The organism is Streptomyces javensis, from assembly GCF_039525925.1.
Lineage (GTDB): Bacteria > Actinomycetota > Actinomycetes > Streptomycetales > Streptomycetaceae > Streptomyces > Streptomyces asiaticus.
Genome location: NZ_BAAAIF010000076.1, coordinates 1 through 50,545, shown reverse-complemented (window position 1 = coordinate 50,545; position 50,545 = coordinate 1). Strand labels below are relative to the sequence as shown.

General features: G+C 69.0%; 39 protein-coding genes and 5 pseudogenes. 23 read left to right on the top strand and 21 right to left on the bottom strand.

Annotated features, from left to right (window positions below):
• The first annotated feature begins 522 nt into the window (after positions 1-522).
• The 8 genes from ABD329_RS40545 to ABD329_RS40510 all read left to right on the top strand — a co-directional run bounded on the left by ABD329_RS40545 (position 523) and on the right by ABD329_RS40510 (position 12,769).
• Positions 523-1,149, top strand: a complete 627-nt coding sequence (locus ABD329_RS40545; RefSeq protein WP_246618757.1) for a hypothetical protein — start codon at positions 523-525, stop codon at positions 1,147-1,149.
• Between the two features lie 37 nt (positions 1,150-1,186).
• Positions 1,187-3,841 carry a DEAD/DEAH box helicase gene (locus tag ABD329_RS40540; protein ID WP_198279357.1) on the top strand — a complete coding sequence of 885 codons (2,655 nt, stop codon included), beginning with the start codon at positions 1,187-1,189 and terminating at the stop codon, positions 3,839-3,841.
• Positions 3,842-4,007: 166 nt separating this feature from the next.
• A complete protein-coding gene (locus ABD329_RS40535) occupies positions 4,008-4,664 on the top strand; it encodes a TnsA-like heteromeric transposase endonuclease subunit (protein ID WP_344317713.1) in 657 nt (218 codons plus the stop codon).
• Positions 4,665-4,741: 77 nt separating this feature from the next.
• Positions 4,742-6,061 carry a hypothetical protein gene (locus ABD329_RS40530; RefSeq protein WP_281404676.1) on the top strand — a complete coding sequence of 440 codons (1,320 nt, stop codon included), beginning with the start codon at positions 4,742-4,744 and terminating at the stop codon, positions 6,059-6,061.
• Positions 6,021-6,860, top strand: a complete 840-nt coding sequence (locus tag ABD329_RS40525; RefSeq protein ID WP_344317711.1) for a Mu transposase C-terminal domain-containing protein — start codon at positions 6,021-6,023, stop codon at positions 6,858-6,860. Before ABD329_RS40530 ends, ABD329_RS40525 begins: the two co-directional genes overlap by 41 nt.
• A complete protein-coding gene (locus ABD329_RS40520) occupies positions 6,854-7,873 on the top strand; it encodes a TniB family NTP-binding protein (RefSeq protein WP_198279355.1) in 1,020 nt (339 codons plus the stop codon). The genes ABD329_RS40525 and ABD329_RS40520 overlap by 7 nt, the downstream gene beginning before the upstream one ends.
• Before the next feature lie 11 nt (positions 7,874-7,884).
• Positions 7,885-10,878 (top strand): helicase associated domain-containing protein, encoded by a 2,994-nt coding sequence (locus tag ABD329_RS40515; RefSeq protein ID WP_344317710.1) that lies wholly within the window; start codon positions 7,885-7,887, stop codon positions 10,876-10,878.
• A 1,156-nt stretch (positions 10,879-12,034) separates the two neighbouring features.
• The gene (locus ABD329_RS40510) at positions 12,035-12,769 is read left to right on the top strand and encodes a hypothetical protein (protein WP_309142763.1); all 735 of its coding nucleotides are present in this window, start codon (positions 12,035-12,037) and stop codon (positions 12,767-12,769) included.
• 509 nt (positions 12,770-13,278) lie between these two features.
• Here the strand turns inward: ABD329_RS40510 and ABD329_RS40505 are convergent.
• Genes ABD329_RS40505 through ABD329_RS40495 form a run of 3 tightly spaced genes read right to left on the bottom strand, consistent with a single transcriptional unit; the run spans position 13,279 to position 14,844 of the window.
• Positions 13,279-13,929, bottom strand: a complete 651-nt coding sequence (locus ABD329_RS40505) for a hypothetical protein (protein WP_246618575.1) — start codon at positions 13,927-13,929, stop codon at positions 13,279-13,281.
• 31 nt (positions 13,930-13,960) lie between these two features.
• On the bottom strand, positions 13,961-14,197 hold the full coding sequence (locus tag ABD329_RS40500; RefSeq protein WP_198278111.1) for a hypothetical protein: 237 nt from the start codon (positions 14,195-14,197) through the stop codon (positions 13,961-13,963).
• Between the two features lie 23 nt (positions 14,198-14,220).
• Positions 14,221-14,844 carry a PIN domain-containing protein gene (locus ABD329_RS40495; protein ID WP_198278112.1) on the bottom strand — a complete coding sequence of 208 codons (624 nt, stop codon included), beginning with the start codon at positions 14,842-14,844 and terminating at the stop codon, positions 14,221-14,223.
• Positions 14,845-15,087: 243 nt separating this feature from the next.
• Here ABD329_RS40495 and ABD329_RS40490 point away from each other — a divergent pair, with 243 nt between their 5' ends.
• Entirely contained in the window at positions 15,088-16,272 is a 1,185-nt protein-coding gene (locus ABD329_RS40490) for a serine hydrolase domain-containing protein (RefSeq protein WP_198278113.1), read from the top strand.
• 143 nt (positions 16,273-16,415) lie between these two features.
• On the opposite strand, the pseudogene ABD329_RS40485 reads toward ABD329_RS40490, so the two are convergent.
• Positions 16,416-16,846 (bottom strand): annotated as a pseudogene (locus ABD329_RS40485) (transposase); the annotation flags it as partial.
• 116 nt (positions 16,847-16,962) lie between these two features.
• Between ABD329_RS40485 and ABD329_RS40480 the strand changes: the two are divergent.
• Genes ABD329_RS40480 through ABD329_RS40465 form a run of 4 tightly spaced genes read left to right on the top strand, consistent with a single transcriptional unit; the run spans position 16,963 to position 21,936 of the window.
• Entirely contained in the window at positions 16,963-17,742 is a 780-nt protein-coding gene (locus ABD329_RS40480) for a tyrosine-type recombinase/integrase (protein ID WP_246618576.1), read from the top strand.
• 50 nt (positions 17,743-17,792) lie between these two features.
• Positions 17,793-18,899 carry a tyrosine-type recombinase/integrase gene (locus ABD329_RS40475; RefSeq protein ID WP_344317709.1) on the top strand — a complete coding sequence of 369 codons (1,107 nt, stop codon included), beginning with the start codon at positions 17,793-17,795 and terminating at the stop codon, positions 18,897-18,899.
• Positions 18,896-21,391 carry a tyrosine-type recombinase/integrase gene (locus ABD329_RS40470; protein ID WP_198278115.1) on the top strand — a complete coding sequence of 832 codons (2,496 nt, stop codon included), beginning with the start codon at positions 18,896-18,898 and terminating at the stop codon, positions 21,389-21,391. The genes ABD329_RS40475 and ABD329_RS40470 overlap by 4 nt, the downstream gene beginning before the upstream one ends.
• Positions 21,388-21,936 carry a DUF6262 family protein gene (locus tag ABD329_RS40465; protein ID WP_198278116.1) on the top strand — a complete coding sequence of 183 codons (549 nt, stop codon included), beginning with the start codon at positions 21,388-21,390 and terminating at the stop codon, positions 21,934-21,936. Before ABD329_RS40470 ends, ABD329_RS40465 begins: the two co-directional genes overlap by 4 nt.
• A 90-nt stretch (positions 21,937-22,026) precedes the next feature.
• On the opposite strand, the gene ABD329_RS40460 is transcribed toward ABD329_RS40465, so the two are convergent.
• Genes ABD329_RS40460 through ABD329_RS40450 form a run of 3 tightly spaced genes read right to left on the bottom strand, consistent with a single transcriptional unit; the run spans position 22,027 to position 24,697 of the window.
• Complete coding sequence (locus ABD329_RS40460) at positions 22,027-22,683, bottom strand: site-specific integrase (RefSeq protein ID WP_198278117.1); 657 nt, start codon at positions 22,681-22,683, stop codon at positions 22,027-22,029.
• A gap of 55 nt (positions 22,684-22,738) precedes the next feature.
• Positions 22,739-24,412: a hypothetical protein gene (locus ABD329_RS40455; RefSeq protein WP_246618249.1), complete on the bottom strand. Its 1,674-nt coding sequence runs from the start codon at positions 24,410-24,412 to the stop codon at positions 22,739-22,741.
• A 48-nt stretch (positions 24,413-24,460) separates the two neighbouring features.
• Positions 24,461-24,697 (bottom strand): hypothetical protein, encoded by a 237-nt coding sequence (locus tag ABD329_RS40450; RefSeq protein WP_246618250.1) that lies wholly within the window; start codon positions 24,695-24,697, stop codon positions 24,461-24,463.
• Positions 24,698-24,767: 70 nt separating this feature from the next.
• On the opposite strand from ABD329_RS40450, the gene ABD329_RS40445 reads away from it, so the two are divergent.
• The 3 genes from ABD329_RS40445 (at position 24,768) to ABD329_RS40435 (ending at position 27,942) form a co-directional block, all read left to right on the top strand.
• Positions 24,768-25,727, top strand: a complete 960-nt coding sequence (locus ABD329_RS40445; protein WP_246618251.1) for a helix-turn-helix transcriptional regulator — start codon at positions 24,768-24,770, stop codon at positions 25,725-25,727.
• 157 nt (positions 25,728-25,884) lie between these two features.
• Positions 25,885-27,324: an aldehyde dehydrogenase family protein gene (locus ABD329_RS40440; RefSeq protein WP_198275761.1), complete on the top strand. Its 1,440-nt coding sequence runs from the start codon at positions 25,885-25,887 to the stop codon at positions 27,322-27,324.
• Positions 27,325-27,351: 27 nt separating this feature from the next.
• The gene (locus ABD329_RS40435; RefSeq protein WP_198275762.1) at positions 27,352-27,942 is read left to right on the top strand and encodes an antibiotic biosynthesis monooxygenase; all 591 of its coding nucleotides are present in this window, start codon (positions 27,352-27,354) and stop codon (positions 27,940-27,942) included.
• Between the two features lie 337 nt (positions 27,943-28,279).
• On the opposite strand, the gene ABD329_RS40430 is transcribed toward ABD329_RS40435, so the two are convergent.
• The 8 genes from ABD329_RS40430 to ABD329_RS40395 form a co-directional block, all read right to left on the bottom strand.
• Positions 28,280-29,032 carry a transposase family protein gene (locus tag ABD329_RS40430; protein WP_198275763.1) on the bottom strand — a complete coding sequence of 251 codons (753 nt, stop codon included), beginning with the start codon at positions 29,030-29,032 and terminating at the stop codon, positions 28,280-28,282.
• A 336-nt stretch (positions 29,033-29,368) separates the two neighbouring features.
• A complete protein-coding gene (locus ABD329_RS40425; RefSeq protein WP_246618252.1) occupies positions 29,369-30,310 on the bottom strand; it encodes a Gfo/Idh/MocA family protein in 942 nt (313 codons plus the stop codon).
• A gap of 155 nt (positions 30,311-30,465) precedes the next feature.
• A complete protein-coding gene (locus ABD329_RS40420; RefSeq protein WP_198275764.1) occupies positions 30,466-31,188 on the bottom strand; it encodes an alpha/beta fold hydrolase in 723 nt (240 codons plus the stop codon).
• 55 nt (positions 31,189-31,243) lie between these two features.
• Complete coding sequence (locus tag ABD329_RS40415) at positions 31,244-32,149, bottom strand: NADP-dependent oxidoreductase (RefSeq protein WP_198275765.1); 906 nt, start codon at positions 32,147-32,149, stop codon at positions 31,244-31,246.
• A gap of 52 nt (positions 32,150-32,201) precedes the next feature.
• Positions 32,202-33,284 (bottom strand): MBL fold metallo-hydrolase, encoded by a 1,083-nt coding sequence (locus ABD329_RS40410; RefSeq protein ID WP_198275766.1) that lies wholly within the window; start codon positions 33,282-33,284, stop codon positions 32,202-32,204.
• Positions 33,285-33,331: 47 nt separating this feature from the next.
• Positions 33,332-34,447, bottom strand: coding sequence for an NAD(P)-dependent alcohol dehydrogenase (locus tag ABD329_RS40405; RefSeq protein WP_198275767.1), 1,116 nt, complete (start codon positions 34,445-34,447; stop codon positions 33,332-33,334).
• A 194-nt stretch (positions 34,448-34,641) separates the two neighbouring features.
• Positions 34,642-35,733: a Gfo/Idh/MocA family protein gene (locus ABD329_RS40400; RefSeq protein WP_198275768.1), complete on the bottom strand. Its 1,092-nt coding sequence runs from the start codon at positions 35,731-35,733 to the stop codon at positions 34,642-34,644.
• A gap of 77 nt (positions 35,734-35,810) precedes the next feature.
• Positions 35,811-36,782: an aldo/keto reductase gene (locus ABD329_RS40395; protein ID WP_198275769.1), complete on the bottom strand. Its 972-nt coding sequence runs from the start codon at positions 36,780-36,782 to the stop codon at positions 35,811-35,813.
• A gap of 109 nt (positions 36,783-36,891) precedes the next feature.
• Between ABD329_RS40395 and ABD329_RS40390 the strand changes: the two genes are divergently transcribed.
• Complete coding sequence (locus tag ABD329_RS40390; RefSeq protein ID WP_246618253.1) at positions 36,892-37,608, top strand: MarR family winged helix-turn-helix transcriptional regulator; 717 nt, start codon at positions 36,892-36,894, stop codon at positions 37,606-37,608.
• Between the two features lie 206 nt (positions 37,609-37,814).
• On the opposite strand, the gene ABD329_RS40385 is transcribed toward ABD329_RS40390, so the two are convergent.
• Together ABD329_RS40385 and ABD329_RS40380 are read right to left on the bottom strand one after the other, a co-directional pair.
• Positions 37,815-38,348, bottom strand: a complete 534-nt coding sequence (locus tag ABD329_RS40385) for a CbrC family protein (RefSeq protein WP_198275770.1) — start codon at positions 38,346-38,348, stop codon at positions 37,815-37,817.
• 287 nt (positions 38,349-38,635) lie between these two features.
• A complete protein-coding gene (locus ABD329_RS40380; RefSeq protein ID WP_198275782.1) occupies positions 38,636-41,359 on the bottom strand; it encodes an ATP-binding protein in 2,724 nt (907 codons plus the stop codon).
• A 709-nt stretch (positions 41,360-42,068) separates the two neighbouring features.
• Between ABD329_RS40380 and ABD329_RS40375 the strand changes: the two genes are divergently transcribed.
• The 3 genes from ABD329_RS40375 to ABD329_RS40365 all read left to right on the top strand — a co-directional run bounded on the left by ABD329_RS40375 (position 42,069) and on the right by ABD329_RS40365 (position 46,122).
• Entirely contained in the window at positions 42,069-42,953 is an 885-nt protein-coding gene (locus tag ABD329_RS40375; protein ID WP_198275771.1) for an alpha/beta fold hydrolase, read from the top strand.
• A gap of 290 nt (positions 42,954-43,243) precedes the next feature.
• Positions 43,244-43,426, top strand: coding sequence for a hypothetical protein (locus ABD329_RS40370; protein WP_198275772.1), 183 nt, complete (start codon positions 43,244-43,246; stop codon positions 43,424-43,426).
• The gene (locus tag ABD329_RS40365) at positions 43,423-46,122 is read left to right on the top strand and encodes an AAA family ATPase (RefSeq protein WP_198275773.1); all 2,700 of its coding nucleotides are present in this window, start codon (positions 43,423-43,425) and stop codon (positions 46,120-46,122) included. Before ABD329_RS40370 ends, ABD329_RS40365 begins: the two co-directional genes overlap by 4 nt.
• Before the next feature lie 79 nt (positions 46,123-46,201).
• Here ABD329_RS40365 and ABD329_RS40360 read toward each other — a convergent pair whose 3' ends face one another.
• Positions 46,202-46,720 (bottom strand): transposase family protein, encoded by a 519-nt coding sequence (locus ABD329_RS40360; RefSeq protein WP_344317714.1) that lies wholly within the window; start codon positions 46,718-46,720, stop codon positions 46,202-46,204.
• Positions 46,721-46,770: 50 nt separating this feature from the next.
• On the opposite strand from ABD329_RS40360, the pseudogene ABD329_RS40355 reads away from it, so the two are divergent.
• Positions 46,771-47,106, top strand: a pseudogene (locus ABD329_RS40355) (group II intron maturase-specific domain-containing protein); the annotation flags it as partial.
• A pseudogene (locus tag ABD329_RS40350) lies at positions 47,057-47,207 on the top strand (helix-turn-helix domain-containing protein); the annotation flags it as partial. The pseudogenes ABD329_RS40355 and ABD329_RS40350, both read left to right, overlap by 50 nt.
• Positions 47,208-47,264: 57 nt before the next feature.
• Here ABD329_RS40350 and ABD329_RS40345 read toward each other — a convergent pair.
• Together ABD329_RS40345 and ABD329_RS40340 are read right to left on the bottom strand one after the other, a co-directional pair.
• A pseudogene (locus tag ABD329_RS40345) lies at positions 47,265-47,561 on the bottom strand (transposase); the annotation flags it as partial.
• Positions 47,562-47,617: 56 nt separating this feature from the next.
• Positions 47,618-48,052 (bottom strand): winged helix-turn-helix domain-containing protein, encoded by a 435-nt coding sequence (locus ABD329_RS40340; RefSeq protein WP_306420088.1) that lies wholly within the window; start codon positions 48,050-48,052, stop codon positions 47,618-47,620.
• 836 nt (positions 48,053-48,888) lie between these two features.
• Between ABD329_RS40340 and ltrA the strand changes: the two genes are divergently transcribed.
• The gene (ltrA, locus tag ABD329_RS40335; RefSeq protein ID WP_198275777.1) at positions 48,889-50,319 is read left to right on the top strand and encodes a group II intron reverse transcriptase/maturase; all 1,431 of its coding nucleotides are present in this window, start codon (positions 48,889-48,891) and stop codon (positions 50,317-50,319) included.
• 130 nt (positions 50,320-50,449) lie between these two features.
• Here ltrA and ABD329_RS40330 read toward each other — a convergent pair.
• Positions 50,450-50,545, bottom strand: a pseudogene (locus tag ABD329_RS40330) (IS5/IS1182 family transposase); the annotation flags it as partial.

The window sequence follows — 50,545 nt, the reverse complement described above, 5'->3', positions numbered from 1 at the left end:
GCCGGGGGGCGCGGGGGGCCCCCCCCCCCCCAGCCCCCGCGGAGCGGGTACCACATCGCTACGCGATGTGCAAGCGAACACCCGCGCTGCGCGCGGGTGTTGCGCTCCCGCTCCGCGGGAGCTGCGGGTGGCTGCGCCACCCGCGCACCCGGACTGCTATGTAGTCCGGGTGATGACCCCGTCCGCTGCGCTCCCTTGCCCGGACTTCCGCTTCGCTCCAGTCCGGGCAAGGGGGTCCGCTGCGCTCCCCCGTCTGACGGCCCTTCCGGCTGCGCCTCCAGAACCGTTGAGGCCCGCTGCCGCGGGCCAAGCTGGCCGCGGGGAGTGGGGGCGCTCGTTCGTGTCGGGTCCCAGTGTAGTGGGTGCATCAGGTTGATGCACCATGTACCGTTGGCGAAAACGCGAGACACCCACAACCACCCGGAAACCTCCCCAGAATCCTGAAAGGACGACCGCAGATGACCAGTCACCACGAATCTACCGGACCCGATCCCGCGCCTAAGCAGCGCTTCCCTGCGCCGGGTGACGCAGTACCAGACGGCGGGCGTGAACGCCCGGTTGAAGGTGTCCGCGCTCCTAGAGGCGCACGGCGTGCCCGCGAGCGAGGCGGACGACCTGGTGGCCGTACTGGAGGCCGGGGCGGTCACTGGGGCGCAGTGCGAGGTGGTGGAGCTGGGGGACATGGTGCCGGCCTCTTGGGGCTCACTGTTCTCGGACGGCTGGGATGACGGTGTGACGGCCGTGAGCGAGGCCCTGGTGGGCATCGCGGACCGGGGCTGGCCGCGGCGCGGCGGCCGATCGGCCGGGTCCGCTGAACTGGCCATATATCTCGCGGACGTGAGGCAGCGTGAGCGGGTCGGCCTCGTGCGGCTGGAGAGGTTTGTTCGGGAGCCCGTGCTGCCGCGCACGCACCCGCACACCACGGCGCGGCGCCGGGTGCTGGAGGCGCTGGGTGAGGCCGACGGTCTGAGCACGGCGCGGACGGTTAACGGCGGCGGGGACGTCATCGTCTGCACGCGCGAGGGCGGGCACTACGATCCGGACAACAGGCCGTCCTTCAAGGATGGGCAGCCCGGCGGCTGGCACAAGGCGGATGCGTCGATCTGGAACGGCTTGGGCGCGGCCTGCATTCCGCACGCGGGCCTCTGAAAGACCGCAGGAATTTAGCGCTCGGGGAGGCATGGGAATGTCAGCGATTCAGCTCAAGGAACACCAGGTAGATCAGCGCTCCGCGTTTCGTAGGTGGGTGGGATTCCCTGCAAGGTCATCTGTGCCCCCGCAGGGTGCCCGGGGCACGATCGTGTCCGCGACCGGTTCGGGCAAGACGATGACGGCCGCCGCGTGCGCGCTGGAGTCGTTCGCGGACGGCCGGATTCTCGTGACCGTGCCCACTCTGGACCTGCTCGCGCAGACTGCCCAGGCGTGGCGTCTGGTGGGCCACCGGGCCCCGATGGTCGCGGTGTGCTCGCTGGAGAACGACCCGGTGCTGAAGGAGCTGGGCGTGCGGACCACGACCAACCCGATCCGGCTCGCCCTGTGGGCCGGGTCCGGGCCGGTCATCGTGTTCGCCACGTACGCCTCCCTGGTGGACCGCGAGGACATTGATGGACCCGAGGGCCAGCGGAAGGTTCGCGGGCCGCTGGAGGCTGCTCTGGCGGGCGGAGACCGGCTGTACGGCCAGCGCATGGCAGGCTTCGACCTCGCGATCGTGGATGAGGCGCACGGCACCGCCGGTGATCTTGGTCGTCCGTGGGCGGCGATCCACGACAACCAACGGATCCCGGCGGACTTCCGGCTCTACCTGACCGCGACCCCGCGCATCCTCGCCGCGGCCCGGCCGCAGAAGGGCGCGGGCGGCCAGGAGGTGGAGATCGCGACCATGGCCGATGACCCGGAGGGCACGTACGGCGCGTGGCTCGCGGAGCTCGGTCTGAGCGAGGCGATCGAGCGGGAGATCCTCGCCGGGTTCGAGATCGACGTCCTGGAGATCCGCGACCCCTCCCCCGTCCTCGGGGAGTCCGAGGAGGCCCGGCGCGGCCGACGCCTGGCGCTCCTGCAGACCGCGCTCCTGGAGCACGCCGCCGCGTACAACCTCCGTACGGTGATGACCTTCCACCAGAAGGTGGAGGAAGCGGCGGCGTTCGCGGAGAAGCTGCCGGAGACCGCTGCCGAGCTGTACGTCAACGACGCCTCCGACGACGACCTGGCCGCCGCCGACAAGCTGCCGAAGTCCTCCATCGACGCGGAGTTCTACGAACTCGAGGCCAGCCGCCATGTCCCGCCGGACCGGGTGTGGTCGGCGTGGCTGTGCGGCGACCACCTCGTAGCTGAGCGGCGGGAGGTGCTGCGCCAGTTCGCCAACGGCATCGACGCGGCCGAACGCCGGGTGCACCGCGCCTTCCTCGCAAGCTGTCGCGTGCTCGGTGAGGGCGTGGACATCACCGGTGAGCGGGGCGTGGAGGCGGTGTGCTTCGCGGACACCCGCGGCTCCCAGGTGGAGATCGTGCAGAACATCGGCCGGGCGCTCCGCCTCAACAAGGACGGCTCCGCCAAGGTCGCGCGGATCATCGTGCCGGTGTTCTTGGAGCCCGGCGAGGACCCCACCGACATGGTCGCCTCCGCGAGCTTCAAGCCGCTCGTGGCCGTGCTCCAGGGCCTGCGCAGTCACGATGAGCGCATGGTCGAGCAGCTCGCCTCCCGCACCCTCACCAGCGGCAAGCGCAAGGTCCACGTCCAGCGTGACGAGGGCGGGCAGATCGTGGGGGCCGGCGGCGAGAACGACGGCGACGACCAGAAGGAGGACGACACCGACGCCGCTGCCGAGTCGGCTCTGCTGCACTTCTCCAGCCCGCGTGACGCGGCGACGATCGCCGCGTTCCTGCGCACCCGGGTCTACCGGCCGGAGTCGCTGGTGTGGCTGGAGGGCTACCAGGCCCTGCTGCGGTGGCGGGCGGAGAACGAGATCACCGGCGTCTACGCTGTGCCCTATGACGTTGAGGTCGAGGTCGGCGTCACGAAGGACTTCCCCCTCGGGCGGTGGGTGCACCAGCAGCGCAAGGCGCTGCGGGCGGGTGAGCTGGAGGACCGGCGCAAGGTCCTCCTGGACGCGCCGGAGGCCGGGATGGTCTGGGAGCCGGGCGAGGAAGCGTGGGAGGCCAAGCTGGCCGCGCTGCGGTCCTACCGGCAGGCGACCGGGCACCTCGCGCCGCGTCAGGACGCGGTGTGGGGCGAGGGGGAGGCGATGGTGCCCGTCGGGCAGCACATGGCCAACCTCCGGCGGAAAGGCGGCCTCGGCAAAGACCCGGAACGAGCGCAGGCGCGGGCGCAGCAGCTCGCGGCCATCGACCCGGACTGGAACTGCCCCTGGCCACTGGACTGGCAGCGCCACTACCGCGTCCTCACCGACCTCGTCGACGCCGACGGCCACCTGCCCCACATCGCACCGGGCGTGATGTTCGAGGGCGACGACCTGGGCAAGTGGCTCGCGCGGCAGCAGGAAGCGGGCACCTGGGCGCAGCTGTCGACCGAGCAGCAGCAGCGGCTAGCAGCACTGGGTGTGAAACCCGCCGAACGGCCCGCCCCAGCCCCGGCGGCCAAGGGCACCGGAAAGGCATCAGCCTTCCAGCGCGGTCTGGCAGCCCTCACTCAGTACATCCAGCGGGAAGGCAGAACCGTCGTTGGAAGAGCGCACATCGAGGTGCTACCGGAAGGTTCGGCGATCAAGCTGGGTGTGTTTCTGAGTAACCAAAAGGCCAGGCGCGACCGACTGGATGCGAAACAGCGGGCCGCCCTCGCCGAGCTGGGCTACACCTGGGCTGCAGAACAGTCCGGGCGCAGCTGATGTTCCCCGATGGGCTGCGCACACCCATTACCGGATGGGCCGATAAGCCGTTTGGTTCTGTATGCAGGATGCTGGGTGGGATGGAGCAAGAGCACGGCGGCCCGAAGTCGAGTCGGTGGAGGTGCTGTTCCGGGCTGCGGGCGGGGCGACGGAGTGTTTGAGGTGGTTGTCGGCCGCCGCCGAGGTGGTCTTCGAGAACTGTCTGCCGCTGAAGCCGTTCCCCGCCCGCAAAGGCAAGCGGCTGGCACCGGGATGGTGGTGGTCGGCCACCACCGGACGGCTGGTGCACTACGGGTCCGCAGCGATGCGACTGCATGTGATGCTCCTCGACCGCGACCCGCGCGTCATCGGTCTGGCCGCCCGGCCGCTTGAACTGCGGTGGCATGTGCCGAGCAGGGTGCGGGCGCATGCTCCTCAGCTGATGCTCCGGCTGGCCGATGGCCAGGGGGTGCTTGCTGACTGCACAGGGAGAGGGGAGCTGTCTCGGTGTCAGCGGTCTCTTGCTGCGGTGGTCGGAGAGATCTGTACGGCGGTGGGCTGGCGGTACTGGGTGCTCGGGCCTGTCGACCCGATCTACCGGCGCAATGTGACTTGGCTGGCCGGATACCGGCACCCGCGGCATCACGGTAGTCAGTTGCTGGCTGCCGCGCTGCAGGAGGCGTTCGCCGAGCCGGCGCCGCTGTGGGAGGGCGTACGCGGGATCGGGGATCCGCTGGTCGTGCTTCCCGCGCTGTTCCATGCCCTGTGGGCGGGACAGCTGGCGGCGGAACTGGAGGCGTCGATGCATGAGCGGATGCCGGTGTGGGCGCAGGCGGCAGAGTGAGGGCGGGCAGCGGGATGCCGGGCAGGCCGGCGGTGGAGCTGGGGTGCCAAGTGCGGTTCGGGGGGCGTACCTGGACGGTGGCTGCCCTTGCTGACGGTCAGGTGCGGCTGGTCACCGAGGACGGTGAGGTAGCGGCGGTTTTGCTGTCGCTGCTGTTCGCCGATGCGGAATTCGAAATCCTGGGTGCGCCAGGAGTGCCCAGGGTGGCACCGCTGGGCTTGCTGGAGTCGTTGCCCGAGGCGGTGCGGGAGCGGGCGCTTGTCTGGGAGCGGCATGTGCGGGAGGTGGAGACGGGGCGGCCGGGCACGCCCGGGGCAGCAGGTCCGCTGCGGGCGGAGTATGACCCGCAGGTGCGGACGCTGGCGCAGCGGGAGGAGGCGAAGGCGGCGGAGCTGTCGGCGGCCGGCATGCCCACCAGCGTGGTGACGGTGCGGCGGATGCGGGCCCGCTACCGCCGGGAGGGGGTGTGGGGGCTGGTGGACCACCGGGCAACTCGGCCGCGGTCCGTCCTGGGGCGTGCGGACGAGCGGGTGGTGGCCGCCCTACGGGAGGTGTTGGAGGCTGGGCGGGAGCGCTCCAGCGGGACGCTGGGGCGGCTGCGGGTGTACACCGAGCGGCTGCTGGGCGAGCAGTACGGGGACGGAGTGGTGCCGCTGCCCTCAAGTGCGACGTTCAACCGACTCGTGCACGCCCTCGCCGACAGTCACGGTCTGCTGGACAGTGCGCGTCAGCGCCGCTGGCGCTCAGCCCGGCCGGCTCCCCCGTTCGTCCCGACGACAGCGATGGCGCCGGGTGAGCTGGTGATGATGGACAGCACCGTGCTGGACGCCTTCGTGGTGCTCGACGACGGAGTGGTGGAGCGTCCGGAGCTGACCATCGCGCTGGATGTGGCCACCCGCACCATCTGCGCGGCCGTGCTGCGTGCGAAAGGAACCCGCAGCGTGGACGCGGCGCAGCTGCTGGCACAGATGATGGTCCCGGCGCCGGTGCGGCCCGGTTGGGCCGAGGCGCTGGCGATGGAACACTCGGTGGTGCCCTACGAGCGGCTGCTGAGCAGGGACGCCCGGCTGGAAGGTGCCGCGGCGCGGCCGGTGATCACCCCGCAGACCATCGTGGTCGACCAGGGCAATGTGTTCATCTCATCCTCGTTCATCGCCGCCTGCGAGTTCGCTGGGCATTTCTGTGCAGCCCGCACCACCGGGCAACGGGCCGGCCAAGGGGCATGTGGAACGCACGTTTTCCTCGATCAACACGCTGTTCGTACAGCACGTAGCCGCCTATACGGCCTCGCACACCGGCGAGCGCGGGAAGGACACCGCGGGCGAGGCGGTGTGGACACTGGCCCAGCTGGCCGAGATGTTCCAGAAGTGGATCATCTGCGGGTGGCAGGAGCGTAAGCACGATGGGCTGCGACACCCGATAATGCCCCGCTGTGCACTGTCGCCGAATGAGATGTGGGCGGCGCTGGTCGCCGTGTGCGGGTACATCCCGGTGCCGCTGGGCCGTGAGGACTACATCGAGCTGATGCCTCTGATGCGGCAGAAGATCAACGACTACGGCATCCGCATCGACTACCGCACCTACGACCACAAGGCCCTCAACCCCTACCGCGGCGAACGCTCGCCGGCGGCGGACGGCCTGTGGGAGATCCACTACAACCCGCACGCTCCCGGCCAGGTATGGGTACGCCTGCCCAAGACTGACCAGCCACGCGGATATGGATGGGAGGCGGTTCCGTGGATCCACCACACCCTGGTCGACGCCCCGTTCACCGACTGCGCCTGGCAGCACATCAAGCGCACCGTCGCCCGCCGCGCAGACCGCGCCCAGCACGAACACGACCTGGCCCTCGCCCTGCGCGAGCTACTGGAACGCGCCGCCGCCGGACATGGCACCCGCCGGGAGAAGGTCGTCGCCGCCCGCGCCCGCACCGCCGCAACCGATGGTGCGGTGTGGGGGATCCTGTACGGCCGGCAGCCGGAGGCGGAAGCCGATGAACCAGGGGAGGACGTCTTCGGCGACAGCGAGGACGACAAGGAGCCCTTGAGCGACGACGGCGCTACGGGTATCTGGCCGACTGAACACCCGCCACTGAGCGACTCCCCAACCGGCGCGGCGCAGGAAGCCGGCGTGCCTGCACCGAGACCTCCCCAGGTCACGGTCTACGACCCCTTCGAGGAGTCCCTGCGATGGTGAGCCCGCTCTCCAACGATGCCGTCGGGTTCGCCCCGCTGGCCCCTCCGACCGTATGGCAGGGCTGGGACGCTTTCGTCCACCGAGCCCCGGCGCCCGTGCGCGACGCCGACGATCCCGCCTGGCCCCAGGCAGAGCGCGAGGACTACCACTCGGAACTCGCCGTCATGCGCACCCCGGCCATGGACAGCGTGTTCACCGCCGTGCGCCGACTGCTGCTGGTCAACCGCCGCCAGCAGGCCGGCGCCCGCCGCGGTCTGATCATCTCCGGACCGGCCACGACCGGGAAGACCACCACGATGATGGCGCTCGGGCGTTCCTTCCAGCTGGCCGACGCTTGCCAGTATCCCGGCCAAGACAACAGAAGACCGGTGCTGTTCATCAGCATGCCGCCGGCCGCCACCCCGAAGATGCTCGTCAGCGAGTTCGCCCGGTTCGTCGACATGCCCATCACCGACCGTCTCAACCAGACCCAGATCACCGGCGCCGTGTGCGACCTGCTGTGCGAACTGGGCACCCAGCTGGTCCTCATCGACGACGTCCACCTCCTGGACACCCAGCGGCGCGCCGGCGCGGAAACTTCCGACCAGTTCAAGTACCTCGGCGAACGCATCCCGGCCACCTTCGTGTACTCCGCGATCGACGTCGAGACCTCCTCCCTCCTCAGTGGGGTGCGCGGGGCGCAGATCGCCGGCCGTTTCAAGATCTTCCGCCACCGCCCGCTGGCGTATGCCACCGAGCAGGACCGGGCGGTGTGGGACGACCTCGTGCGGGCTATGGAGGACCTGCTGAGGCTGCGCGCCCACCGTCCCGGAACGCTGGTCAAGCACGCCGCCTATCTCCACGCCCGCACCGCAGGACGGATCGGCAGCCTCTCCCACCTCATCCGCGAAGCCGCCCTGGTCGCCATCACCGAAGGCACCGAACGGATAACCAAGCAGCTGCTGAGCGAGGTGGAGCTTGACGCAGCCGCCGAAACCCAGGCCCGGTCGGCCCGGCCCGCACGACGGAAGTAGGGGCATCCGGCGTGACACACCAGCTCAGGACCACCGCGCCCAGCCGCACGCCCGCAGCATCCGGCGCGGTCGTGCCCGCCATCGGCTGCGGCGCGGCAGGACGGGTGGCTCCGCTGCAGGGAGAGCGGACGCTGTCGTTCCTGACCAGGCTCGTTGGCCGCTACCACCTCACCATCCGCGACCTGCTCGCCGCCGTCACCGACGTCGGCGGCCTGCAGAGCCTCACCGGCATGCTGTACCCGGACAGCGAGATCCACCTCAACGCCCAGGCCCGCGCACGTATTGCCACGCTGTGCCGCGTTCCACCGCGGGTGCTCGGGCGGGCCCTGCCCGCGTGGACGAGGGAAGAGCCGTGCGGCAAGTACAGGGCCGGTCCGGTCGGTCGGCTGATGCGCGGCGAGGAGACCGTCGCCGCCTGGGGCCCGGCCTGTCCCGCGTGCACCGTCGCCCGCACCGGACGCCGCGTGCCCGCACGCCGGTACCTGGCACCTGAGGATCGCGTGTGCACACGCCACCTCTACTGGCTCCTGTACCTGCCCGGCACCAGCGGCCTGCCCGTGCCCCTTGGCCGGTGCCTGGAGGTGGTCGGCGCCCAGCGACGGCATGTGAGGCTGCTACGCCGCTCCCCCACCGGAGCGCGGGCCTTCGAGGTCGCACGCGCCGTCACCAACTCCTGGTGGGACCAGCCTTGGCCCGTCGAAGAACGGGCGTGGCCGGCCCGCCTGGAAGCCACGCGGCCGGACGACGCGGATCCGGGCTGGTGGAAGGTGGCCGCCCGCGGCCTGATCACCTATCCCGAGACCGTCGTCCTCGCCTGCCTGCTGGCCTGCCGCCCCCTGCAGCAGCGCACCGTCGCCGCATCGCGCGGCCATCTCCCCTACCGTCTCGGCGAGCTACCCGCCCTGCTGGCCGAACTCGCCCATGAGCTCCAGCGGCCATGGCTCGCCCGCCGCCTCGCCGCCGTCACCCACGGACCGCTGTTCACTTGGGCCCACTCCTGCGTGAAGATCCGTGCCTCTTCTGAGGCCACCGCGCAGAAGAGGCTGTGGAGGGTGCACTCGGCACACCGCCCCCGCCCTCTCAGCGACCTCCTCCCCCAGGGATCGACCGGTGACGGCGAGCAGCCCGCGCCACACGTGATCAAGCGGCTGCGCGGCCACAGCCTCCAAGCCGAGCAAGCCTTCCAAAAGGGCCTGGCCCAGGCCCACGCCTACCACCAGCGGCACGGTCACCTGGCCGTGCCGAAAGAAGACATCCCCCACGGCTATCCCCTGGGCCAATGGATCGCCAACCTGCGTACCAGCCACGCCAGAATGCCAGCCCACCAAGCCGCCGCCCTCCACGCGCTCTACCCGTGGTGGAACGCGCCATGGAGCACCCTGTGGCAACGCACCTGGCACCAGGCCCGCGATCCCGCCGAAGCCCACGGCCCGCTCCAGCCATCCCACGGCTTCCCCACCACCAGCTACAGCCTCGGCGAATGGCTCTACCTGCAGTGCACCCGCTGCCCCGGCCTCCACCCCGAACAACAACACCTCCTGACCCAGATCGGCATCGACCCCGCGGCGGCGGCCGCCGCCCGCCCCAGACGACGCAGCTACGCAGAACGCTTCCAGGTAGGGCTGGCGCATGCCCGCGCGTTCGCAGACGTCCACGGCAACCTCGCCGTCGTCACCCACACAGCCGTGCACGACGGCTACCCGCTGGGTCAGTGGCTGGCCAACCAGCGCAATCACCGGCGCTCCAACCGCCAGCCCATGCCCGCCGACCGGGCTCAGGCCCTCAAGGACATCGATCCCTGGTGGAACCCACCTTGGCACCTGCGGTGGCAGCGTCACTACTACCGGGCCCGAGACGCCGCAGCTGGCCACCCCCTCCAGGCCGAGAACGGCTTCAATGACCTCGACGACTCTGGTGCCGCCGACTGGTTGTGGCGCCAGTGTTCCAAGTACGACGAACTCCACCCCGAACAGCGGCAACTCCTCACCGCCCTCGACATCACCACCGAGGTAGCCCGCAGCGCCCGGGAACATGCACCTACAACCCCGGCGAGACCGGCTGCGGCCCCGGCCCCGGCTGTGGAAGGCAAGGCAGGCCACGCCAGAAGGGCTGCAGATCCCGCAACCACCACCGGTCCGCGTCGTGCACGGCGTGCCGCCGAGCCGAAGCGTCCCCGCGAGCCTGGCAGCCGCCTTGGCCACCGCCCCGATCTGAGACCAGGCTTCGAAACAGCCCTGGCACACGCCCGAGCCTGGCACGCTGAACACGACCACCTCGCAGCTCCCCGTGACACCCTGCACGACGGCTACCCCCTGGGCATGTGGCTGTTCAGCCAACGCAACCGAGCCAAACAACGCGCCCGAGCCGGTATGCCGCCCTCACCCCACCTGACCGAAATCGCCGCGATCGACCCCTGGTGGAACCCACCGTGGGACCTGCACTGGCAGCGCAACTACTACCGCGCCCGCGACCACATCGCTGCGGGCGAACCGTTCGACCCCGCCGCGCTGGTCCCCTCCCCCGGCACCGTCCTGGGCTCCTGGATCACCCGGGCCTGCATGCAATACCCTCAGCTCCACCCCGGCCAGCAGCACCTCCTGACGCTGATCGGCATCACGCCTGAGGTCGCCCACGCACGCACCCGCCGCGCGCACCCCTGGCGTACCGCCGTAGAACACGCCCAGACCTGGGCCGAGACCCACGGCCACCTCGCCGTCCCCCGCGACACCACCCAGGACGGCTTCCCACTCGGTCGATGGCTGAACAAGCAGCGCTACCGGACAAGAAAAACAGGCTTCACCCCCGCAGCCCGTGCTCTGACCGCTATCGACCCCTGGTGGAACCCGCCCTGGGGCATGGTCTGGCAACGCGCCTACCAGCGTGTACGTACCCACCCCCACACCCCCGCCACCCGCCGCTGGCTGACCAGACAGCGACGCAGCTGGCCCCTCCTCCACCCCGACCAGCAGCACCTCCTCATCGCAGCCGACCTCATCAGCGTCTGAACGTTCCCCTCTGACCGGCATGGCGCCACCGACTCCGGTCGGCCGACTCCCTCAGCCGGCCGCAGCCGGGGAAAACTTCTGGTGCTGATCTGGCTCAACAGGCCACGGACGGCGCCGCGATGACCGATACTGGTGAGCACGTCTGGTGTGCCCGCAGGAGGGTGCGTGAGGCCAGCGAGCAAGAGAAAGGCGGCGCGGAAAAGGTTAAATGAACCGGCTTAAGGGCTTCATAAGCATTCTTTTTGTTATTTTCGCCATGTAGCCCACCCTGCCCAAAAAGCCGAAGAAAACCTTCCCCGCAAAAACCGCCGAACACCCCCTCGAAACCACCCCACGGGAACAGCGAACCCGCCTCCCAAGGGGCTGACAGGCTTGCCGTAAAACACCACCGGCCCGCCCCGCGGCGGCGCCGGCCCTTGGCATGCCCCCACACCACGGCACACCTGTGCCGCCTCTCCCCGTCCCAGCCGTCCCCGCACGGCTCGTTCAGGCATGAGGCGGCCCAGCCGTCACGTGCTGGAAGGGCATCCACGCGATGAACTCGTCCTCCCTCGCCCCCCTCACCGGACTCCTGGCCGGACTCCCCGCCGTCCTCGCCGGCGCCCTGGGCGGCGCACCCTGGTGGGCCGTAGGAGCGACCGTCATCACGGCATACCTCACCGTCCCCCTCACCAGCCTCATCCTCGAACACGCCCGACAGCGAAAAGGAACACACCTCGACGAGAAATTCGCCGCCACACTCGACCAGATAACAGACCCCGAAAAAAGAATCCAAGCCATCATCAGCTACCGGCAAGCCACAGCCCCCACCACCACCCCCCAGCCACCACCCGACCCACCACCAGGAGCACTACCACCCACAGCCCCAGACAGCGGCAGCCAGCCACCAGCAGCCGCATAGACAAGGACACCCAGGACCTTCTCCGGGCGCAACACGACGGGGCCGGATGGCCGAGAGGCCATCCGGCCCCTGGGCGATCCCCCACTTCTGGGCGATCTCGCACATCGACGGCCCACCCGCCCAGCCCGACGCCGCCACTCTTCCGGCTTCCGCCAGGCACGCCCGCTCCAGGATGTTCCAAGATATATCTCCAGCGCTGTCGCGGAGGGGGATCAAGTGCCCGGACTAGGGTGGGAAGACTGGACAGCCGCAGGAGTGGATCCCAACCGCCTGCCGGCCGACTGGGGCTGGAAGGTGACACGCCCTTCAGGCCACGGCTTCGAGGACGACCTGGCCGACTACGCCGCCGCGCTGCGCGACCGCCGCAGCATCCTCCTCGAGGAATCGCCCGGCGTCGCGTTGCGGCACCGCAAGCAGCCGTGGCACCGGGCAGCCCCGTACGCATCGGGTGCGACCTACCTGCCGTTCACGAACGACATCCCGTTCGGGCTGTGGATCTTCAGCCTCACCCCGGGCGACGACGAGGCACGCTCCGGACGGACCTGGGGCCAGACAATCTGGTTCCGCGTGCCGGCCTGGTGGGCGCTGGGACCCCAGGGGCGAACAGCGGCCGCAATGCTGGCCCGGCTGAAAAAGCTGACCTGGGACGAAGTCCTCACCCTGCGCCGCTCCTACAACAAGGCATGGCCGACCGACCGCGAAGACCCAGCCTGGTACGAGGCACAAGACCTCGCCGCGAACACCGACCGGGCCCCACTGAAAAACGCGCTGATCAAACACACCGAAACAGCACTGGACCGAGCAGCCCGCACCCACGGCAAACGCGTGACGGACTTCTCAGACGAACAAAAGTCCGTGTGCTTCGCCGCCATGGCACTCGCGATCGAGGACCTCTCCCCCAGCCTCGCCCACCGCCTCCTCGGCCCCCTCCACCTCGCACTCGGCGACATCCACACCTGCCCCGTCCCCACATGGGCCCACAGCCTGTAACCCGAGACGGCCTCACGGACACACACCCCGGAGCCCGGCGAACACGTGATCGTCAACAGAGGCGATAGAGACGAGCATCCCGGCAAAGTCCAGTTCAAACAGACAGCCCGTCCAAACGCCGCCGCATACCAACGAACACTGAATCTGAACCCCGCACAACACAGATGACACAACCTGATCACCCAACAGCTACCTCACAAACCCGCAGGCCAGACCCTCCCTCAAACACAGCCCCCACAACCACTACAGCTACTGACACACCGCAATCCCCCAACCACAGAAACACCACAAACTGATCAACGCAGACCAGACCACCCACTACTGATCAGAAATACCGTTCCTGGACATGGACGCGCTGCGGAAGCTGGGCGTGGATTGGGCGTGACGCTCCCGCCGGCGGGCCGTTGAACCGGTCGGACATCCCAGAGCACAGAGAGACCCCGGGCCGCAGATGCCCGGGGTCTCGTACTGTCTCGCCGCAATGGCGAGGGCCGCTCTCGCGGCGCGGGTCAGCGCCGTTCGACGGTCTGTCCCGGGGCGGCCCCCCCTGTTGCGCGCGGGCTTGCCTTCATTCCTCTTCTCCGTCCCGACGAGAGCCGGGTTGGCCAGGGAGTCAGTGAGGCTGGGCGGAGGAGGCGGAGGAGGAGGTGGGGGTGGGTTCGTTCCCCTGGTTCTGTGTGTCTGTCATGGTCGCCAGTGTGCAGCACGAGACTGACAGTGGAGAGGACGATCCCGGCGGCGACAGCGGCCAGGGCGACCGTCCATCGCTTCGTCTTCCGCTGGTGCAGGCGGGCGTTCTTCTCGAACATCCCCACCCGCGTTCCGGCCAGGGCCCCCAGCGTCGCGCCCTTCTCCGAGCGCGCGTAGGTGTCCAGGACGTGCCGCGGCTTGATGTCCTCGTACTCGGCGAGGTTGAAGACCGAGATGCCGAAGCCGACGGCCACCGCGTACGCCGCGAAGGCCGCGGTGCCGGTGAACGGCTCGAAGCTCCGGGAGGCCAGGAACTGGGCGCCTGTCCCCGCGAAGCCGACCAGGAAGACCGCCTTCGTGTCCACCTTCGCACCCGACTCCGACTGCCGTGCCAGACGCGCCGCGAGTTCGCTGTTGATCAGCTCCAGGGTCTCTTTCTGGTCCTCGAGCTCCTGCGGCGTCATCGTCATGTCCTGAGCGTATGTAGCGCGGAGCGTCCGTTCATGGTGTCTCGATGAATGGCAGTCCGACTGCGGCGAGCTTCGTCTGGAGGTTGATGTCGTCTCTCGCCACGTATACGGAAGAGCCGGGATGCCGGGACTGCAGCAGCAAGGTGGAGGCCACCAGACGGTCATCAGGCACGTCTAGGTCCAGCCAGTTCGGCAGCCCGTCGCCCTTGGGTTCGATGTGCTCGAAGACGGCGTGCACATCGCCGGCGACTCGGACGCCGCGCCGCACGTCGCCGTTGGTCCGCAGTCCCTTCAGGCGGCGGTCGGCCTTCTTGCCGCCTCCCGAATATCGGGGTTGCGTCCGGCGCGCTTGTGGTCGTCCAGTTCCCGCAGGACAGCGGGCATCAGGTGAACCATGTACCGCTTCCCCAGCAACGGCGTGTAGATCGCCACGTCGGGGTCGTCCAACAGCACGTTCGTGTCGACCACCAAGCGCACCGCCCAGGGGTCAGAGGGCAGCAGCTCACCCAGTTCCCGGAGCGTGGTCACTGCGTCGCGCACGTGGTCGGTGGCCTTGTCGATGGTGGCCGGCACCGTCTTGTCACGCGGGCGCTCAAGCCAGCGCCGCAGTAGGTCAAGGTTCTCCTCAAGGCGCTTGGTGACCTCGGGAGTCGGATGTGGGAAAAGCAGGCGGAACAGCGGCTCCCAGTCCCGCACGCGCCCCAGCAGTTGCATTCGTCGCGCCTCGAGTTCGGGGCTGCTGGGCACCCATCCCCACTTCGGAGCGCCAAGGTGCATCACGTAGTCGCGTCCCCGGTTGGGGTCGGTGTTTCGGATCTGCGAGTCCGCGAGGATCTGCACGAAGTCCGCTTCGATCAGGTCCAGGTCCGCCCGGAGGCGATCCAGGTAGGTCGGTGGAGCTGCTTGCGTGGCCATCTGCCGATGATGTCGCACGCTACTGACAAGCCCTCAGTGCGCGTTTCTCATCCCATGGTTCGTAACGAGCCTGGTGGGGGCTCATCCGGGTGCCCTGGCGGTGCCGGTTGGGTTAAGAACCGTCACACGGCGCCCGGCAGGTCAGCGTCAGACTGGTGACGGCCCGCACCGGGGGTTATCCCCCGTTCTGATCTTGGGGTGCGCCGGATCGCGCCCCCGTTGGAGCGAAACTAGCGTTCGACCATGACCTCGACTCTGCGAAAGCACCTCGCCATGGCAATCGGTGTCGCTACGCTCCTCGCCGCAGAGGCGGGCACGGCCGTCGCCCAGCCTGCCGGTCCCTCCCTCGTGGAGCAGTTACGCCAGGATGCCGCAACGATCCACGCCCTCGATGTCAGCGGTGTGCAGGCCCGCGTCATTGGGCCTGACGGTCGGCAGTCGGTCGCCACCAGCGGCACCGCCGACCTGACCACCGGTCGCCCGGTCTCTTCCAGCGGCTACTTCCGCATGGCCAGCACGTCCAAGACGCTGGTCGCCACCGTGGTCCTCCAACTGAAGGCCGAGAGCAAGCTGTCCCTGGACGACACGGTCGACCACTGGCTGCCAGGAGTGGTGCAGGGTAACGGCAACGACGGCACTCGAATCACCATCCGCCAACTCCTCCAGCACACCAGCGGCATCCGCGACAACCTGCCGGGATACACCACGCCGGAGGAGTACTACCAGCAGCGCCACAACGTCTACGAACCCAAGCAACTGGTTGACCTCGCCATGGCCCACGAGCCAGAGGACTTCCTGCCTGGCGAGGGCTGGGCGTACTCCAACACCGGCTACGTCCTGCTCGACATGATCATTCAGAAGGCCACCGGTCAACCCGCCCACCAAGAGATCGAGAACCGCATCCTGCGCCCGCTCGGCCTCAACCAGACCCGGTGGATGGGCACCTCATCCACCCTGCCCCGCCCTCACGCCCAGGCCTACCAGCTTTTCGGCCCCGGTTCCCGGGTGAACGTCACCGACCAGATACCGGTGGACTACGAGAACCTTTCGTGGGTCACGACCACACGGGACGAAAACCGCTTCCTCCGCGCGCTGCTCGACGGACGCCTACTGCCGGCCCGGCAGCTGGCCAAGATGAAGCAGACCGTCCCCGTGAGCGCGGCGGTCCAAGAGCTGTGGCCCGACGGCCGGTACGGACTCGGCCTGGTCGAACGCCCCCTGAAGTGTGGAGGAACCTACTGGAGCCACGAGGGAGGGGACGGCGGCTACATCACCCTCAACGGCGTCACCGATGACGGGCGTCGAAGCGCTGTGGTCTCCATGTCCGAGGCCCGCGGTGACACCAAGGAGCACATACTGGAGCAGGAGAACGCGGCCAGCGCCCTGATCGACCACGCACTGTGCGCCGGCGGCCCCAGCACCCGGTGAGCGGGCGCGTCGTCGCGGTGAGCTCGGCGCGACGCTCACTGGTGCCGCAGATGAACGCCGCGCACCACCTCGCCCCAGGCCCCTCTTGGGCTCACCTCGGCGATACCCCTAGGAACGTAGGGCGGTCAGCCCCCGGCAGACGCCGGTTTCCTCGGCCAGCTGGGAGTGGCGCCTTTGCGCGCCAGGCGCCTGGTCATGAGGGTGATGGCGGCCCAGGTGATCAAAGTTTCGGAGTGCTGGACGAGCCGTTCATATTCCCGTGCATGCCGGCGGGCGTGCATCATCCACGCAAGACTGCGTTCGACGACCCAACGACGTGGGAGTACGACGAAGCCGGATGCGTCCTTGGGACGGCTGACGGGCTTGATCGTCAGATTGAGGTGCTGTTTCGCCCAGTCGACGAGCTTCCCGGCGTAAGCCGAGTCGGCCCACACGATCGTGATTTCGGGGTGCATCAGGCGCAGGCGGAACAGGACTTCCTTCGCCGCAGCGGAGTGTGCAGGTCGGCGGAGGTGACCATGACCACGGGGGGAAGTCCTCGGGTGTCGACGACCAGGTGGCGCTTGCGACCGTTATCTTGAGCCCGCACGGGCGTGTCCTTCATGCGCGTGAAGCGCTCTGAAGGTCCCCCAACTCCCGTGGTGGATGCGGTTATCTGCCGCCGTCCAACACGGAAGGGGCGGATGCGCGATGCGCGTACAGAAGGTGCTGGCACCCGGGTCGACGACGGAGTCGTGGACGCTGCTGGGCGTTGATCTGGTGCCGGTCGATCCGGTGGAGTCGTTCCTGGCCTACCTGTCGGCGATCGAGCGGTCGCCGAACACCGTCAAGGCGTACGCCCACGATCTCAAGGACTGGTGGACCTACCTCGACGGCCGAGGGCTGGGCTGGAAGTCGGTGGATCTGGAGGTGATGGCCGCCTTCGTGGCCTGGCTGCGGCTGCCGCCCGTGGCCCGGAACGGGACGGTGGCGGTGCTGCCGACGGTCGAGCACCATTGCACGGCCTCCAGCGTGAACCGCAAGCTCGGCGCGGTCAGCACGTTCTACGAGTTCCACGCCCGCAGCGGCATCGAGGTCGCCAATCTGCTGGTGATGATGCGTCCGGCTGGGCGGCACCGCTCAGCGGCCACCTCCTACAAGCCGTTCCTGGCGCACATTGCCTCCGGCAGGCCCGAGCGGACCCGGACCATCAAGCTCAAGTCCGGCCGCAAGCGTCCCCGCGTGCTGAGTGCCGCCCAGGCCCAGAAGATCCTCGACGGGTGCGAACACCTGCGGGACCGGCTGCTGTTCTCCCTTTTGCTGGACACCGGGGTCTTCTCCGGGGTTTCGCAACCTGTTGTGCTATGTCGCTTGATCGAATGGATCGAGGCGATGGTGCGGCACGTCTCCGGGGGTGTGGTGCTCGTGGCTGATAGTCCTTCAGGCTGTCAACCGGGAGTGAGTGAAGACAAGTGCGGGCTTTTCCGGTGAGATTGCCGTCCGGTCAGCGGTACTGGACGGTGCTGGATGAGGATCTGCAGGTGGTAGCCGTCGCCGACGGTTTCCTGAGGCATCAGCGGTTCGGGCGCGACGGAGCGGAGTCCACGACGAAGGCGTACGCGCACGCGATCGCGCTGTTCTTGCGCTGGTGTGTCAGGACGGGCCGGTCCTGGCAGACCGGCGCCGGGCATCTGGGGTCGTTCATGACGTGGCTGGCCCATGCCGGGCCGAGCGTTTCGGGCTCGGCAGCCCGCGCGTCCGTGGTACTGGCCGGCCCCGGCGGCCGGGCGGCGCGCTCGCCATCGCGAATCAACGGCGTGCTCACCGCGGTGCGGGGCATGGTGGTGCACGCGGTCGCCGAGGGCCAGGGGCCTTCGGATCTGGTGCCGCTGCTCTACGAGGTCGCCGACGACTGCGACTTGCCGACGGCCGCCCGCAGCGAGGACGGGTCGATGACGTGGCGAATGCGGGCTCGCCATCGACTGCACGAGCCGGAGACGGCGGTGGACCGGGCCAGCGAGGAGGACATCCTCGCGCTGCTGCGGGCCTGCCGCTCGGCCCGGGACCGGCTGATCGTGCTGCTGATGGCCCGGGCCGGGCTGCGCCGCGGCGAATTGTGCGGGCTCCGCCGCAGTGATGCCCATCTGCTGTTCGACTCCCGCGCGTTGGGCTGCGAGATCGCCCGGGCTCATCTGCACGTGGTCCGGCGAGAGGACAACCCCAACGGGGCCTGGGCGAAGTCCCGACGACAGCGACCGGTCCCGTTGGACTTCGTCACCGTCGGCGCTTTTGACACCTACGAGTTCGAACGCCTGCGGGTTCGGCAGGCCGCGGACAGCGACTTTGTGCTGGTGAACCTGTCCGCCGGGCAGATCGGCGCCCCCATGCGACCGGATGGAATCGGTGAGTTGCTGGCCGCGCTGTCGGCCCGCGCCGGCTTGGCGGCTCAGGTCCGGCCGCACCAGTTGCGGCACGCCTGCGGCAGCAACATCGCCGACGCCGGATGCGGTGTCGACGTGGTCGCCGAACTGCTCGGACACGCGTCCATCAGCTCCTCGCAGGTTTATGTGCATCCTGACTCCTCCCGGCTGCGGGCCGCGGTCGACCAGGTGCCCAGCCCGCGCGAGCAGGCCGGAGCCATCCGATGACCGCCGCGATGCCGCTGACGGCGGCGCCGTCAGCCGAGGCGTCGCATGCGATGACGCATGTGCTTCACGGTGCCGTACTGTCCGGGGCGGCTGCCACACTGGCCGGGCTGCTGGATCCGGCGTTCCTGGCCGAGGCTGGCTGGGATCCGGCGGTGCGGCTGTTGTCACTTCCCGCGCGGCACCCGCTGCTGGGACGGACGCTGTGTCGGGTGGATGGATGCGAGGCCACCGCCCACGGCACCAAGAGCGGCGGCCTGTGTCATCGGTGCCTCACCCGGCTGGCCAAGGCCGGAATGAGCCTGAAGGACATCGCCGCCGCCACACAGCTGCCATCAGCCCCGCCGGTGTCGTCCCAGTGCGCCGTTGCTGGCTGCCTGCGCATGTCGCCGGCGGGCGGCCGGTCGCGGACGCGGATCGGGCTGTGCCAGGCTCATCTGCGCCGCCTGCGCCGCACCCCAGGGTTGTCGGTGGAGAGGTTCCTGGCCGATCCCCGCGTTAAGCCGCTATCGGCGCTGGGGCCGTGCATCGTCGCAGCCTGCGTCCGCCGCGCCGAGAGCGAGCACGGCCTGTGTCCGACGCACTATGTCAGATGGCGAGCGATCATCGGTCGCGCCCCAGGGACCGACCAGTGGAACTGGTGTCTCACCGCGTCGGCGGTTGCCGAGAGTGGTCATGTCAGCCTGCGAGGACTGCCCGACCTGGTGGTCGTCGAGACGCTGTTCGGCCTCCAGCAACGGGTCTGCAACGGGGCCAAGGTCAACGAGGTGAGCCTTCGCGCGGTCACCGACTCGCTGCGCCACCAGCAAGCCGTATCGATCACACAGTGCGATGTCGACCGGGTTCGCGCCGGCAGACCCGCCCGCGCACTGGCGCGGAGCCTGATCCGCGACATCCGCCGGGCGCTGGCCGACCCCGGCAGCGAGCAGCCGAAAGACCACTGGGACCTGGGCGTCTTCGGCCATCCCGGGCGGCTGTCGTTCACCGGGATCCGCCAGAGCTGGCTGCGGGCCGCAGCGAAGCTGTGGGCCGCTGAGGAACTGCCCCGCCACCGCGGCGCCGGCGCCAACAACGTCCGGGAGAAGGTCAAAGCACTGGCGCGGCTGTCCGAAGTCCTGCACCTGCGACCCGACCAGGGAGAACACCTGGCGGCCCTCGGCCGGTCCGACATCGAGAACTTCCTGAACCGGCTTGCTTTCCTGGAATCGACCGGGCAGATCAGCCGATACCGCCGCAACGTGATCTGTCGCGGAGCCCGCGCGGCCCTTGCCGGGATCCACGCCCGCGGTCTGACCCGGGCCGGGCAGGTCGCGGCCGGGCTGCCCGGCACGTTCACCATCGGCATCGGCGACATCCCCGCCGAGCCCGAGCGCGGCGAACCCGGCCGCGATCTGCCCGCCGAGATCATGACGGTGCTCTGCGCCAACCTGAACAGCCTGGAGCCCGCCGAGGTCAAGGCCGCTATCCAGATCGCCATCGACACCGGACGCCGCCCCGAGGACATCGTCGCCCTGCCGCTCGACTGCCTGCGACACGACAAGGACGGCAGCCCCGTGCTCGTCTACGACAACGCCAAGGCCGACCGCCTGGGCCGCCGCCTGCCGATCAGCACCACCACCGCCACCGTCATCACAGGCCAACAGCAGCGGGTCCGCGACCAGTTCGGCGACACCCCGATCGCCGAGCTCAAACTGCTGCCAGCCCCCAGGCGCAACCCTGACGGCCGCAGACCGATGACGATCTCCATGCCGGAAGGCCGCCACCGCCTCTGGGTGGACGGCCTGGGCGAACTGCGCACCCGCGACGGCGTGACATTCGACAGCGCACGGGCGGTGCCCTATGCCTATCGGCACTCCTATGCCCAGCGCCACGCCGATGCCGGAGTGCCCATCGACGTCCTGGCCGACCTGCTTGATCACCGGAATCTCAACGTCACACGCGGGTACTACCGCATCGGCGAAGACCGCCGCCGCGACGCCGTCGACAAGGTCACCGCGCTGAGCTTCGACCGCCACGGCAATCGGATCTGGCACCAGGCGGCGGCATTGCTTGAGTCCGAACACGCTCGCTATACCCTCGGCGAAGTCGCCGTCCCCTACGGCCGCTGCACCGAGCCCTCCAACGTCCAAGCCGGCGGCGGGGCCTGCCCGATCCGGTTCCGCTGCGTGGGCTGCGACCACTTCCGCACTGACGTCTCCTTTCTGCCAGATCTGACCGTCTACCTGGACGATCTGCTACGCACCAGGGAGCGACTGGCCGCCGCGGTCGACGGCGTCGACGAGTGGGCCCGGCTTGATGCCACTCCCACCGAGCAGGAGATCGCGCGGATCCGACGCCTGATCAGCAGGATCAAGACCGGGTTGTCCGGTCTCGACGATGCAGAGCAGACCCGCATCGACGAGGCAGTCGCGATGGTACGCAAGCACCGCGCCGTGTCGTTGGGCATGCCCACTCTCCGCGTCGGGCCCACCGCGCCTCTGAAGGAAAACGCATGACCACAACCCCACGCAGCGACAGCATGCGCAAGGGACGCCAAGCGGACTCCGCTCGCCGCCGCCAACGCGTCACCGCCGTGATCGAACAAGCAGCGGCCGAAGGCATCGAGATCACTGTCTCTGGCATCGCCCGCGCCGCCGGAGTCGATCGCAGCTTCCTCTACCGGCACCACGACCTGCTGGAGAAGGTCCACGCCGCCGAGGCCGTGCCGCCAGCCGACGCAACCGCCATCGGGCCTGTCGTCTCGCGCGCCTCGCTCCAAGCCGACCTGCTTGCGGCCCACGAACGCGCCGTCCGCCTCGACGCGCGCAACCGGCTCCTGGAACAACGCCTGTCCGAGGCCCTCGGCGCACAGGTCTGGCGCGAGTCCGGCCTCGGCGCCCCCATCGACATCGACGCCCTCCAACAGCGCATCACAGAACTCGAACAGCAGGTCCTCGATCTGCGTGCCCAACTCGAAGGACGCGATGACGACCTGGCTGCCGCCCGCGCGACCAACCGCGAGCTCATGACCGAGCTCAACACCGCTCACCACAACAGGTGAACCCCTGCAAGCCGCGTTGCACTACACCTGTCGCACTCGATAGCGTTCCTGCATCAGCCTTTGAGCTGCACAAACGCGAGGAACGAGCCGCTAAGACAGAGCTCGAACCCCGGAGAACATCCCGGTACAGGCCAGCAACGCGATCAGGAAACGGTCCCTGGCACTCGGAGCCGCAGCGATCATGCGGCGGATCTGCTCGTCACTGAGGTCCTCATAGCCAGACTCGGTGACCTTGAAGCGGAACGCGGCGGCCTCGACCCGGTGCTGCTGTCCCGACTCCCCGCTGTCAAAGCCGGGCGGAGTGCAGCGCAGGAGCTTCGGCTGCGACAGCAACGCCGTCGTGGTGGTCGGCACCCAGCCGTGCGCGGCACCGAACCGCAAGAACTCCCCCACCACCGTCATGATCACGTTCGCCGTCCCCCGCGACCGGTAGCGAACAGAACCGGGCCGCACCTGGCCGACACGGGGCGGGACAGGCATCTCGACCAGCCACCGCTGCAGCCCAGCCAGATCCAGGAAGCCGGGAGTCCTCCAGTCCAGCCGCCGCATCCGGCAGTAACTCAAGTACAGAGCGACCCGCCCCGCATACGCGCGCTCCGTGTTCGGCGAACACCCCCGCGCCCGCAACGACGCCAGGAACGCCACCGCCTCCGCCTGCAGATCAAACGAACGGGCATCGACCACCACCCACCGCACCACACCCGTCACCGGAGAAACAGCACGCTCCGCCACAAACTCGGCATCCACAGGACAAACACAACCACCACCAACACCGGGGCGTATCGCACTCAGGCCAGCACCATCACCGCAGGCGACAACCCAAACAAACATCCCCCGCCCCTGGCCCTCGCCCAGATAATTCTCGGCAAGCCCAGAGACAGGGATTCGTCGGGTCAGCGCTCGTTCTCCAAGCCGCGTTCAACCCGTGGGCACCTGCTTGCGACAGACTGTCGATGATGTCCAGGCATCGGATCCGCTGGAGCCGCGGGCTTTGGCGGTAGAGGCGGAGCACCGCCGAAACCAGGTAGTGGCCGTCCGCTGCTCGGTGGGTTCTCAGGTCGCCGAGGTCTTTGCCCGCGTGCTGGACGATGCGCTCGCAGGCATCAATAGCCACGGCGGGAAGGGGGCCAGTGTGGTCGTAGAGAGCGAAGGCCAGATGTTCGAGGTGGTCGGGAAACGCGTCGCTGTCGAGGAAAGCCCTGACGAGTTCGTCGGCTTGCGCAGGAAGCAGGTCGAATGCCTGCCGCATGCCCTGGGAGGCGTTCTTTCGCACGTCGGGGACTGCGTCGTTGAACAGCGGGACAAGGTGCGGGTAGTGGTCGATGTTGTTGGCGAAGACTGTTGCCGCCCCACGGCGGGCGAGGGCGTTGAGTTCGTGCGTGCTATTCGGGAGGTCCGGGGTGAGGCATCCCTGGATGGTGGCAACAGCCCAAGACTGGCCAGCGAGTTCGGCCGTATCGCCCGGCCCTTGGAGGGCCCGGGCGAGGTGGGCAGCGAAACGTGAGGACTCACGGACCAGTGTGTTGATGAGCAGCCGTTGGGTGGTGGAGGCGTTGTAGACGTTGGCGTCCTGGTGGTTCAGGAGTTGCTCAGCGGTATCCAGCGCAATCTGAGGGTCATGATGCATCAGGGCCAGCACGGCCTGGGCGGCACAGACTCGGACCGCGAGCACAGGGTCGTTGGCCAGGCGAGCGACCAGGGGCGTCAAGGCGCGGAGGTGCTCACTACCGTGGAAGAGCAGGGCGGCAACGGCGAGCGCTGCCTGGCCGCGGGTGGCGTTCATGCCAGCGGTCAGCAGATCCGTTCGGGTTCCCTTGGCATCGGCATCGCGGATGTCCTGCTCGGGGTGGGGATCCATGGTGTAGCTGTCGAGGGCTGGCAGCGAAGCAGCGGTGAAGTTCTGCGGAGCCGACTGCAGGGCGCGGCAGATTGTGGGCGCGGCGGCGGAGCCGAGGGCCTGGTGGGTGTGGAGAGCCAACTGCCCCCAGCGGCCGGCGTCCAGGTGAGGCGTGACCGCTCCCACGATCGCGCACAGGTAGGTGGCTGGTGCGTCCGGGCCAAGCATGAAGGCGAAGTTGGTAAAGCGCTCGGGTTCCTGCTGCGCGCGGCTGCTCAGCGTCTGGGCCAGTTCGTGAGCGCCCCCTTGAGGAGGCCAGAGTCGTTCGGGTTGGGGCTCGGCGTACTTGTTCAGGGCTCGGTGCCACTGTTCATCGGTCATGTGCCGGGCCGCATGGTCACTGACCGGCGAGCCGACGACCCCGGACTGGATTGGTGTCGGTGGCGACGGGACCTGGCCAGGGAACTTGCGTTCCCATTCGACGAGTCGGCGGCGTCCCGCGGCGCTACGGCGCGAGGGACAGATCGCCGACAGCAGCTCGTACTGGCTCCAGCCCCAGGCGCTGCGCTGCCCCTTCTGCCGTCGGCGTTCCCACGCCGGGTAGAAGTCGAGCAGCATCACGGTCAGACGTTCCAACATCTCGTCACTGCAATGGGGCGTAGTTGCCTCGATGAGTTCACGCGAGGCCTAGCGCGCGCTGCTCAGCCACCCCAGGCGCAGGTTGCGTTCATCGTTCAGGAGCCAGGCGATCGCCTCGTCTGCCTGGTTCATGACGGCGTAGACACGGCAGGCGAGGAAGCGCAGCTCGGCCAGCGTGCCGGGCGTGAATGCGATGTCCGCTGTGGCAGATGCGGCCAGGTGAGGGCGGATCCACAGGGGCATCACGATCTGCACCGCCGCGAAGGCTGCGAGAGTGGCGCCCATGGCGGCCACGGTGCGGCGGCTCACGACACCGAGCACGACGCCTAGCAGGAGGGCAAAGAGGGCGTAGGCGATGGGGACGACCGCGATGCTCGACAACGCTGCCGGCCGCTGGCCGCAAGCGGAGTCCTCGGCCGCGGAGGGACTGCGGCTGGCCCAGGACCTGGGTGCCGACCACATCGCCTCCCACTGCCGCACCAGCCTGGGCTGGCTCGCCGCGGTGCGTGGTGACGAACGTGCCGTCGCGGAGGCCACCGCCAGGGCTCTGGAGACGTCACTCCCGCAGGGCGTCCGCGCGCTGAGCGCCGCCGTGTACTGGAACCGCGGCATGGCCTCGCTGTTTCGCGAGCGTCCCGAGGAAGCACTGGACTTCCTGGTGCGCCTGACCGAGCCGGGCCGTGGTGCGGAACACCCGACCTTCGCGCTCCTGGCCGCCCTCGACACGGCCGAGGCGGCCGTGCGCGTCGGCAGAAGCGACCTCGCGAACGAACGGGTACGGGTGCTCGAAGCCTGGGCGCGGCGCACGGGAGCGCCGTGGGCCCGCTGTGCCGCGCACGTCACGCGCGGGCTCCTCGGCGGCGCCCGGGCTGAGGGTGCCTTCCGGGCCGCACTCGACGTGCCGGGTGCCCGATCTCACCCGCTGCTCTACGCGCGCGCTCAGTTGTCCTACGGCGAGTGGTTGCGACGGGGCCGCCGGCGGACCGATGCGCGCGTCCGGAGCGGCGCCGCCTTGGAGGCGTTCGACCGGCTCGGTGCCGAGCCGCTGCGCCAACGCGCGCAGCGCGAGCAGGACCTCACCGGAGCGCCGGGACGCCGGGGAAGCTCGGACACCAGGGCGATGAACCGGCTCACCGCCCAGGAACAGCGAGTCGCCCAACTGGCCGCCGAACGGCTGACGAATCGCGAGATCGGCGTACAGCTGCGGATCAGCCACCGCACCGTGGGCCACCACCTCGGGAACGTGTTCGCCAAGCTCGGCATCAACACCCGAACCGAGCTGAGCAACCTCCACGCCGGTTGTGAGCCGCCGTGAGCCCAGGGAGGCCGCGGCGGAACGGGCGCACGACGCCTCCGGCGGAAAACAACGGATTGCCCGCCCGATTCGCGCACCGGCCCCGACTTGTAGCGTCGCTGACGTTGTTCCGCGCCCGCGGCGAAACGCCGTGCGACGCATGACGAGAGGTCACCTCATGCCCACATCCGAAACCCTGCCCCACGCGCGCCACTACATCGACGGGCAGTGGCAGGACTCCGGCTCCCGCGGAGAGTCACGCAGCCCCGCGACCAACGGCCTGCTCGGCACCTTCGCCGACGGCGGTGCGCGGGAGGCGAGGGCCGCCGTGGCCGCGGCCCGAAGGGCCTTCGACTCCACCGCCTGGTCCCGCGACCGTCACCGGCGTGCGGCAGCGCTGCACGAACTGGCCGACCGGCTCGAGCAGCGCAAGTACGAACTGATCACCCTCCTGGCGCGGGAGAACGGGAAAGTACTCGCCGAGGCGGCCCTCGAAGTCGAAGGCACCATCCCCAAACTCCGCTACCACGCGGCACTTACCCTCACCGACCACGGCAGGGCCGGGGAAGTGCGGCCCGGCATGTACTCGATGACCCTGCGCGAAGCCGCGGGCGTCGCCGCGGTGATCGTGCCGTGGAACTCACCGGTCATCCTCTCGGCGCGATCCTTCGCACCCGCCCTGGCCGCCGGCTGCACCGTGGTCATGAAGATGCCGGCGCAGACCGGCCTGGTCAACGGAGTGCTGAGCGAGATCATCGCCGACACGCCGAGCCTGGACCCGGGCGTGTTCAACGTCTTCACCGAGAGCGGCAATACCGGGGCTCCGGAGCTGGTCTCCTCCCCGGACGTCGACGTGATCAGCTACACCGGCTCCACCGCGGTCGGCCGCGTGATCATGGAACAGGCCGCCCCGACGCTGAAAACGCTGTCCATGGAGCTGGGCGGAAAGACGCCGATGCTCGTCTTCGACGACGCCGACCTGGACGTCGTCGTGCCCGTGCTCACCAAGGCCGTCACCATGTTCGCGGGCCAGTTCTGCATGACGGGCAGCCGGATACTGGTCCAGCGCGGCGTGGCCGACGAACTCCGGCGGCGGCTCGTCGCCGCCCTCGAAACGGTCCGGGTCGGGCCCGGCGACGACCCCGCCAGCGAGATGGGCGCCATGATCGACGAAGGAAACGCCCAACGGGTCGAACAGACCGTGGCCGCCGCGGCCGACTACGCCACCGTCCTCGTGCGGGGCAAGCGGGATCGGGCGCTCCTCGGCCCGTCCCTGATCGAGGTCACCGACGTGTCATCGCCGATCGTGCAGCGCGAAGTGTTCGGGCCGGTCGCCACCTTCGAGGTGTTCGACTCCGAGGCCGACGCCGTGGCGCGTGCCAACGCCACCGAGTTCGGCCTGGCCGCGAGCATCTGGACCCGTGATGTCGACCGCCCCCTGCGCGTCGGCCGCGAACTGCAGGCCGGGACCGTCTGGACCAACACCTGGGCCATGGTCCACGACCAGTTCGAGGAGGGCGGCTTCAAGCAGTCGGGAGTGGGCCGCCTGAACGGCATCCGCGGGATCGAGGAATTCCAGGAGACCAAGCACCTCGTGCATGTGGCACCGCAGCTCTGACAGCTCTCGACGGCGGAATGAGAATCGATGACCGAGACGGACGACGTCGGCCCGGCCGACGTCACCCTGCTGACCGCGCGCGCTGTGGAACCCGGCTACGAGCACGACTTCCGGGAGTGGTTCGGGCGGGTGACCGACACGGCCTCAGCGTTTCCCGGACACCTGGGGGACGGGTTGTTCCGGCCTGCCACGGCCGCCGGGCCATGGGTTCTGATCCACCGGTTCCGCGACCAGGAGTCCGCGCGGCACTGGACGACGTCACCTGAGCGGGCCGCACTTTTCGACCACTGCGAGGGCCACCATCAGAGCGAGGTGGCGCGTCGCGAACTCTCCGGAATGGAGACCCTGTTCACCACTGCGCACGACACGCCCACGACGGCGCCGCCTCGGTGGAAGATGGCGCTCGCCGCCTTCGCGGCCGTGCTCCCGATCTCCCTGCTCGGCAACGGTCTTTTGGGGCCGGCGCTCCGTGCCTGGCCGCTTGTGGCGCGGGTGCTGGTGCTCGCGTTGCTGTTCAGTACGTTGATGACGTATCTGATGATGCCGGCTGTGACCCTCGTCCTTCGCCGTTGGCTCTATGCCGCCACCTCGACCGCGCGCGAGGGACCGACGCGATGACGCGGCCCCTTGGGCGGACCGCGCCGTCTTGCGGCTCGGCTTTCAGCGGGACACTTCCATCGTCAGACGCAGCAGTTCCAGGGCCTGGTCCACACCCTGGTCGGCCAGGTGGATGGACGACGAAGACGTGGTCGACGTCCGTCTCATCTCCCGTACGGGGGATGATGTCCGCGATCTCCGGCACGGTCGACTCGGTGGTGGGGTTCTTCCTCAGGATGGCGTCGATGCCGGCCGGGTCGCGGCCCTCGGCCTCGGCGACGCGGCGGACTTCCCGCAGCGGCTGGTTGATCACGGCGGCGGGGTCCTCGGGTCCTGCGGCAGTGAGCGCTTTCCAACCTCAGGTTGACGCGTGGTGAAGGACGAGGACGGCCTTCACCACGTCGGTGATCCGATTGGTGCTGCAGCGGAGTTTCCGCAGAAGGCGCCAGCCCTTCAGGGTGGCCATCGCCTGCTCGCCAACGCAACGAATCTTGGCGTGGGTGGTGTTGTGACGGCGCTTCCACCTCTTGAGGCGACGACCACGAAACGGCACCCGAACGGGCCCGCCTGCGCCTTGATACGCCTTGTCCGCCCAGCAGCTGAGCCCTGCGTCGACCAGGGCGTCGATGATCCCGTGCTGCCTGGCGGCGGTCAGGTCGTGGGTCGAGCCGGGCAGGGCGGGCGAGGCCCACCGCAGCCGTCCGAACGGGTCGGTGAGAACCTGAACGTTCATGCCGTGGTGTTTGTGCTTCCCGGAGTAGTGCGGGGTGTCGGCGGCGATGCGGTCGATCGGCAGCAGGGTGCCGTCAAGGATGACGAACGCCTTCTCCCGGATCGTCTCCATCGCTTCGGTCAGGGTCGGTGCGAGGGCTGCCAGGAGGTCAACGGCCTCGCGTATGTAGCGGTAGACGGTCGCGATCCCGATGCCGAATCCGGCGGCGAGCCGGGCGTAGGTGTCACCGCACCGCAGGTGGGCAAGGGCGAGCAGGGCCTGCCGAGCTGCGGGAAGTCGCCTCCAGCGGGTCCAGATCTCCCTTCGTCTCACTGCCAGTTGCCCGGTCAGGAACCGCAGGCTGCGGTTGGACAGATCAATCGAGGACGGGGTAGACAAGCACGCGAAGCTCCTGGCAGACACGGGTGATCTTGGTCGAGAACCCGTCTACCAGGAGCTTCGTCATTGCGCAGGCTTGTCCAACCCTCGTTCAGCGCCGCCAGCTTGGAAGAGGCCCAGTGCCTCTCCCGGGTTCAGAGATTGGAGTTCACTCGGTCGGGGCGGGACAGATGCTGCCGATGACCTGTTTCAGCGGCTCGTGTGATCGCCTCGAGTACCCGGTGGCGATCGAGTGCGACCGCGAAATCCGGCGCATCGGCGGTTCCGTCGCGGAGGTCGGCGGCGAACTGGGCGTAGAGGCGGGCGACCCCCGCTGCGGGTGCGTCGAGTTGCAGGTCAGGAGCCGCATAAGCGGGGGGGGAGCTGTAGCACTTGGACAGGCTCGCTGCCGCGGCGCAGCGTGATGGTGAAATCGGTGAAATGGAGGTAGCCCGACGCCGACTCCACACGCACACTGCCTTCGGTGCCCTGGATCTCCCATACCATCGCCGAGCCGGCGGACTGCCCGGCACTGTAGTGCAGCGAGGTGACGATCCCGCCTTGGAGAACGCCGGCGACGACGATCTCATCCGGCGCGTCCTTCGGCAGCGGCGCGCCATCGGAGAGGCGGACGCCGTCACCGCGCTGATTGGCGACGACGGCGGACAGGCTCTCGAACGTGCCGAGCACGCGCGCAAGCGGTTCGAGCCCGTGGCCGAGCATGATGCTCAGAAGCGTGGCGCCATGCTTTGCGTGAGCCATGTACTCGACCGGCGGGTCGTATCGGCCGACCCACATGTCGTCGGTCAAGTGCGCTCGGATGCTCGTGCTGAGCGGCTTGCCGATCACGCCTTGTGCAATGAGGTCGCGAAGGAAGAGGATCGGCGGGTGCAGGCCGCCCTGCAACCCGACAACCGTGCGCAGCCGCCGCTCGCGGGCAAACCCCTCCAGCGCTTCGGCCTCCGATAGATTTCTTGCGAGCGGCCATTCGCAATAAACCATCTTGCCCGCGGCCAGCGCGTCGGAAACAACCTGCTTGTGATCCGGCACCTTGACCGCGACCACCACCAGGTCGACCTCCGGTCGCACGACCAGAGCCTCATGTGTGTCGAAGGCGAGATCGGCGCCCAGCCGACGAGCGGTCGCGTTCGCGCTCTCCATACGAGTCGTACTGACGGCGCGGATCTGGAACGCGTCGAGCGCCTGCAGCGCCGGGACGTGAGCAATTCCGCCCCAACCCCGATCGGAACTAGCCCCGATAATACCGACGCCGATCTGGGTATGTGCTGAATTCGTCATGAGGATGCTCCTGCCATGTGCAGCCCGGAAACGCTCTCCGGGCTGCGTCACGATGATTCGTTTCCGGACACATGCGTGGGCACTCGGGCTCACCATGGCGAGCGAGCAATTATTGCCGTTCGCCACGGTGAGCCCGAGTGACCCAAGCGCAGGTTTTACACGTGAGCCCAGTGGGCCTCGAGTTCGCGCGCGACATCGGCCGCACGCTCTATCATCGGCCAGTGCGAGCTGCGCAGCTTGAAGACGGCACGTGCGCGTGTGGCATTACCGAGCTCGTCGGCGAAGCGGTGAGGAAGAAACGGATCGTCCAGGCCCCAGATCACTAGCGCTGGTGCGGTCACCTTGCTCAGACCTGGCTTCCACTCCGCTCCGACCTCGATCGCCGAACGGTAAAGGGCGAGAATGCTTGCCCTCATAGTGACATCGATATGCCGGACCGCTTCGTCTGCCGCGTCGCGCGGCATCTGCGCCTCGTTGAGACTTGTTGCGAACTCCTCGAGGTCGAGGTCCGCCATCCATTGCTCGCCCTCGCCCGGCGTTTGCCAGATCTTGGCAAGATAGTGCCACGGATACTCCGGATCGATCGGTCCGCTGATGCCTGTCCATGTCCGCACCAGATCTGGCCGGACAGACGCGAGACGGCCCGTGAGTAGAGACCCCCAGTCATGACCGACCAGGTCGACGGGTTCGCCGATTTCTTCGATCTTCTCGATCAGCCAATCGAGATACTCTTCTTTCGTCGACGTGAATCCCGCTGGTAGGGGTACGCCAAACCCGGGGAGATCGATCGTCACAATATCTTCGCGTTGAAGATGGGAACGGACGGTGTCCCAAAGCCGGTGGGTGTCAGGTACACCATGGACGAGGACTGCAGGCATTTCGGATTCTCCAATTGATTGGTGCCGTGGTTGAATGGCCGGCCGGCCGGCCGAGTCAGGGAAGGAGGATGACTTTGCCGTGGGTGTGGCCCGTGGCGACGAGGCGATGAGCGTCCGCGGCCTCGTCGAGTGGGAAGCTCCGGCCGATGCGTGCGGTCCATGCGCCGGCGGCGATCAGATCCAGGGCTTCCTGGACAGGGCGGTGGTTACGGTTCCCGCTGCCCCCGGGGCTGAATGCGACGCCGTGTCGTGCGGCATCGCGGTCGGCGAGCGTCACGATCCGGTCGGGGCCGCCGAGAAGATCGACGAGGGCGGGGAGGAGCCCCTTGCCGGCGGTGTCGAGCGCGGCGTCGACCCCGCCCGGAGCGGCGGCACGGATGCGATCGACCAGGCCCGGGCCGTGGGCGACAGGGGTCGCTCCGAGACTCCTGACGAAGTCTGCGTTGGCAGTCCCGGCGACGCCGATCACCGTCACACCGCGCTGTCGCGCGAACTGCACGGCGGCGCCGCCCAGAGCACCGCTCGCGCCGGTGACCACGAGCGTCTCACCCGGGCGAATGTTCAGAAGCCCGAGAGCCCTCGCCGCGTTGTCGGCGCCGATGACAGTAGCCGCGGCCTCTTCGAAGGTAACGCCGTCGGGGATCATCGCGAAGTTGCTGCTGACCGTGTACTCGGCGTACGAGCCCTGGGTGGCGGAGTCCGGCCACCCGGCGACGCGGTCGCCGACCACGCCCCCGTCGACGCCCGGGCCGACCGCCTCGACGACGCCGGCGAACTCGAATCCGATGACGGCGGGAGCATGCAGGCCGAACGCTCCGGCGCGTGCCTGGATCTCCGCCGGGTTCACCCCCGCGGCGTGAACCCGCACCAGTACCTGACCCGCACTCGGCACCGGTCGCGGAGCCTCCGCAACCCGCAACACGGAGGGTTCGCCGAACGAGGTGATGACGACGGCTTTCATGATGATCCTTCTCGTATACAAGGGTCGTTTGCTCGCACCGTTCAGAGCGGTTTCAGGTCAGGAAGACCGGAGGATTCTCGCCCCGCAGGCGGTAGTCGGGCCGGGGCCGTTCGAGGCGGATCGACTCCAGCACGGTGTACGCGTGGTACTTGGTCTGGGTGGTGGCTCCTGCCAGCCGTTCCCACCAGAGCCGGCCGTCGCTCGTCTCCTTCTCGAGGACGTGGCGGGTGGTGTAGTTCGCCATGGAGCTGATCCAGTTCTCGGTACCGACGAAGATCCTGTCCCAGCCGGTGCCGGTCACGATGTCGGCGAGCGCGTCCGAGCGGCTGAACCGCTCGACCGCCGCAGTCGCCCCCTCGAGCACGTCGCTGAAGTACTCCACGCACAGCTTCACCTGCTCGTAGGTGCCGTAATGCATGTGGTGCCCGCCGACGAAGTAGTCGAAGTCGTATTCGAGGATCTGGGACTGGGCTTCGTACCAGCCGGTGATGTTCTGCGAGGCGTCGCAGTGCATGAACGTGACGCTTCCCGGACTGACGATGTCGACGGCCGTGAGCACCTTCTGCTGGGGTGCGTAGATGAAGATGTTGCCGGGGCAGTGGTTCTCTCCCCTGTAGGAGAGGTGCAGGCTCACGCCGCCCACTTCGAGGACGAGTTCGTCGTCGAACGTCCTCGTCGGCAGGGGGCGCTTCGGGTCGGGGAAGCGCTCCAGGAGTTCCTTGGTGATGCGGTGGGCGACGATCTCGACGTCGGGGCCGAACACGGAGGCCGCGCCGATGTGATCGGCGTGCCAGTGGCTGTAGATGACGTGGGTCACCGGTCGGTCGGTGACGTCCTCGATCGCCGCCAGCATGTTCTCGCCCAGCGTCGGAGGTGCGTCGATCGCGACTACGCCCTCCTCGGTCACCACGAACGCGGCGTCGTAGCCGGCACTGGTGACCCAGTAGAAGCCGCCGCGCAGTTCTTCCACGTGGTAGCCGTACTTCTGGAAGTGCTCGCTCTGGAAGTACGGGGGGTAATAGCCCGCGGGGTCCAACGGGTCGTCCGCCCCCGCGCGGGGGAAGCCATAGTGGTCGATCCCGTAGAAGCTCGGGGTTTCTTCGACGCTGATGGGTATCTGACTGCTCTGGCACACCGGCGTGACGCCTTTCTGTGTTCTTGGGAAGCTGTCGAACGGGTGGTCTATCCCGGTGACGTGAATCGAAGGACCGCCTTGGTGACGCGGCCTGAGCCCGCATCCTCGAACGCGGCGTTGATATCGGCGAAGTCGTAGAAGGACAGCAGTCGGTCGATGGGGAACCGGCCCGCTCGATAGAGCTGGGCAAGGTCGTTGATCAGGAGCGACGAGACGGCGTCGCCCTGGATGATGCCCTGAAGCGACTGGCCGAGCGTGAGCCGGCCCGCGTCGAGCACGGCGCCCGCTCCTTCGTGGAACGCCACGAAGCCGAATCGGCCCATCGGTGCCAGGGCGCCGACCCCGGCGTCGAGGTTCTCCACGCGGCCACTCGTGTCGAGGACGTACTCCAGACCGCGGTCGTCGACGGCGCGGAGCGCGCCGGTCAGATCCTCGACCCGGCCGGGGTCGACGAGGTGCGTCGCTCCGAGATCGCGGGCCAGCTCGAGGCGGCCGGCGTCGACGTCGACGGCGACGATGGTGGTGGCACCCGCGACATGTGCCGCCATGACCGCCGCCAGGCCCACCGCTCCCACGCCGAAGACCGCGAAGGACGCTCCCGCCGGCACGGCGAGGGCCTTGAGTACGGCCCCCGCGCCCGTCTGCAGCCCGCACCCCAGCGGAGCCATGACGTCGAGGGGCAGATCGCTGGGGACCTTGATCGTGTTCCGTTGGTGCGTCAGGGCGTGGGTGGAGAACGAGGACTGGCCGAAGAAGTGACCGTGCGGCTCAGTACCGTGGGCGACGTGGAGACCGTTCGAGCCGTCCAGGCGGGCACCTGCGAAGTTGGCCGCCCAGACGTTGTCGCAGTAGGCCGCGTGCGAGGACAAGCACGGCTTGCAGCGGCCGCACGAGTGGTAGGAGAGGACGACGTGGTCACCGGGCTCGACGGTGGTGACAGCGGCCCCCACGCGTTCGACGACTCCTCCTCCCTCGTGCCCCAGCACCACCGGCAGCGGCGTCGCCATGCGCTGTGCCCGCACGTGAGCGTCGGTCGCGCATATTCCGGTCGCGACCATGCGAACGAGTACCTCGTCGGACCGCGGGTCCTCGATCTCGATGTCGCGGAACTCGAAGGGCCCGTCCTGCGCTTCGAGAACAGCGGCGCGCGCGGAGGTGGTCATACGCCGTGAGCCTGCCGCGAAGCGCCGCGAGGGCCATGGTGACGAAGGACTGACATCATCAGCGACTCCCTGATCGGGGGGTGGGTCTCAGGAACCCTTCAGCGAGTCCGAACCTATGTCGGCCGCCCGTGCCCGCGGATCGGTCGCCGTATCCGTCACGGCAGTAAGGCACGGTGTCGCGAGGTGCGGTGGGGTCACTGCCGGACGCCGGTCCGGGCGGCTTGTTCGACTCGGGCGATGAGACGGCTGTTGTGGGCGGCGTGCTGGAATCCCGGGGTGTGGTGGGTGCCGTTCGTGATGTCGCGGGCCAGGCTGGCGTAGACCTCGCCGACGTTGATGGAAGCGCCCGTCCAGATGTCGGCGGCGGTGGGTCCCGCGCCGGTGGCGACCGGGCGGTCGGGCGCGGTGAAGTCGACGCTCGACGAGAGGGTGAGGTCGCCGACCTGAACGCCCGCGGGGTGGTCGCCCGTCAGCTTCAGCCAGCCCTCCGAGCCGCGTACCTCCAGACTGAAATGGGCGTCGGGGGCGGGCACGCCCGCCAGGATCTGCACCCCGACCGGCGCCCCCGAGGACGTCTTGGCGATGGCGTCGAGGTGATCCGGGACCTCGCGGGCGGACATCGCGCCGGTGTCGATCAGCTTCACCTGGGGCCAGAGGAGTTCGGTGCGGGCGTCGATCTCGGTGATATCGCCGAGTACGGCTTCGACCACATCCAGGACGTGGCCCGCGGCGATGGTGAGGAAACCGGCTCCGGACGCTGCCTTGTCGAAGTACTCGTACGCGCTCACCGACTCCGGGCCGTTGCCGAAGGTCGTCGCGACGACTCGCGCCGAGAGCAGCCGCCCGAGCCGGCCCTCAGCGATGATCTCCGCCGCGCGGCGTACCGAGGGGTTGAGCCGGCCCTGCAGGCCGATCGCGGTGTGCAGTGAGCCGGCCGCCTCAGCCATCTCTTCCGTCTGCGCGACGGTCGCGCCCAGCGGCGACTCCGCGTACACGGCCTTGTTCGCCGCGAGGGCCACCAGGACGAGCTCGCGGTGAGCCGGGACCTTCACCGCGACGGTGACGAGGTCGATCGAAGGGTCACCGATGAGCGCGTAGGGATCCGCGAACCAACGCTCCGCGCCGAACGCCTCGGCAGCGCCGCGCGCGCTCTCCTCGTGCCGCGTCGCCACACCGGCCAGGTGGAAGTCGGGCTGTGCCGCCAGCGCGGGTATGTGCGATGCGCCCGCCCAGCTCGCCTTCGTGTCCGCGCCGATGATGCCGACCCGAATGAGATTGCTTGACATGATGTGGTGTTCCGTTTCTTTCGCTGCAGCAAGACGTGGTGTGGTGCGCGGGGCGACTCGGCGCGTTCGCGCTTCTCTCACTGGTCGACGGCGGCCATGTCGGGCTCGGCATGGCGTTCGCCGCACGCCGGTGTGAGGTTGTTCAAGCGGGCGATCTGGCCCGGGGCGAGTCGGATGCCGTCGGCGGCGCTGTTCTCCTTGAGGCGGTCGATGCGCTTCGTCCCAGGAATGGGCGCGATGCCGTCTCCTTGCGCGAGCAGCCAGGCCAGAGCGACCTGCGCGGGCGTGGCCCCGACCTCGTCCGCGACCTCGCGTACCTGGTCGACGATGCGCAGGTTGCGCGTGAGGTTGTCGCCGGTGAACCGGGGATTGGGGCGACGCCAGTCGGCGGCGTCCAGGCCGTCCAGGGTGCGGATGTCACCGGTGAGAAAGCCGTGTCCCAGCGGTGCATAGGGAACCAGTCCGATGCCGAGCTCACGCAGCGTGGGCAGTACCTCGGCCTCCGGGTCCCGCGTCCACAGCGAGTACTCGCTCTGGACAGCGGCCACGGGATGGACCGCGTGGGCCCGGCGGATGGTCGCCGCTGCCGCCTCCGACAGTCCGATGTGGAGGACCTTGCCCGCCTCCACCAGGTCGCTCAGCGCCCCCACCGTCTCCTCGATGGGAGTGTTTGGGTCGACCCGGTGCTGGTAGTAGAGGTCGATGCGGTCGGTTCCGAGCCGCCGCAGTGAGCCGTCGACAGCCATGTGAATGTTGGCGGGGGTGCTGTCCGGGCCCGGCCGGCCGGTGTGGGAGACGAGGCCGAACTTGGTGGCGAGGACGACTTCGTCCCGGCGGCCCTTCACCGCGCGACCCAGCAGTTCCTCGTTGACGTAGGGGCCGTACACCTCGGCGGTGTCCAGATGGGTGACACCGAGGTCGACGGCGCGACGAATGGTGCGGATCGACTCGGCTCCGTCCCGGCCGGCGCCGGTGTAGAACGCCGACATCCCCATGACACCCAGGCCGATGCGCGGGACATCGAGCCTGCCGAGCGACGTGGACTGCATCTGTTGTCCCTTCCGTGTAGGCGGGCCTCAGCGCCGCAGAGCGAACTTGACGCGTCAAGTTCTACTCCTTCGAACTTGACGCGTCAATAAGTGGGTCTAGGATGTCCTCATGGCGACCACGGCAGACGACACGAACGGCCGGCGCCATCGGCGCCCACGGAACGGGCCGACATCCGAGGCGACGGCTCGTGCCGACGGAGGCTCCGACCCGGGGAAGTCCACCGATCCGGTTGCCGAGACGCGATGGCTGAACGGCGACGAGCTGGCGGCGTGGCTGGCCAACTCCGCGATCATGATCAGCCTGCCGGCCGCGCTGGATGCGCGCATGCAGCGCGAGGCTCAGCTGACCTTCTTCGAGTACATGGTGCTTTCGGTCCTCTCCGAGCAGCCGGACCGCACCATGCAGATGAGCGCCCTGGCCGCGCGAACGGCGGCGTCACTGTCGAGGCTGTCCCATGTCGTCGGTCGGCTCGAGAAGCGCGAACTGCTCGCACGGAAGCGGATCCCCGGTTCCGGAAGGCGCACCACCGCGACGCTGACCGAGGCCGGTTACGACGTAGTGGTGGCAGCGGCGCCGGGACACGTCGCCGCAGTCCGCGAGTACCTGATCGATGATCTCGGTCCTCAGGAGCTGGCGGCACTGCGCCGCATCGGTGCCGCGGTGGACACGGCCATCAAGCGCGGGCAACCCGACGCGAGCTCTGCGGCCTCGTCGCCGGGGGACGGCGCGGTGGACGGGCCAGTCACCCACGATTCATCCGGCTTCACAGCCTCAGGCCGACACCTTGATCGTGACTCCCCACGAGCCCGCCGGCAAAGAGCCTGACCAGCCCTGACTGGCGGGCGTGAGTGATGTCCGCGCATCTTGCGGGCCGTGCTGAGCTGCGCCACGGCACCCGGCCTTCACCGTCCGTGACGACCGTCGGCTTGACGGCGTTCTGCTTCTTCTTGCCGGAGATGAACTTCCCGGGGGTTCGCCAGCATCGCCTGCACCCTCATCTGCTACCGACGGCTCGCCCAAGCAGGCGACTTCTAGGATGCGTCGGCGTAGGCGAGATGGGCGCCGCAGACGGTGCAGCGGAAGAGCATGGCGGTCGCCCCGCCGCCCAGGTGGGTCAGGAAGTGCTCAAGCTGGCTTCCGTGGTGCCAGCCGTCGAGGCGCATATCGGTCCGCAGCTGGTCGAGAGCTTCGGCGTGCGCCGCCAGTTCGGTGGATCCGACTTCGCCGATGAAGGCGGCCGCGTCTTTGCAGTGGACGAACCAGTGCGGGTCCTGCCAGGCATCGAAGCCAAGGGTGCAGCGAGTGACCTCGTGCAAGACGTCCTCGCTGACACCGTCGAGCCCGTAGGAGTCAGTGAATTCGCCCGCGAAGCGTTCAGCCGCGCTCCCGTCCGCGATGCACCACGGGCAGAACCGCCCGTTGACCTCATATGCGGTGTAGAAGGTGGCCGTGTAGATCCAGCCCGTGTTGCATTTGCAGCAGGCGCACGTCTCGGTTGCCGCGCGGATGGACCATCTGGCGAGTGAATCGGGGTGATAGCGGGAGAGGGGCAGGCTGGCACTCATCGCCGGTTCCCGATCTGTGCCCGGTTGGCCATGCCTACTGATCCCATGGAGGGCAGTCTGTCCGCGAGCACGTCCGCGATCAAGCGCGGAGTGGGACTCCTCATGCCAGCCAATTGAGACAGCTTGTAAGCCGCCCGCCGTCGTCTCCCTCGTCTGCACGCTCACTCGCAGGCGTCACCTCGAGACGGCGCGCTCTTGATCCTGTTACGAGCTCCAAAGGGCGCAGCTCGCTGGCCTTCCGGGTGGCATTCGCTGTACCGCAACAGGGCACGCACGCTGCCAGCCCGTCAGGGAAGCCGCAGGTCCCGCAGCTGGCGCCGGGAGGTGATGCTCAGCTTGCGGAAGATGCTGCGGAGGTGGGCCTCAATGGTGCGCGGGCTCAAGAACAGCTGGGCGCCGACCTCCCGGGAGGTCGCCCCGGTAGCTACCAGCCGGGCGATCGTCAGCTCCTGTGCGGTGAGCGCGTCCGAGGGCTGGGCGGACCGGCTGCGTGGGTGCTCGCCGGTGGCGCGCAGCTCGCGGGCGGCGCGCGCGGCGAACGCTTCCGCACCCATGTCCGACAGCAGCTGGTGGGCGGTGCGGAGCTGCTGGCGGGCGCCTTGGCGGCGGCCCTCGCGGCGTAGCCACTCGCCATAGACGAGATGAGTCCGGGCCAGCTGGGTGGCCACTCGGCAGTTTCGTAGCTGCTCGATCGCCTCGCGGTAGTACTCATCGGCGGCCGGGCCGGTGCTGACCAATGCCCATGAGCGCGCTGCCAGCCCGAGCCCCCACGGGGTGCCGCTGGCCAGCGCCCGTGAGCTGAGCTGGTCCAGCGCAGCGGTCGCACGCTCCGGCCGGCCGCTACGGCATGCCGCTTCAATGAGCTCGGAGTGGGCCAGGTTGCTGTGGGTCAGCTCGTCGGACTCGAAAGCCCGCGTCGCAGCGACCAGAGCCGCGGGGTAGTCGCCCAGACCGTTGTGCAGCACCGCCATGGCGTACTGCGCCAGGAAGTCCTCCGTTCGGCCCCCACGTCCAGCCGCTTCCCGGACCATGGTCGCGTGGACCTCGGTGGTCTCGTCCGAGCGCCCGCGCCAGGCAGCCAGGATGAGCTGGCCGTGGAGCACGGGCACAGTTCTGGTCGCGGCCGCGATCGCGGTCTGCTCGGCGGCCCGGGAGAAGTCACCAGAGAGCACCAGCATGACGGACTGGACGAGCAGTGCTGCCGGGAGCGTGGCCAGCGCGCCTGCTTCCCTGACCAGCCGGACATGACGAGCGGCCAGCGCGTGCACCATCTGGTCGTCGAAGACCGACATCGCGGTCCGGCCGGCCAGCCACAGCCAGCGGCGGTCGTCGCCGTCGTTCACGGCATGATCGTCCCGCTCGTGAGGATTGAAGGCCTCCAACGCCCGCTGCACGCCGGGCACTCCTGCCGCGTAGCCCTGTGTGAACGTCGTCACCAGCCCGTCGAGCAACAGATCCACCGGCCTCGGCGACTCCGGTGGTGCGGGCGCGGCCCGGGCTGCGTCGGCCACCGCACGCACGCCGCCGGGTCCGCGGTCGCCAGTAACGATCGCCGCATCGAGCGCGTCGAGGTAGGTCTCCCGGGACAGCGCCGGGTCCAGCGGGGCGAGGCTCTTGGCGGCGTCCAGCAGCATCCGCGGCCCCTCGCCGCCCCTTGCCCCGTGGAACGCGATCCGAGCATGCAGCAGCTCTAGGCGGGCCTGCGCCACGGCGTCCAACGGCCCGGCCGCGGCGATCGTCAGCAGCTCCAGGGCCTCGGACGCACCGGCCTCGTGCTTGGCGTGCGCAGCTTCCAGGGCCCGTTCCGCCCGGACGGCCGGCCTAGGGGTCAGCTCGGCCGCACGCTTCAGGAACGCCGCCGCGGCGGCCAACCCGCCGCGGGCGCGGGCCCGTCCGGCCGAACGCTCCAGCTCCGCGGCGGCGTCCTCATCAGTGCCCACCACCGCCTGCGCGCGGTGCCAGGCACGCCGGTCCGGATCGACCTGCTGGTCGGTGACGGCGGCCAGCGCGCCGTGCGCCCGGCGCCGGTCGGTCGGTGTGGCCGCCCGGTAGACCGCCGAGCGCACCAGCGGGTGCCGGAACCGCACACGGAAGTCGAACTCCAGCAGCCCGGCGGCCTCCGCGGGCGCAGCCGCCTCGCGGGCGATCCCCAGCTCCGCGGCCGCGCGCCACAGCAACGCCGCATCCCCGGTCGGTTCGGCCGCGGCAACCACCAGCAGCATCCGCGCGTCGGCGGGCAGGCTGTTCGCGCGGCGCCGAAAGCCGTCCTCGATCCGGCGCGGAACGCTCACTACGTCCGGCAGCTCGAACCCGCCCGCGAACTGCACCGCCGGAGCACCCCGGGGTAGCTCCAACAACGCCAGCGGGTTGCCGCGCGCCTCGGCTACGATCCGGTCGCGCACCACATCGTCCAGCGGTGCGCGGACCGCGGTGGCCAGCAGCGTCTGGGCATCGGAGGCCCCCAGCCCCGCCAGGCGCAGTTCCGGCAACCCGCTGAACGCCTCGACGTCGGTGACACCGGGATCGCGCAGCGCAAACACCATCACCACCCGCTCGGCCCCCACCCGCCGGGCCACGAAAGCCAGAACCTGCGCAGACGCCTGATCGAGCCACTGCGCATCATCGACCACACACAGCAACGGCCCGTTCTCGGCCAACAGGCTCAACACCGCCAGCCCCACCAGGAACCGGTCCGGCGCGGCACCCTCGCGCAGCCCGAACGCCACCCCGAGCGCGGTCTGCTGCGGCTCGGGCAGCTCGGCCGCCCGCGCCAGGAACGGGGCACACAGCTGGTGCAGGCCCGCGAACGCGAACTCTGCCTCGGCCTCCACCCCGGCCGCGTCGTGAACCCCGAATCCCATCGCCACGGCGGTCTCCCGCATGTGCTGCAAGAGGGCGGACTTGCCGATGCCGGCCTCCCCGCGCACCACCAACACCCCGCTGTCGCCGCCCTGCGCCCGAGCCAGCAGCTGCTCGAGCGCCGCCTGCTCGGCGCGCCGTCCCACGAGCATCGCCTGGTCCTCCTCTGGCGCCGACACGGCGTCTATCCGGTAATTGTCACCGACGCGAAGCGCGCGGGCAGCACCGGGTCGTCAAGATGCCGGCCTCCCCCGCGTCAGGGTCGGTGACGGGATAAGGGATTTCCACCGACGCGGACCAGGCGCCTTCCCCGCGACGCTGAGAGCCGACAGCAGAGCGACCGGAAGGGGAGCGGCCACCGTGATCAGCACCGAGGTGTTCTTCCCCGCCGACGAGGAGTCCCTCCGCTACGGCAGCAGCGCGAGCGGGTCGCCGTCCACGTCCTGGCCCACCGGGAGCTGCACGGCGGTGGGGCGGGCTGTCGGAGGCCGATCGCCGGCCGGCGCCGGCTCGCGCGCCCCTGACCACGCCGAAGACATGTGGGCCGACGACACGTCGGTCGACGACACGACACCTGGAGGGAACAGCCGTGGCCTGGAGGCCCCGCCAACTCGCCGATCTCACCGGCGTGCCAGCCGGGAGGCTGATCGTGGACAGGACCGGGACCGGAGCACAGGGCGAGCACAACGACGTCGGGATCGTGCTGTTCGCGGACCGCGCGCCGCCGGTCTCGCCGTCTACGCCGACCCGGCCGACCCGGAGTCCACGGCCGGCAACGCCACCATCGCCGAAGCGACAACGATCGCGGTACGGCGGCTCGTCGGTCAATAGCAGGCACACCACCCTCGGAAAGAAAAGATCATGGGCCACGTAACCATCGGGAACGAGAACAGCACGCCGATCGAGCTCTACTACGAGGACCAAGGCGCGGGTCAGCCCGTCGTCCTCATCCACGGCTACCCGCTCAACGGCCACAGCTGGGAGCGCCAGACGCGCGAGCTGCTCTCCGCCGGCTACCGCGTCATCACCTACGACCGCCGCGGCTTCGGCCACTCGTCGAAGGTCGGCACCGGCTACGACTACGACACCTTCGCCGCCGACCTGAATGCCCTGCTGGAGACCCTGGACCTGCGCGATGTCGTCCTCGTCGGGTTTTCGATGGGCACCGGCGAACTCGCCCGCTACATCGCTCGATACGGCCACCAGCGGGTCGTGAAGCTCGCCTTCCTGGCCTCCCTGGAGCCCTTCCTCGTCGCTCGGGACGACAACCCGGAGGGCGTGCCCCAGGACGTCTTCGACGGCATCGAGGCCGCGGCCAAGGGCGACCGCTACGCCTGGTACGAGCAGTTCTTCTCCAACTTCTACAACCTCGACGAGAACCTGGGCAACCGCATCGGCCAGGAGGCGGTCACAGCCAGCTGGAACGTCGCCATCTCCAGCGCCCCCGTGGCCGCCCATGCCGTCGTCTCCTCGTGGATCGAGGACTTCCGCGCCGACGTCGAGGCCGTCCGGGCCAGCGGCACGCCGGCCCTGATCCTGCACGGCACCGCAGATCGGATCCTCCCCATCGAAGTCACGGCCCACCGCTTCCGCCGGGCCCTGCCCGACGCGCAGTACGTGGAGATCGACGGCGCCCCGCACGGGCTGCTGTGGACTCACGCCGACGAGGTCAACGCCGCCCTGCTCGCCTTCCTGGGAGATCCACTCCCCAAGGGCGTCCGCCCCGGTTCGCAGGAGTCGCCATGACCACGGCCACCGACGCCTCGCCCCGCGGCGCCGAGCTCGACGTGCGCCCGCGGCGAGCGCCTCGTCCATACGCTGCCCGTGCCGTGGCAGCGGTTCGGCGTGCTCGATGCGCAAGCTCGTCATCGGCGATCGACGAACGGGCCCCGACCCTAACCGCGGCGGCGGGGCCATCGGTCAAGGTACTCGGGCCCGTGGTCTGCGGGCCTAGAAGCACCTGCGGCAGGCCGCTGAGCATGCTCACACCATTCACGGACAGGTCGGCACCACCGAACGGGACCCGGCTCGGTGGGGTGGCACTGCCACAGCAGGAGCCCGAGGATGCGCTCAACAGGATCCGAGCGGGGCTCACCGGCATCGCGCTCGTGCACGGGGTCGGCGTCCTCGTCGGGGCGTCGGACGATCCCGCCGGCCTCGGACGGTACGGCACGGACTTCTGGGGCCGGAAGATGGTCACGGCTGAGGGGACGCGATGAGAGCAACCGGTGCTCCGGCTCCGCTCGTCGGACGACAGGCAGAGATCGCTGCCGTGACCGAGGTGCTCGACCGAGCCCGCCGTGGCACCGGTGGCGCCCTGGTGCTCTGGGGTGAGCCGGGCATCGGCAAGACCGCACTTCTCGACCACGTCACCGCGGCGTCTCCCGATTTCGCCCCGCTGGCGGTACAGCCCGCACGGTGCGAGTCCGGGACCCTCTTCGCCGGCCTGGACACGTTGCTCCGGCCGGTCGAGCACCTGATCGCGACTCTTCCGGTGTCCCAGGCGTCAGCGTTGCGAGGCGTGCTCGCGGGCGAGGCCAGCGCAGCGGGCCGGTCGCTCACCGCCGTGGCGGTGCTGTCCCTGTTGTCGGCGCTGGCAGTCGACCGCCCGCTCCTGATCGTCGTGGACGACGCACACCGGCTCGACGCGGAGACCGAGTTCGTGCTCGGATTCGTCGCCCGGCGGGTGGGGACCGATCCGGTGGTGGTCCTGGTCGCCGGCCACGACGCGCCTGCCGGCGGATCGTGGGAGGGGGTCGATCCGCTCGCGGTGAGGCCTCTCGCTGACGACCACGCCGCCCAACTGGTCGGCGCCGCCCACCCCGGCCTCGACGGCCCCGAGGTCGCCCGCGCGGTGAAAGCAGGTGGGGGCAACCCGCTGGCACTGCACGAGCTGCCTGTACCAGTCGACGATCCTGCCGCCGGCACGGTGCCCGTGGGGCCCCGGCTGCGTAAGGCCTTCGCCGAGCGCCTGCAGACCTTGCCGACCCCGGCACGCGAGTTCGTCGTGCTCATGGCCGCGGCTCGTGCCGACGGTGATCAGCTCACGCTCGCACGGTCAGCACGTTCCCGCGCCGCCGAGGAGCCGGTCTGGGAGGAGACGATCCGGTCGGGTCTGCTCGCCGGGACGCCCGACCGGCCTGCGCTACGGCACCCGGTGGTCCGGGCCGCTGTCTACGCGAGCGCCTCCCCGTCTGAGCGCAGGAACGCCCACCGGACCCTGGCCGCCGCGCTTCCCCCGGGCAGTCGCGGGCATGTCTGGCACCGGGCCGCGACCGTTCACGACGTCGACGAGGAGATCGCCGGGCTGCTCGAGCAGACGGTGCCCTCGGGCGTCGGCGCGGTACCGATCCTGCGGCGGGCCGCCGAGCTGTCCGCCGACCCGGCCGCTGCGACCCGCAGGCTCGCCGGCGCGGCCGTGGCCGCCTGGCACGGCGGCGACGCCACGATGGCGCGTCGGTTGCTGGCCGATGCCCGGAGCCTGACCGACGAGGTTCTGGCCACCCGCGCCAGCCGCGGCCTGCGCGGGGTACTCGAACTCGCCGAGGGGTCTCTGGAACGAGCCCACCGATCGATCAGTCGCGACATCGCCGCGTTCGATGATCCGCGCATGAGAGTGGAGCTCGGCGCCGCTGCCCTGCACGCGGGATGGTCCGCGGCCCGCGACGACCTCGTCGGTGAGTCCCTCACTCGTCTCGCGGGGCTGACGGCCCCTGGGCTGCCCGAGGTCCTCCCGATCGTCCGGACGTGGTGGGGGCCAGCGACGGACCCGGCACGGGCAGCGTCGTCGGCAGAACTCGGTGACGTCATGGCGCACATCTCCCGGGTGGAGTCGCAGCTGCTCCCGGCGTCGCCGCTCGGACTGGTGTGGGGCCTCGACGAGCCACTCGCCGATGCCGTGCACGCCCTTGTCCGCAGGCACCGCCGTCACGCCGATGGCACCTCGCTTGCTGCGGCGCTGGCTCGGATCGCGCGACTCGACATCGCCGCGGGCCGGTGGGGCGCTGCGGAGGACGCCGCGGCCGAGGGGCTCGCGTCGGCCGAGCGAATCGGTGCCGAGCACATCGCTGCGGAGTGCCGGAACTGCCTCGGGTGGCTCGCCGCCGCCCGCGGTGACGGCCGCAGCGTCGACCATCTGACCGTTCGAACCCTGCAACTGGCCAGGCCGCGCCGCGACCGTGCGGTCAGCGCCTCGGCCCACTGGAACCGTGGAATGGCCGCTCTGGCGGCCGGTCGCGCCGATGCTGCACTCGACCTGCTCGCCCGCTTGGACGAGCACGGGCACGAGGCAGCACATCCGATCGTCGCTCTGCTGGCAAGCCTGGACACGATCGAGGCCGCCGTGCACGCGCGGCGGCCGGAGATCGGCCAGCGCCGCGCCGAGGCGCTCGACGCCTGGGTACGGCGCACCGGCGCGCACTGGGCGAGATTCGCAGCGCACCTGGCACGCGCACTGCTGGACGAACCCGCCGCCGAACGGTCCTACCGGGCGGCGCTGGACGTGCCTGGTGCGTCCCGGCGCCCGTTCGACCACGCACGGGCCCGTCTGCTCTACGGCGAGTGGTTGCGGCGACAGCGGCGGCGCCGAGACGCCCGCCAGCAGCTCGACGCCGCTGCCGAGACGTTCCACGCACTGGGAGCGCGCCCGATGCTCGAGCGGGCCCGGCGTGAGCAGCGTCTGATCATGGCGCCCGCACGCCGTGCCACTGCCGCCGGCACGGGCATGGCAACGCTGACGGCACAGGAACGCCGGGTGGCCCAGCTTGCCGCCGGCGATCTGACCAACCGCGAGATCGGGGCCCGTCTGCGGATAAGCGACCGCACCGTCGGGCATCACCTATCCAACGTGTTCGCCAAGCTGGGGCTCTGCTCACGGCGCGACTTGGCGGCCACCGGCATCGTCGGACGGAGATGATTCCGGCTCGGTCGCGACGCCTGACGAGCTCGTGCACGGGTAGGCGGTGAGACGTCGCGAGCTTCGGTGTGACCTGGGGTCACGTCTGCCGGGTCGGCTTCAGGTCCACGGTCTGCTGGTGAGACAGCAGGCCGGCGACGGCTTGGATGGTGTCGCTCATGTGCTCGCGGCGGCCGAGGTGGCGGGCCAGGGCCCGCCAGTTCTTCAGATGGGCGATGCCGTGCTCGACCCGGATACGGCGTGAGGAGTGTGCCTTGCGCTGGCGTTCGTGCACCTCCTCGTACCAGTCCGGGGCGTTCTTCTTGAACTTGCGGTGCGGTAATGTCACCACCCGGCCACCGGTCTGGGCGCCCAGGCCCTGGTAGTCGGCATCGGCGAGGATCTCCACCGCGGGCCCGTCGACCAGGAGCTTGACCAGCCCTAACTGGCGGGCTTGGGTGATGTGCGCGCAGCTTGCGGGCCGTGCTGGGCTGCACCACAGCACGCGGCCTTCGCCGTCCTTGACCACCATGGACTTGACGGCGTTCTGCTTGTTCTTGCCGGAGGTGTGGGTGAGGAAGGACCACGGGAGTTGTTCGTTGGAGCAGACCCGGTGGATGCCGCGTTCGGTGGCATCGGCGACATCGGCGAGGTGGTCGCCGGCGAGGTTGGCCAGCTCGCGACCCCAGGGACGTGCTGATCAGGCTCAACCAGATCATGCGCGGCTGGGCCAACTACTTCAAGCACGCGGTCTGCAAAGCCGCCCTGAGCTCCCTGGCCAGCTTCACGTGGCACCGGGTAATCAGCTGGTGGATGGCGCTGCACCGCTGGAAGTGGAAGGACGTCCGCCGACGCTTCACCGACCGCAACGGACGGTGGCAAAAGCTCTCGGCAGATGGGATCGAACTGTTTGACCTCCAGGCGGTGACGGTCACCCGCTACCGCTACAGACGCCGACCGGCTCTTGGCCACGCTCGTCCATCTTCGTCATGGGGTCACCCATGACGTGGGCCTGCTGGTTCGGAGTGGACCGCTCCACCATTACCCGGGCCGTCGGTGAGTTGCGGCCCCTGCTCGCCGAGCGAGGCTGCACCGTCAGCCCCGATGGCCGACCACAGCAGTTCCACCGGGTTGAGTTCGGGCGCATAGGCTGGCAGCCGCTCCAGCGTCAGCCAGTCCTGCCCGGCCACCCAGGCGCGCATGTCCCGGCTCCAGTGCGCGGACAGCCCGTCCCACACCAGCACGACCGGCTCCCCGGCATAGAACGCTCCAACCTGCTCCAGAACCTCGATCAGCGTGGCGGTGTCGTAGCTGCCCGGCTTGAGGTGGAAGCACAATCGCGGACCACGCTTGGCGTCGGCGGCGTGGTATCCCAGAGCGGCGGCCATCGAGGCGCGTTTCCAGTTCAGCCGGTGCCGGAGCGTGGGAGTTCGGCCGCGGGGCGCGTAGGTGCGACGCACTTGTGGGAGCAGCGACACGCCCGACTCGTCGAAGAACACGATCCAGGCACGTTTCTTCACCGCCCCCTTTTGATGCGGGGCCACTCATGGGTGACCCATCGGGCGATCTCGGACTCGTCCCGCTCGACCGCCCGGCGCTGGGGGCGCTGCAGACTCCGCCCCAGTCGCCCGGTCAGCAGCCGCCACACCGACGCCCGTGCCAGCTTCGCCCCGGTCACCCGCTCGACCACCAGGCCGACCCGCTCCAAGGTCCATAAGTCGGCCTCGAACCCGTGCGCCTGGGCGCCCTGTTCCAACGCGGCCCGCACCTTTTCGACCTGGGCGTCATCAAGCTTGGGGGGCCGCCCCGTGGCCGGAGACCGCCGCAGGGCTGGGGCCCCGCCCTGTTCCCACTGGCGCTTCCATCGCCGCACGCTCTCGGGACTGACCCGAAGCATTCCCGCGATCTGCGCATGGGGGCGTCCCTGCTCGAACAACTCCACCGCCCGCATGCGTCGGGCCTCGGCCAACTGCGGTCGCGTCAGCGGCGGAACGGGCACTTCGGAAACAACGGACTGAGACTCGAAAGGCACGCCAAGATACTCACACCCCCAAGCGCCCTACACCCACAGAACTAACGAAAACCTCAGTAGGAGTTGTCGTCAAATGTCACGCCCACATCAGCAGGGCTGCGAGGGTGACGGCTGCTTGGTAGGACTCGGCGGTCTTGTCGTAGCGAGTGGGTGCGCCACGAGGCGCTATGGAATCGAGTGAGGTGAGAGACCTTCACCGCCGGGTTGTCGCAGCAATCCGGTTGAAGCTGGGGGCAGTTCGGTTCGGGGGATGCCGAGCCGAGCGGTAAGCAGCCCCGACAACGCCGGGACGGGTTGGTACTGCCAGACGACCCGGGTCCGGCTAGCGAGACAGGAAGGTGCACGCGAGAAATCAGTGCCTGACGCCCCGTAATTACGACACCGGCTCGAACCTGGCGGATCTGGGCCGGACGCAGTGCACGACCACCAGTGCTCGTCGGTGGTCGACTCCGAAGCCGACTCTACTCATCGGTGGGGAGGCCACGCCGAAAGTCTGCGGCGTAAGCGTGGCGATGCTGCCGGGGTAGAGCTGGGCACCTCACCTGTCGATCGATTTCGTGGTGAACGTGGGAACTGCCTGCGGTCGCTCTCGTATGGGCCATCCAGTCCCATCGGGGGCAGGTCCATCGCCGGCTGATGGCCGTCGGGCAGGACGGAGGCTCCGTAGTACTCCGAGGCCGGGAAAGCCGGTCACATGGGGAAGGGAGCCAGCAAGTCAGCAGCAAGGAGACTGGAATGCCAGGAGGCTGTCGCCGGTGAATACCGACGAGCTGGAATGGGCCTTGATGAAGGCCGAACGCCGGGTACTGGAGATCCAGACCAAGCTGCACCGTTGGGCTGCCGATGACTCTCATCGCAGGTTCGACGGCCTGTTTAACCTCGTGGCCGATCCCGCCTTCCTGTTGGTGGCGTGGGATCGTGTCCGGGGAAACAAGGGCGCCCGCACGGCCGGAGTGGACGGGAAGACCGCCCGCTCTATTGAAGCCGGGCAGGGAGTCGAGGCGTTTCTCGACAAGCTGCGGACCCAGATCAGAGACCGCAGCTTCCACCCGGTTCCTGTCCGCGAGCGGATGATTCCCAAGGCGAATGGCAAGCTTCGTCGTCTCGGGATTCCCACTGTGGCGGACCGAGTGGTCCAGGCATCCTTGAAACTGGTGCTGGAGCCGGTATTCGAAGCGGATTTCCTCCCGTGTTCCTATGGGTTCCGCCCGAACCGCCGAGCTCACGATGCGATCGCCGAGACTCGCTACCTCGCCAGCCACGGATACGAGTGGGTGGTGGAGGGCGACATCACGGCGTGCTTCGACGAGATCGCGCACCCGGCCCTCATGGAGCGGGTGCGGAATCGAATCGGAGACAAGCGGGTGTTGTCCTTGGTGAAGGCGTTCTTGAAGTCCGGGATCCTGTCCCGTGACGGAGCCTTCACGGACACGCGCACCGGGACCCCGCAGGGCGGGATTCTGTCGCCGCTACTGGCCAACATCGCACTCTCGGTCTTGGACGAGCACATCGCCCAGGGTCTCGGAGGGCCAGATGGCACCTCCGAGGATCGGCGCAGGAGACGGCGCCGAGGTTTGCCCAACTACCGGCTGGTTCGGTATGCGGACGACTTTCTCGTACTCGTCTTCGGGCGCCGTGAGCATGCCGAGGAACTACGCGACGAGGTCGCAGAGGCATTGGAGCCAATGGGCCTTCGCCTGTCGGTGGAGAAGACAAACATCACGCACATTGACGAGGGCCTTGACTTTCTCGGATGGCGCATCCAGCGTCACCGGAAACTTGGCACTGATCGGCAGTACATTTACACCTACCCGGCACGGAAATCAGTACGTTCCGCCACGGGCAAGGTGAAGGAACCGACCGGACGGCAGAACGTCGGCTTGTCGCTGGAGTCCTTGCTCCACCGACTGAACTCGGTGTTGCGCGGATGGTGCGCGTATTTCCGTCCCGGAGTGTCGAACGTCGCTTTCTGTTACCTCAGCCACTACACGTGGATGAGAGTGACGCGATGGATCCGACGCAAGCACCCCCGGATCACTTGGAAACAGCTCCGTCGACGCTATTACGGCGGCGGCTGGTGGCCCGTCACAGAGGAAACGGAACTGTTTAACCCGGCAAAGGTAAGCACGACCAGATACCGATACCGGGGGAAACTCATTCCGTCTCCGTGGCCCACTACGGCATGAGGAACTGAACACCCCCTAACGGGATTTGTGGAGAGCCCGGTGCCCGGAAACGGGCACGCCGGGTTCGGGAGGCGGCTCGGGGAAACCCACTGGTGGAAACACCAGCAGGGCGCCCCGAGTCGACCTCACCGATGCCGCGCCACTGTTTGAGGCGGTTGAAGCACCGCTCGACGACGTTGCGCCGTTTGTAGACCTGCTTGTCGAAGGCCGGCGGACGTCCGCCACG

Excerpts from the sequence above, each read along its gene's own strand:
- ABD329_RS40540 (WP_198279357.1), top strand. The coding sequence starts at position 1,187 with ATGTCAGCGATTCAGCTCAAGGAACACCAGGTAGATCAGCGCTCCGCG.
- ABD329_RS40525 (WP_344317711.1), top strand. The coding sequence starts at position 6,021 with ATGTTCCAGAAGTGGATCATCTGCGGGTGGCAGGAGCGTAAGCACGAT.
- ABD329_RS40520 (WP_198279355.1), top strand. The coding sequence starts at position 6,854 with ATGGTGAGCCCGCTCTCCAACGATGCCGTCGGGTTCGCCCCGCTGGCC.
- ABD329_RS40505 (WP_246618575.1), bottom strand. The coding sequence starts at position 13,929 with ATGACGATGACGCCGCAGGAGCTCGAGGACCAGAAAGAGACCCTGGAG.
- ABD329_RS40495 (WP_198278112.1), bottom strand. The coding sequence starts at position 14,844 with ATGGCCACGCAAGCAGCTCCACCGACCTACCTGGATCGCCTCCGGGCG.
- ABD329_RS40490 (WP_198278113.1), top strand. The coding sequence starts at position 15,088 with ATGACCTCGACTCTGCGAAAGCACCTCGCCATGGCAATCGGTGTCGCT.
- ABD329_RS40480 (WP_246618576.1), top strand. The coding sequence starts at position 16,963 with ATGCGCGTACAGAAGGTGCTGGCACCCGGGTCGACGACGGAGTCGTGG.
- ABD329_RS40470 (WP_198278115.1), top strand. The coding sequence starts at position 18,896 with ATGACCGCCGCGATGCCGCTGACGGCGGCGCCGTCAGCCGAGGCGTCG.
- ABD329_RS40465 (WP_198278116.1), top strand. The coding sequence starts at position 21,388 with ATGACCACAACCCCACGCAGCGACAGCATGCGCAAGGGACGCCAAGCG.
- ABD329_RS40455 (WP_246618249.1), bottom strand. The coding sequence starts at position 24,412 with ATGTTGGAACGTCTGACCGTGATGCTGCTCGACTTCTACCCGGCGTGG.
- ABD329_RS40450 (WP_246618250.1), bottom strand. The coding sequence starts at position 24,697 with ATGGGCGCCACTCTCGCAGCCTTCGCGGCGGTGCAGATCGTGATGCCC.
- ABD329_RS40445 (WP_246618251.1), top strand. The coding sequence starts at position 24,768 with ATGGGGACGACCGCGATGCTCGACAACGCTGCCGGCCGCTGGCCGCAA.
- ABD329_RS40440 (WP_198275761.1), top strand. The coding sequence starts at position 25,885 with ATGCCCACATCCGAAACCCTGCCCCACGCGCGCCACTACATCGACGGG.
- ABD329_RS40435 (WP_198275762.1), top strand. The coding sequence starts at position 27,352 with ATGACCGAGACGGACGACGTCGGCCCGGCCGACGTCACCCTGCTGACC.
- ABD329_RS40425 (WP_246618252.1), bottom strand. The coding sequence starts at position 30,310 with ATGACGAATTCAGCACATACCCAGATCGGCGTCGGTATTATCGGGGCT.
- ABD329_RS40420 (WP_198275764.1), bottom strand. The coding sequence starts at position 31,188 with ATGCCTGCAGTCCTCGTCCATGGTGTACCTGACACCCACCGGCTTTGG.
- ABD329_RS40415 (WP_198275765.1), bottom strand. The coding sequence starts at position 32,149 with ATGAAAGCCGTCGTCATCACCTCGTTCGGCGAACCCTCCGTGTTGCGG.
- ABD329_RS40405 (WP_198275767.1), bottom strand. The coding sequence starts at position 34,447 with ATGACCACCTCCGCGCGCGCCGCTGTTCTCGAAGCGCAGGACGGGCCC.
- ABD329_RS40400 (WP_198275768.1), bottom strand. The coding sequence starts at position 35,733 with ATGTCAAGCAATCTCATTCGGGTCGGCATCATCGGCGCGGACACGAAG.
- ABD329_RS40395 (WP_198275769.1), bottom strand. The coding sequence starts at position 36,782 with ATGCAGTCCACGTCGCTCGGCAGGCTCGATGTCCCGCGCATCGGCCTG.
- ABD329_RS40390 (WP_246618253.1), top strand. The coding sequence starts at position 36,892 with ATGGCGACCACGGCAGACGACACGAACGGCCGGCGCCATCGGCGCCCA.
- ABD329_RS40385 (WP_198275770.1), bottom strand. The coding sequence starts at position 38,348 with ATGAGTGCCAGCCTGCCCCTCTCCCGCTATCACCCCGATTCACTCGCC.
- ABD329_RS40380 (WP_198275782.1), bottom strand. The coding sequence starts at position 41,359 with ATGCTCGTGGGACGGCGCGCCGAGCAGGCGGCGCTCGAGCAGCTGCTG.
- ABD329_RS40375 (WP_198275771.1), top strand. The coding sequence starts at position 42,069 with ATGGGCCACGTAACCATCGGGAACGAGAACAGCACGCCGATCGAGCTC.
- ABD329_RS40365 (WP_198275773.1), top strand. The coding sequence starts at position 43,423 with ATGAGAGCAACCGGTGCTCCGGCTCCGCTCGTCGGACGACAGGCAGAG.
- ABD329_RS40340 (WP_306420088.1), bottom strand. The coding sequence starts at position 48,052 with ATGCGGGCGGTGGAGTTGTTCGAGCAGGGACGCCCCCATGCGCAGATC.